At 63.4% G+C, this 55,477-nt stretch carries 60 protein-coding genes and 3 pseudogenes (2 of these 63 cut by a window edge); 26 read left to right on the forward strand and 37 right to left on the reverse strand.

The window, feature by feature from the left end:
- The 17 genes from BVU17_12905 to BVU17_12985 form a co-directional block, all read right to left on the reverse strand.
- Positions 1–121: the start of a flagellar assembly protein FlaJ gene (locus BVU17_12905; protein AUG48380.1), read on the reverse strand. It extends 1,628 nt beyond the left edge of the window; 121 of the gene's 1,749 nt are visible here — the first part of the coding sequence; the start codon lies at positions 119–121; its stop codon lies off the left edge, out of view.
- 2 nt (positions 122–123) lie between these two features.
- The gene (locus BVU17_12910; protein ID AUG48381.1) at positions 124–1,797 is read right to left on the reverse strand and encodes a hypothetical protein; all 1,674 of its coding nucleotides are present in this window, start codon (positions 1,795–1,797) and stop codon (positions 124–126) included.
- Between the two features lie 14 nt (positions 1,798–1,811).
- A complete protein-coding gene (locus tag BVU17_12915) occupies positions 1,812–2,573 on the reverse strand; it encodes an ATPase (GenBank protein AUG48382.1) in 762 nt (253 codons plus the stop codon).
- Positions 2,570–3,022: a flagellar protein G gene (locus tag BVU17_12920; protein AUG48383.1), complete on the reverse strand. Its 453-nt coding sequence runs from the start codon at positions 3,020–3,022 to the stop codon at positions 2,570–2,572. The genes BVU17_12915 and BVU17_12920 overlap by 4 nt, the downstream gene beginning before the upstream one ends.
- A 1-nt stretch (position 3,023) precedes the next feature.
- Positions 3,024–3,461, reverse strand: a complete 438-nt coding sequence (locus tag BVU17_12925) for a flagellin (GenBank protein AUG48384.1) — start codon at positions 3,459–3,461, stop codon at positions 3,024–3,026.
- Positions 3,445–5,067, reverse strand: coding sequence for a flagella E (locus tag BVU17_12930; GenBank protein AUG48385.1), 1,623 nt, complete (start codon positions 5,065–5,067; stop codon positions 3,445–3,447). The genes BVU17_12925 and BVU17_12930 overlap by 17 nt, the downstream gene beginning before the upstream one ends.
- Positions 5,068–5,308: 241 nt before the next feature.
- Positions 5,309–5,830 carry a chemotaxis protein CheD gene (locus BVU17_12935; protein ID AUG48386.1) on the reverse strand — a complete coding sequence of 174 codons (522 nt, stop codon included), beginning with the start codon at positions 5,828–5,830 and terminating at the stop codon, positions 5,309–5,311.
- Complete coding sequence (locus BVU17_12940; GenBank protein ID AUG48387.1) at positions 5,830–7,047, reverse strand: chemotaxis protein CheA; 1,218 nt, start codon at positions 7,045–7,047, stop codon at positions 5,830–5,832. The genes BVU17_12935 and BVU17_12940 overlap by 1 nt, the downstream gene beginning before the upstream one ends.
- Complete coding sequence (locus tag BVU17_12945; GenBank protein AUG48388.1) at positions 7,048–7,407, reverse strand: response regulator; 360 nt, start codon at positions 7,405–7,407, stop codon at positions 7,048–7,050.
- A gap of 86 nt (positions 7,408–7,493) precedes the next feature.
- Entirely contained in the window at positions 7,494–9,497 is a 2,004-nt protein-coding gene (locus BVU17_12950; protein ID AUG48389.1) for a hypothetical protein, read from the reverse strand.
- Positions 9,494–9,976 carry a hypothetical protein gene (locus tag BVU17_12955; GenBank protein ID AUG48390.1) on the reverse strand — a complete coding sequence of 161 codons (483 nt, stop codon included), beginning with the start codon at positions 9,974–9,976 and terminating at the stop codon, positions 9,494–9,496. The genes BVU17_12950 and BVU17_12955 overlap by 4 nt, the downstream gene beginning before the upstream one ends.
- Positions 9,977–10,105: 129 nt before the next feature.
- The gene (locus BVU17_12960) at positions 10,106–10,681 is read right to left on the reverse strand and encodes a hypothetical protein (protein ID AUG48391.1); all 576 of its coding nucleotides are present in this window, start codon (positions 10,679–10,681) and stop codon (positions 10,106–10,108) included.
- Between the two features lie 90 nt (positions 10,682–10,771).
- On the reverse strand, positions 10,772–11,377 hold the full coding sequence (locus tag BVU17_12965) for a flagellin (protein AUG48392.1): 606 nt from the start codon (positions 11,375–11,377) through the stop codon (positions 10,772–10,774).
- Between the two features lie 362 nt (positions 11,378–11,739).
- Positions 11,740–12,015, reverse strand: a complete 276-nt coding sequence (locus BVU17_12970) for a hypothetical protein (protein ID AUG48393.1) — start codon at positions 12,013–12,015, stop codon at positions 11,740–11,742.
- An 83-nt stretch (positions 12,016–12,098) separates the two neighbouring features.
- Positions 12,099–12,434, reverse strand: a complete 336-nt coding sequence (locus BVU17_12975) for an ArsR family transcriptional regulator (protein ID AUG48394.1) — start codon at positions 12,432–12,434, stop codon at positions 12,099–12,101.
- A gap of 156 nt (positions 12,435–12,590) precedes the next feature.
- Positions 12,591–13,316: a circadian regulator CirA gene (locus tag BVU17_12980; protein AUG48395.1), complete on the reverse strand. Its 726-nt coding sequence runs from the start codon at positions 13,314–13,316 to the stop codon at positions 12,591–12,593.
- Between the two features lie 88 nt (positions 13,317–13,404).
- Complete coding sequence (locus BVU17_12985) at positions 13,405–13,839, reverse strand: chemotaxis protein CheW (protein AUG48396.1); 435 nt, start codon at positions 13,837–13,839, stop codon at positions 13,405–13,407.
- 170 nt (positions 13,840–14,009) lie between these two features.
- Between BVU17_12985 and BVU17_12990 the strand changes: the two genes are divergently transcribed.
- From BVU17_12990 to BVU17_13035, 10 genes are all read left to right on the forward strand, one after another.
- Positions 14,010–15,119, forward strand: a complete 1,110-nt coding sequence (locus BVU17_12990; protein AUG48397.1) for a chemotaxis response regulator protein-glutamate methylesterase — start codon at positions 14,010–14,012, stop codon at positions 15,117–15,119.
- 2 nt (positions 15,120–15,121) lie between these two features.
- Entirely contained in the window at positions 15,122–17,104 is a 1,983-nt protein-coding gene (locus tag BVU17_12995; protein AUG48398.1) for a chemotaxis protein CheA, read from the forward strand.
- Complete coding sequence (locus BVU17_13000; protein ID AUG48399.1) at positions 17,101–17,910, forward strand: chemotaxis protein CheR; 810 nt, start codon at positions 17,101–17,103, stop codon at positions 17,908–17,910. The genes BVU17_12995 and BVU17_13000 overlap by 4 nt, the downstream gene beginning before the upstream one ends.
- A 6-nt stretch (positions 17,911–17,916) precedes the next feature.
- A complete protein-coding gene (locus BVU17_13005; protein AUG48400.1) occupies positions 17,917–19,149 on the forward strand; it encodes a phycocyanin alpha phycocyanobilin lyase in 1,233 nt (410 codons plus the stop codon).
- A 59-nt stretch (positions 19,150–19,208) separates the two neighbouring features.
- Positions 19,209–20,072 carry a chemotaxis protein CheF1 gene (locus tag BVU17_13010; GenBank protein AUG48401.1) on the forward strand — a complete coding sequence of 288 codons (864 nt, stop codon included), beginning with the start codon at positions 19,209–19,211 and terminating at the stop codon, positions 20,070–20,072.
- A gap of 66 nt (positions 20,073–20,138) precedes the next feature.
- A complete protein-coding gene (locus BVU17_13015) occupies positions 20,139–20,525 on the forward strand; it encodes a 30S ribosomal protein S6e (protein AUG48402.1) in 387 nt (128 codons plus the stop codon).
- A gap of 5 nt (positions 20,526–20,530) precedes the next feature.
- Positions 20,531–20,959, forward strand: a complete 429-nt coding sequence (locus tag BVU17_13020) for a hypothetical protein (GenBank protein ID AUG48403.1) — start codon at positions 20,531–20,533, stop codon at positions 20,957–20,959.
- A gap of 100 nt (positions 20,960–21,059) precedes the next feature.
- Positions 21,060–21,938: a hypothetical protein gene (locus BVU17_13025; protein AUG48404.1), complete on the forward strand. Its 879-nt coding sequence runs from the start codon at positions 21,060–21,062 to the stop codon at positions 21,936–21,938.
- A gap of 83 nt (positions 21,939–22,021) precedes the next feature.
- On the forward strand, positions 22,022–22,504 hold the full coding sequence (locus tag BVU17_13030) for a hypothetical protein (GenBank protein ID AUG48405.1): 483 nt from the start codon (positions 22,022–22,024) through the stop codon (positions 22,502–22,504).
- The gene (locus BVU17_13035) at positions 22,501–24,396 is read left to right on the forward strand and encodes a hypothetical protein (protein ID AUG48406.1); all 1,896 of its coding nucleotides are present in this window, start codon (positions 22,501–22,503) and stop codon (positions 24,394–24,396) included. The genes BVU17_13030 and BVU17_13035 overlap by 4 nt, the downstream gene beginning before the upstream one ends.
- Before the next feature lie 24 nt (positions 24,397–24,420).
- Here BVU17_13035 and BVU17_13040 read toward each other — a convergent pair whose 3' ends face one another.
- Positions 24,421–24,846, reverse strand: coding sequence for a dCTP deaminase (locus BVU17_13040; GenBank protein ID AUG48407.1), 426 nt, complete (start codon positions 24,844–24,846; stop codon positions 24,421–24,423).
- A gap of 104 nt (positions 24,847–24,950) precedes the next feature.
- Here BVU17_13040 and BVU17_13045 point away from each other — a divergent pair, with 104 nt between their 5' ends.
- Positions 24,951–25,382 (forward strand): hypothetical protein, encoded by a 432-nt coding sequence (locus BVU17_13045; protein ID AUG48408.1) that lies wholly within the window; start codon positions 24,951–24,953, stop codon positions 25,380–25,382.
- 7 nt (positions 25,383–25,389) lie between these two features.
- Here the strand turns inward: BVU17_13045 and BVU17_13050 are convergent, their stop codons facing one another.
- From BVU17_13050 to BVU17_13080, 7 genes and pseudogenes are all read right to left on the reverse strand, one after another.
- The gene (locus tag BVU17_13050; GenBank protein AUG48409.1) at positions 25,390–25,827 is read right to left on the reverse strand and encodes a hypothetical protein; all 438 of its coding nucleotides are present in this window, start codon (positions 25,825–25,827) and stop codon (positions 25,390–25,392) included.
- Positions 25,828–26,113: 286 nt separating this feature from the next.
- Positions 26,114–27,205, reverse strand: coding sequence for a recombinase RecJ (locus tag BVU17_13055; protein AUG48410.1), 1,092 nt, complete (start codon positions 27,203–27,205; stop codon positions 26,114–26,116).
- An 84-nt stretch (positions 27,206–27,289) separates the two neighbouring features.
- Positions 27,290–28,267 (reverse strand): PAS domain-containing sensor histidine kinase, encoded by a 978-nt coding sequence (locus BVU17_13060; GenBank protein AUG48913.1) that lies wholly within the window; start codon positions 28,265–28,267, stop codon positions 27,290–27,292.
- Between the two features lie 48 nt (positions 28,268–28,315).
- Positions 28,316–28,663: pseudogene (locus BVU17_13065) on the reverse strand (hypothetical protein).
- A 48-nt stretch (positions 28,664–28,711) separates the two neighbouring features.
- Positions 28,712–29,122, reverse strand: a pseudogene (locus BVU17_13070) (HTR-like protein).
- 150 nt (positions 29,123–29,272) lie between these two features.
- Positions 29,273–29,581: pseudogene (locus tag BVU17_13075) on the reverse strand (HTR-like protein).
- Between the two features lie 114 nt (positions 29,582–29,695).
- Positions 29,696–30,160 carry a universal stress protein UspA gene (locus tag BVU17_13080; protein ID AUG48411.1) on the reverse strand — a complete coding sequence of 155 codons (465 nt, stop codon included), beginning with the start codon at positions 30,158–30,160 and terminating at the stop codon, positions 29,696–29,698.
- Between the two features lie 124 nt (positions 30,161–30,284).
- On the opposite strand from BVU17_13080, the gene BVU17_13085 reads away from it, so the two are divergent.
- Positions 30,285–30,719 (forward strand): universal stress protein UspA, encoded by a 435-nt coding sequence (locus BVU17_13085; protein AUG48412.1) that lies wholly within the window; start codon positions 30,285–30,287, stop codon positions 30,717–30,719.
- Here the strand turns inward: BVU17_13085 and BVU17_13090 are convergent.
- Both BVU17_13090 and BVU17_13095 read right to left on the reverse strand, forming a co-directional pair.
- Positions 30,716–31,237 carry a GNAT family N-acetyltransferase gene (locus BVU17_13090; GenBank protein ID AUG48413.1) on the reverse strand — a complete coding sequence of 174 codons (522 nt, stop codon included), beginning with the start codon at positions 31,235–31,237 and terminating at the stop codon, positions 30,716–30,718. The two genes, BVU17_13085 and BVU17_13090, sit on opposite strands and share 4 nt — an antisense overlap.
- Positions 31,234–31,605, reverse strand: a complete 372-nt coding sequence (locus BVU17_13095; GenBank protein AUG48414.1) for a universal stress protein UspA — start codon at positions 31,603–31,605, stop codon at positions 31,234–31,236. The genes BVU17_13090 and BVU17_13095 overlap by 4 nt, the downstream gene beginning before the upstream one ends.
- Positions 31,606–31,728: 123 nt before the next feature.
- On the opposite strand from BVU17_13095, the gene BVU17_13100 reads away from it, so the two are divergent.
- Positions 31,729–32,460: a hypothetical protein gene (locus BVU17_13100; GenBank protein ID AUG48415.1), complete on the forward strand. Its 732-nt coding sequence runs from the start codon at positions 31,729–31,731 to the stop codon at positions 32,458–32,460.
- A gap of 11 nt (positions 32,461–32,471) precedes the next feature.
- Positions 32,472–32,912, forward strand: coding sequence for a hypothetical protein (locus tag BVU17_13105; GenBank protein ID AUG48416.1), 441 nt, complete (start codon positions 32,472–32,474; stop codon positions 32,910–32,912).
- Between the two features lie 17 nt (positions 32,913–32,929).
- Here the strand turns inward: BVU17_13105 and BVU17_13110 are convergent, their stop codons facing one another.
- Positions 32,930–33,448 (reverse strand): hypothetical protein, encoded by a 519-nt coding sequence (locus tag BVU17_13110; GenBank protein AUG48417.1) that lies wholly within the window; start codon positions 33,446–33,448, stop codon positions 32,930–32,932.
- 86 nt (positions 33,449–33,534) lie between these two features.
- Here BVU17_13110 and BVU17_13115 point away from each other — a divergent pair, with 86 nt between their 5' ends.
- The 5 genes from BVU17_13115 (at position 33,535) to BVU17_13135 (ending at position 40,435) form a co-directional block, all read left to right on the forward strand.
- Entirely contained in the window at positions 33,535–36,207 is a 2,673-nt protein-coding gene (locus BVU17_13115; protein ID AUG48418.1) for a peptide ABC transporter ATP-binding protein, read from the forward strand.
- Between the two features lie 97 nt (positions 36,208–36,304).
- Positions 36,305–38,041 (forward strand): ABC transporter substrate-binding protein, encoded by a 1,737-nt coding sequence (locus tag BVU17_13120; GenBank protein AUG48419.1) that lies wholly within the window; start codon positions 36,305–36,307, stop codon positions 38,039–38,041.
- Positions 38,042–38,100: 59 nt separating this feature from the next.
- Positions 38,101–39,144, forward strand: a complete 1,044-nt coding sequence (locus BVU17_13125; GenBank protein AUG48914.1) for a peptide ABC transporter permease — start codon at positions 38,101–38,103, stop codon at positions 39,142–39,144.
- Positions 39,141–40,070, forward strand: a complete 930-nt coding sequence (locus tag BVU17_13130) for a peptide ABC transporter permease (GenBank protein ID AUG48420.1) — start codon at positions 39,141–39,143, stop codon at positions 40,068–40,070. Before BVU17_13125 ends, BVU17_13130 begins: the two co-directional genes overlap by 4 nt.
- Positions 40,070–40,435, forward strand: a complete 366-nt coding sequence (locus BVU17_13135) for a hypothetical protein (protein ID AUG48421.1) — start codon at positions 40,070–40,072, stop codon at positions 40,433–40,435. The genes BVU17_13130 and BVU17_13135 overlap by 1 nt, the downstream gene beginning before the upstream one ends.
- On the opposite strand, the gene BVU17_13140 is transcribed toward BVU17_13135, so the two are convergent.
- Both BVU17_13140 and BVU17_13145 read right to left on the reverse strand, forming a co-directional pair.
- A complete protein-coding gene (locus tag BVU17_13140; GenBank protein AUG48422.1) occupies positions 40,427–41,758 on the reverse strand; it encodes a dihydroorotase in 1,332 nt (443 codons plus the stop codon). The genes BVU17_13135 and BVU17_13140 overlap by 9 nt on opposite strands.
- 24 nt (positions 41,759–41,782) lie before the next feature.
- Positions 41,783–42,466 carry a lipoate--protein ligase gene (locus BVU17_13145; GenBank protein ID AUG48423.1) on the reverse strand — a complete coding sequence of 228 codons (684 nt, stop codon included), beginning with the start codon at positions 42,464–42,466 and terminating at the stop codon, positions 41,783–41,785.
- Between the two features lie 227 nt (positions 42,467–42,693).
- Between BVU17_13145 and BVU17_13150 the strand changes: the two genes are divergently transcribed.
- Positions 42,694–43,548, forward strand: coding sequence for a hypothetical protein (locus tag BVU17_13150; GenBank protein ID AUG48424.1), 855 nt, complete (start codon positions 42,694–42,696; stop codon positions 43,546–43,548).
- Here the strand turns inward: BVU17_13150 and BVU17_13155 are convergent, their stop codons facing one another.
- Together BVU17_13155 and BVU17_13160 are read right to left on the reverse strand one after the other, a co-directional pair.
- Positions 43,549–44,031 (reverse strand): hypothetical protein, encoded by a 483-nt coding sequence (locus BVU17_13155; GenBank protein ID AUG48425.1) that lies wholly within the window; start codon positions 44,029–44,031, stop codon positions 43,549–43,551.
- A 3-nt stretch (positions 44,032–44,034) separates the two neighbouring features.
- The gene (locus BVU17_13160) at positions 44,035–44,607 is read right to left on the reverse strand and encodes a cysteine hydrolase (protein ID AUG48426.1); all 573 of its coding nucleotides are present in this window, start codon (positions 44,605–44,607) and stop codon (positions 44,035–44,037) included.
- A gap of 145 nt (positions 44,608–44,752) precedes the next feature.
- On the opposite strand from BVU17_13160, the gene BVU17_13165 reads away from it, so the two are divergent.
- The 5 genes from BVU17_13165 to BVU17_13185 all read left to right on the forward strand — a co-directional run bounded on the left by BVU17_13165 (position 44,753) and on the right by BVU17_13185 (position 49,464).
- Positions 44,753–46,210 carry a hypothetical protein gene (locus BVU17_13165; GenBank protein AUG48427.1) on the forward strand — a complete coding sequence of 486 codons (1,458 nt, stop codon included), beginning with the start codon at positions 44,753–44,755 and terminating at the stop codon, positions 46,208–46,210.
- Positions 46,203–47,564: a hypothetical protein gene (locus tag BVU17_13170; protein AUG48428.1), complete on the forward strand. Its 1,362-nt coding sequence runs from the start codon at positions 46,203–46,205 to the stop codon at positions 47,562–47,564. The genes BVU17_13165 and BVU17_13170 overlap by 8 nt, the downstream gene beginning before the upstream one ends.
- A 52-nt stretch (positions 47,565–47,616) precedes the next feature.
- Complete coding sequence (locus tag BVU17_13175; protein ID AUG48429.1) at positions 47,617–48,777, forward strand: nicotinate phosphoribosyltransferase; 1,161 nt, start codon at positions 47,617–47,619, stop codon at positions 48,775–48,777.
- A gap of 34 nt (positions 48,778–48,811) precedes the next feature.
- Positions 48,812–49,096, forward strand: coding sequence for a hypothetical protein (locus tag BVU17_13180; protein AUG48430.1), 285 nt, complete (start codon positions 48,812–48,814; stop codon positions 49,094–49,096).
- 68 nt (positions 49,097–49,164) lie between these two features.
- Positions 49,165–49,464: a hypothetical protein gene (locus BVU17_13185; GenBank protein ID AUG48431.1), complete on the forward strand. Its 300-nt coding sequence runs from the start codon at positions 49,165–49,167 to the stop codon at positions 49,462–49,464.
- A 6-nt stretch (positions 49,465–49,470) separates the two neighbouring features.
- On the opposite strand, the gene BVU17_13190 is transcribed toward BVU17_13185, so the two are convergent.
- Both BVU17_13190 and BVU17_13195 read right to left on the reverse strand, forming a co-directional pair.
- Entirely contained in the window at positions 49,471–50,325 is an 855-nt protein-coding gene (locus BVU17_13190; protein AUG48432.1) for a ZIP family metal transporter, read from the reverse strand.
- A 97-nt stretch (positions 50,326–50,422) separates the two neighbouring features.
- The gene (locus BVU17_13195; protein AUG48433.1) at positions 50,423–51,559 is read right to left on the reverse strand and encodes a peptidase M50; all 1,137 of its coding nucleotides are present in this window, start codon (positions 51,557–51,559) and stop codon (positions 50,423–50,425) included.
- A gap of 97 nt (positions 51,560–51,656) precedes the next feature.
- On the opposite strand from BVU17_13195, the gene BVU17_13200 reads away from it, so the two are divergent.
- Positions 51,657–52,403, forward strand: coding sequence for a hydrolase (locus BVU17_13200; protein ID AUG48434.1), 747 nt, complete (start codon positions 51,657–51,659; stop codon positions 52,401–52,403).
- 24 nt (positions 52,404–52,427) lie between these two features.
- Here the strand turns inward: BVU17_13200 and BVU17_13205 are convergent, their stop codons facing one another.
- The 3 genes from BVU17_13205 to BVU17_13215 all read right to left on the reverse strand — a co-directional run.
- Positions 52,428–53,723 (reverse strand): initiation factor 2B, encoded by a 1,296-nt coding sequence (locus BVU17_13205; protein AUG48435.1) that lies wholly within the window; start codon positions 53,721–53,723, stop codon positions 52,428–52,430.
- A gap of 73 nt (positions 53,724–53,796) precedes the next feature.
- Positions 53,797–54,900 (reverse strand): cysteine desulfurase, encoded by a 1,104-nt coding sequence (locus BVU17_13210; GenBank protein AUG48436.1) that lies wholly within the window; start codon positions 54,898–54,900, stop codon positions 53,797–53,799.
- Positions 54,901–55,118: 218 nt separating this feature from the next.
- A protein-coding gene (locus tag BVU17_13215) for a hypothetical protein (GenBank protein ID AUG48437.1) crosses the window boundary here: on the reverse strand, positions 55,119–55,477 show its 3' portion. Its footprint extends 259 nt past the window's final position; only the last 359 of its 618 coding nucleotides appear in the window; its start codon lies off the right edge, out of view — the gene reads right to left on this strand; the stop codon is at positions 55,119–55,121.

Below are 55,477 nucleotides of genomic sequence, written 5' to 3' on the forward strand. Positions count from 1 at the left end.
GGAGGATGAGAAAGAGATACCGCTCCAGCGGAATCGTCATCTGGCGGTAGGACTCAACGAGCGACTGGATCGTCTCGGATATCGTCAGATCGAGGTCGCTCTCGGCTTCACCCTGTGCCATCGTTAGTCGGGCCGTGCCATGTTGAACGGGATCCCTTCGACGCCGTCACGCTGGAAGTCCGAAATGAAGTCGTTGACCTCGTGATACCCCAGAATACCCTCCTGAATGGCGCGTTCGATGAGGTTCGCGCGGAACTCGAGGTCGTCGTAGATGTCACGCGTGTCCTCGTAGCCGAGCAGCGTCGCGATCTGCTCTTCGAGGACGAAGGAGTTGTTCATCCCCTGGAAGATGATCTCGTCCTCGACGGGGTCCCAGTTGAACACCTGCCGGGTGACGACGCCGTCCATCTCCTTCGAGTACCCCTCTATCTCCTGGACGCTGGTCACGCGGCGCAGGACCTGATCGCCCTGCTTGACGCGGTTCTGGAACAGCGCCACGTCGGCCACGTCCATGAACGTCTCGGGGACGTTGATGGGTTCGCCGGTAAACCGCTGAATCATCGACACGATGTCGCTCGCGTGGAACGTCAGCATCACCGGGTGGCCGGTCTGGGCGGCCTGGAACGCCATCCGTCCTTCCTCACCACGAACCTCCCCGACGATGATGTAGTCGGGGCGGGACCGCAGTGCAGCGGCGACGAGGTCGAACATATCGATACTGGTCCCCTCGTCTTCGCCCTCACGAGTCAACAGTTGCTGCCAGGTGTTGTGCGGGGGCAGCACCTCGGCGGTGTCCTCCGCGGTGTAGATTTTGGCGTCGTCGGGGATGAACGAGGTGATGGCGTTCAGCGTCGTCGTCTTCCCGGACGCCGTCTCCCCGACGACGAACACTGTCTGTTCGTTCTCCAGACAGAGCCAGAGGTACGCCGCCAGTTGCGGCGACAGCGTCATCCACTTGGTAATCTGGAAAATCGAGAGCGGAACGTCGTCGCCCTGACGAATCGTGAGTGAAGGCCCTTTGAGGCTCACGTCGTCAGAGTAGATGAGGTTCAGACGCGATCCGTCCGGGAGCGTCGAGTCGACGATAGGATCCGAGTCGGAGACCGGGTCGCCCATCCGCTCGCCCATGTTTCGGAGCCACTGGTCGAATGCCTCCTCGCTCTGCCACTCGACAGTCGTCTCCAACATGCCGTAGACCCCGTGGTCGACGTGGCACTCGCTACGGCCGATGACGTGGATGTCCTCGTTGGCCGGGTCGCGCATGACCGGTTCCAGCGGGCCGAGGCCGACGATGTCGCGGTTCAGCCGGTAGAGGATGTTCTCGTAGGTCTCCTGTGTGACCTCGACGCTGCTCACGTCGGTCAGGTTCGACAGGCGCGTGAGGACGCCGCTGTCGCTGTCCTCGTCCCTGATTTTGGTCGTCTCCTGCAGGAGTTCCTCGATGCGGTCGTCGAACTGGGCCTCGTTTTCCGGTGCGGGCTTGTTGACGCTACGCTGTAGCAGGCGGTTCCGGACCTTCCCGAAGACGGCCCGCTCGTCCTCGTCGAGTTCCGGCTCAATAGCGTAGTACTTCATGTCCTGACCCACGTCGCCGTAGATATGACAGAAGATGGGGCCACCGACCGGATAGAGCACGTTCGGCCGGTTCGTCTCGTACTCGTCGTCGGCCTCGTCGATGAGCATTGGGAATTCACCGGTGATCTGCTTGAACTTCTTCAGGTGGTCCCGCAGGTGGGGCCGCCGCGCTGCCATCTGTCGAAGTTCGTCCGACGGCTTCGCACGTCCGTGATCTGTCATATCTTAGCTCACCTCTAAGCGACGCTGCGCGATTCGATGACGATGCCAGTCCCCGAGCGGACCGAGAACCCGATGGTGTCACCGACCTGTTCACCCATGCCGGCAAAGCGGAGGACGTTAATCTGCCGGCGCACGTCGTTGCCGACCTCGATCATCTCCAGTTCGATGAACACGTCAGCGATGGCCCGGAACGGACCGATAGCCTCCTCGTCCAGCGTCGACGGGTCGACGGTGAGCATGATGCACTTGCCCTGGGAGATGACATCCCGGAAGTAGGAGATGACTTCCAGAGCGGCCTGGCGCTCCTCGTTTTGCCGGACGAGGGCCTCGAACTTGGGATCGTTGCGGAGGATAGCGTCGAAGGTGTCGATGACGACGACATCGGCGTCCCACATCACCTCGGCCTCCATCAGCCGCTTGAGGAGTTCCTTCCGGTCTGACTGTTCGTCACCGCCGGTGAGGGCGTTCGATTCGCCGATGTCGGCGTGCAGGAACAGCACGTTCTCGTCGAGGATGTGGTCGACCATATCGTAGGACAGCGAGTGCATCTGGTCGAGGAAGCTCCCGACGGTCAGCTCCGTCGAGAGGTAGGTCACCTCGTGGCCCTCCTCACAGAGGCCGTAGGTGAACCGCTGGCTCATGGCGGATTTCCCGGCCCCGTAGTCCCCCTCGACGAGGATGATGCTGCCGGGCGGGATACCGCCGCCCAGTTCCTTGTTCAGCCGGTCGTGATCGTCCAGTCCGAGCGAGAATAGGTCAGTACTTGCGATACTCATGTGTTGAACTCGAACGCCTCCTCGTCGCCGTTGACGATGAGCTTGAGGCGGTGGTCGCCGCTGCTCAGGTTGTCGTTGATATCGATGCGGACGACTTCACCGGGCCGCCAGATGTTGCCACCGTCTGGCTCCAGCGTCACCGTGTAGTCACTGGCGAAAGTCCCGTCAACGAACAGATCCAGCTGCCCGGGAACCGGCGCTAGCGTCTCTGATCCGGTGTTTTTGACGTGAATAGTGATCGTTTCGTCGCCGTTATCGTATATCGTGTCGCTGCCGCTGTCAGAGATGATTTCCACATCGGTCCGGACGTCACTGCTCACGTCCAGTCCCTGTTCCGAAACCGCGTTGCTCAGTTCGCCGATGCTGCTCGTAAAGACGCCAGCCACGCTCGCGGCGATGGCCATCGACGCGATGAACAGGATCAGGTGTGAGACTGAGACGCTCGCCATGTTAGCTCACCACCATCGTTTCGGCGATCCCGTTCTCGGTGACGACTTTCACCCGGTCGGGCTGATTACTGAGCGAGGAGACGGTAATCGTCAACCGCTCCTGTGACGCCCAGATGTCCGTCGACCCGTCACCGTCGACAGTCGTGCCGTATCCTGCGCGGTAATCGTTATCGACCAGCAGGTCGGTTGCGTCGACCGACAGCGTCTCCGAGCCGGTGTTGTCGACGGTCACGACGAGATTGTCGTTCCCGCTGCTGTTCCACGTCGCCGAGACAAGCGAGATGTCAGTGTTTTGCTGATCGAGCAGTCGGTCGCGCTGGTCCTCGCGGGCATCGTTGACGCGCTCGAAGCTGTTCGCGGCCGCGGAGTAGAACATCCCGAAGCCGATGAACGCGGCCACGAAGATGACGGCTGCCGAGCCGCTAACGCTGAATCCCATCGGAACCACCTCCACCCACCAGTTTCGAGAGCGCAACGGCGTCAGCGCCGCTGTCACTGTCAAGCTGCGAGATGTAGTGCAAGCTCTCGGTGTGGTGGTCGATAGACAACCCATCCCCGGTGTCGTTCACGTCGTCGAAGCCGCGGAGGTACGCCTTGAGCTGGTCCGCGACCGACTCGTCGATCCAGTCGATAGTTTCGTAGTAGTCGATTGCGCGAGCCGTCTCGCGGTAGCCCGAGTGCTGGACCAGGAACTCAAGCCATTCGACGATAATGAGGTCCGCCGCGAACCCCTCCGGCATCGTCGACAGGTACGGTTTCCCGTCGTCGTCCGCGCTTGCGTCCGAGTCGTCGTCTACCGCTGCTGCATCGTCGTGACCGGCGGCTGCCGTGTCCGTTTGCGTGGTCTGTTCCGGCTCGGGCACAGGTTCGGGCTCAGGCTCAGGTTCCGGCTCCGATTCTACGGCTGGCTCTGGCTCGGGTTCCGGTTCAGATTCCGTCGCCGCCTCACCGTCGTCGAGCCCGTCGTCCTCGATAACCTCGTCGAAGAGGTCGTCGTCTTCCAGCCCGCTTGCATCGTCATCCGAATCGTCCTCGCCGAGTAGATCGTCGTCCTCGTCGGCCAGCAGGTCAGCATCGTCGTCAGGTTCGTCCTCGGGTTCCTCACCATCGGCCCACTCGGCGTCGCCGGACTCGTACTCGTCTTTGAGCTCTGCGAACGATTTGCCGCCGTCGCCGTCGTCGCTGTCGTCGTCCATACTCTCCTCGTCGTCCATGCTCATCCCATCGTCCATGCTCATGTCGTCCTCCGTGTCGTCGAAGTCGCCGAACTCCTCGTCGAACGACCCGCCGTCGTCCTCGAAGCCGCCCATGTCGTCGCCGTCGTCGGGAAACATGTCGTCGACGCCGCCGTCGTCCATCGACATATCACCGCCAGTGTCTTCAGTCAGGTCCTCGTCGAAGAACCCTTCTGCGTCGGCGTTGGCGACATCGTCGTCGATATCCTCCTCGGTGTCGTCGCTCCCGTCGTCGTCAAAGAGACCGAAAGAACCGCCACCTTCGGCCATGCCACCCATGCCGCCATCGACATCATCGGCGAAGGGGTTGACGCCGCGGGTGACCATCTCGTAGATGTCGAGCAGTTTCCGGACGTTCTCCTCAGTTTCTTCGACGGACTCGGAGATGCTCTCGTTTTCCGTCCGCACAGTGTTGACCGTTGAGGAGAGACTTCCGACCTCGTTTTCCAGTTCGTCGAGTCGGTGTTCCAGTTCGTCGGTGTCTGGCCCGCTCGCGTCCTCCATGTCGCCGAACTCGTCGTCACCGAACCCACCCATGTCGTCGCCGCCATCGTCGAGGCCGCCGAGACCGCCGAGGTCGTCACCACCACCGCCGTCATCGGCCATCAGACCGCCGCCGTCAGCCATCTCACCGTCACCGTCGTCCTCACTCGTGCCCCCGCTCTCGTCGTCCGACAGAATCGAATCGAACATATTCTTGATGCTCATACCAACCAGCCCGCCGGTTAGCAAGACAAAGAGGGCTGGTGCCAGTCCAACCAGTTCCGGTGAGACGGCTGGAGCCAGCGGCACGAGAGCAGGACTACTCATCTCTTGTATATCAGGCCGTTTCTACTCTTGAATATTCCCCTTAGCGTATCATATTTGATAATAATATCCCATTTTCCCGGCTCAGATAGCGTAAATTAACAGACCAAGTACTAGCCTTTTACATTTCAGATTAATTCCGGTCAGACAATTGGAGAACAGATTGTCCCAGTGCGCCCCCGGCAGACGAGCGGCTGTCGTCCGTCTGACGCCGACCGTCAGGCACGGAGACTGCTCACAGACATCACAGTGTTATCGAGTCAGTGTTCGCGCTTTTGACGATGAAATTACCGGTGTCGGCTTCGAGTTTGACGGACCGGCCGTGGTCACCACCTAGGTCTTCACCGACAACGGGAACACCGTGTTCCTCGAGCGTCTCGCGCACCTTCTTCGCGTTTCGCGACCCGATAGAGGAGCCGCTCTCTGAGAAGTCGAGCATATCGCTCCCACCGGCGATTTTGGCTTCCATCGCCTCCGTCGACGCCCCGGCATCCGCCATGGCCTCGATGAGTGCTTCGATGCCTGTGTCCGCGAACTTCGCATGGTTCCCGCCGTCGATATCAGCCGCCGACGGAAGCATAACGTGAACGAGCCCGGCCACCGTCTTGCGGGTGTCGTATATCGCGATCCCGATACAGGAGCCGAGCCCACTCGTGGTCAGCACGGCCGGTTCCGTGGCCACCTTGTACTCGGCGATGCCGACCTTGATACGTTCGGGCGTACCTTGTTCGGGGCTCTCTGTTTGGCTACCATCGTATACTTTCATTATTTGAATATCTGTTCGACATCCGCGCCCGTCTCGGTCGCCCGCTCGACATCGAGGTCGTTGAGGGCGGCGCGCAACTCTTTCTCGTTGGGCAGGGCGTGAATTTCAGCCTGGAACTCGATGTCGTCGGTCTGCATCTGGGAGTCGATAATGAACGCGTGCTCCTGATACTGTCCGACCTGCGCTGCAAGCGGATCCATAATCGCCCGACCCATGTCGTGGACGACCCGTGGTGGCGTGTGTTCGACCGACGTCTGAAGGACGTTCGCCCAGCCGTCGACGAACCCGCTCGTCATGATGTTCCCCAGTTCCTCGATGGCGGCCTTGTGCTGGTCGGTTAGCTCGTCGCTGTCCACCTCAATTGGCATCATCGCCTCCGCAACATTGATTGCAGAGACTTCATCGAACAACACCATAAGGTAGCCACTGGGCGTCCCGGTGAACTCGACGACCGTCCCGACGAACGTTTCCGTCCCGATCTGCTTTGGCACGTCCTCGATGGGAGCGAAGCTGATCTGTGTCACCTCCGACTCAGTCGGAATACCGGTCATCATTTCGACGTTGTCAGCGGCTTTCTGAGTGCCCCGAGTCGTCATCTCGTTGAACGTCTGGAGCTTGTCAATGGGAATCGCGTCGCCGTCCGTGTCGACGTGCTCCACCATCATCTCCGTGAGCGACTCGTACTCAGGGAGCATGTAGATGTAGAAGTTCACCGACTCGTCGATCCATTCGATCTCCGATTTGAACACGAACACCTGCTGGTGGTCGGCGTCCACGGGCGTATCAGGGAGCACGCCACCGCCAGACTCCTCGATATACTCTGGCGGCGAATGGTCGATGGTCGCACCGACGTAGTCGGCCCATCCATCGATGAACCCGCTCATCATGATGTTGCCGATCTCCTTGATGCAACTCCTGGCCATTGCCTCATCGTCGCTGCTGCCGGGCATCATCTCCTCGGTGATCGTTCCGGCGCTGTCCACGTCGAAGGCAAGGACAGTATCGCCCTCCAGTACGCCATCGAAGGAGAACTCGACCCCGACAAAGTCCCGGCCGGCCAGTTCCTCGCCGACATCTGCTCTGTCGAGCAGCGTAATCTTGGTTACGTCGACGACGGCGTCGATGCCCGTCATCTGGCCCATCGACTGCGTGGCCTGTTCGGCCCCCTCGTGAGCGAGTTGGTTGAACGTGCCCAGCGACTGAATATCGACGTTCATCTATGAGGGAACGACGTCCTCGATAGCCTCCATCACGCTGGGTTTCTGGAACGGCTTGGTGATGTACCCGTCAGCCCCCGCTTTCACGGCCTCCTTCATCTTCTCTTCCTGACCGACGCTTGTACACATGATGACGTTCGCGTCGGGATTGGAGGATTTGATCTCGTCCGTGGCTTCGATGCCGTCCCGGATGGGCATCACGATGTCCATCATCACCAGGTCCGGCCCTTCTTCTTTGAACACTTCGACAGCTTCGACACCGTTCTCGACCTCCCCAACGATCTCGTGGTCTTCTTCGAGAATCTCGCGGAGGAGGTTACGCATAAACTCTGAATCGTCGGCGATCAGTACGTCTGGCATGCCTATCAAGCCTACATATCGTGATGAGTTAGATAAAGGTGTCCCGTAAATTATCGCGTGTGATATCGGTGGGTCCCGAAACCCAGTTACACCGCAGGGAGATGGCGTGTGAGAACGCGGATGAAATCGAGCGCGAAGGAGCCATACTGGAAGTACACGAGCCCCGATAGGAGGAGGTACGCTGTCGTTAGTCCTGCCGGGAGTGCCAAGCCCAGTGCGACCGCTCTGGACGGGACCCGTTCAGGAGCGAGTGTGCGACCCAGCACAGTCCCGCCACAGACTGCTGCCCCACCGAGATTGAGGAGAGCGTGAAACTGTACCGACTCTCCCAGCGCCAGATCGAGTCCAGCAACGACACCGAGTCCGAAAATAAGACCTCCGATTGTACTCGCAGCGTACCCGCCGGCAAGCCACTCCTTCGCGTCGCTGACGGTTTCGTGAACTGCGGGTATCCGAACGACGCCGTACATGACGAGCGGGACCGTCGGCAGCAGATATCGAACAGTGAGTTGTGTGTGCAGCGGCAGACGGCTCAGATAGATGAGCGTGAACACAGCGGCGAGAGCCGTAACGAGCAGATCAGTCTGTGTTCGGGGCGAGTACTGTGACGGACGGACACTCCATTGCCGCATGCGCTGATTAGCTGACCGGACCAGGACCGCAGGGAGTGCCGCGACTGCGCCGAAAAGCGGGACGGCCTCGAGCATCGTGAGTTCGATCGCCTCGTAGGAATTAGGGGCGTAGTTGATCCGTGGCGCGGAGCCGCTCCGCAGGAATATCTGGGACATTCGCTTTGGCGTAGTTAGCACGTCAAGGCCATGACTGACCGCATCCGAGACGAACACCATCGCGGGGGCCGCAGGTCCCATGATCCGGTCGAACAGGCCGAGAATCGGGGTGAGTATCGACGTTCCGGATTCACCGCCCGTCACAGTGGAACCACCACTACCAGTCCCGCCAGTCCCGCCAGCCCCGCCGTCCGCACCAGCACCCTCAGTCCCGCCAGCGGCGCTCTTGCCACCCGTTCCGGTATCACCGCCGGGTGTAAACTCGACGTTTGCACCCCCCACAGCGGAAAGCAACCGCGGCGGTTTGACCGGGTTACCGGAGATAAGGAGATTCGTCACGAGCATCGGGAGCGATCCGAGGAAGAGCGCGAGGCCAATACCAGCGAGGTGGACGAGCGAATTCCGCTTTGCGGTGACAAGGTCTATGATGGCCAGTGTCACCACGAGGAAGAATCCCTCGAAGGCATGGGTCCAGGTGACCAGTCCAGCGGTGGCGTACGCACCGGCGCGAAAGCCGAGCCCCCTCTGAAACATAGCGTCAGCATACGCAAGTCGGCTCCGGGCGAACAGGTACACCGACGTCAGTAGCAACAGTCCCACCATGACGTGCCGTTTCGGAAGCGAAGCCCAAAATCCGACAGACGTGGCGATACCGATTGCAGCACCAGCCCCCAGAGCAACCGAGCGGTCATGCCAGATTCCGACGAGGCGGTAGAGAACGACACTGGTCGTCGCCGCTGCAAGCATCGTTGAAATCTGGAACGCAGCTATCGGGAGCGCAGTGTCCGGAAGGGCTGTCGCTGTCAGCGCGCCGGTCAGAAACAGGACGGCGACGACACTGCTACCGACCCACAGAACAGTGCGTCTCGCGGTATTGGTGTGGCGCTGTCCGAGCACGCTGACGTGAGACACGAAAGCGAGTGCAGTGCCCGACCAGAGTCCAAGAAGCAATAGCCGGGGGGTTATGAACGCGGACAGTGCCTGAAGTATCCAGACCAGCGGGACAGCCAGCAGGATCTGGCCGTAGTTTCGGCCGTACAGCCTACCGCCGGACTCGTGCAGGCCCGGTTGTGCGCCGAGTGTCAGGGTGTACGGCGTTTCTGTGATGTGGAGCTGCCCGTTCGACACAGCGACGAGCGCGTTGGCAGTGGTGTACGTGTCGGTGATGAAAATGCCGACACGCCAGTAGAGCCCAAACGTAACGAGCAGACCGAGCCAGAGGACATAGCCGTAGCGGTCACCGAACACAACCGTTCCGAACTGTCGACAGCGACCGGTGAACCACTCGGTGTCTCGGGTCATCGCTCCACCTGCACTGTCACGTTTTCAGCAACGATTGTCTCAGCAGTTTCGAAGCTCTGGACCCGAAGCCGAACGGTGCCTCTGTACACGTCCCGCTCCAGCGACGACGGTCGTACCGCTCTGTCACCCGGTGCGAGTCGGTATGTTCCAGACTGGCCCTCCGAGAGGACCTGCTCGTCTTCGCGGGAGATATCGAGCGCAGGGACCGCGACCTGATACAGCAGCCTCGGGCGGCCCGTGACGGAATCGACGGTTACGCTGGCATCGGGCACCCGGAGATACGCAACGTCCGTGCCGAACCGGCCGTCCGTAATCCGTATCTCCGATGTGGGAAGTTGGACGGAACTGATGACCGCCGTCCCGTCACCGATAGTCGTCGGCTGCGTTCTGACAGCGTCGACGCCGACGAGCGGCCCCGTCACGACGAGTGTTACCAGAACAAACAGGGCAACGACCGTCGGCGGCTGACGCAGGACCATTATCTACCCTACACACTGCTGCGCCCGGATTTAAATCCCCCGTCGGCTGGACAGACTGCTGTCCCTGTTCGCCGCGACAGCTACTCGAGTGCAGGTCGTTGTTTGGCAATCACGTATAGGCGGCCCGTATCAGAGTTCGGCACCGTCGGCATCTTCGACGGCCTCTAAGAGATCAGCGATGGAATCGTCCGGCGTCAATTGTGTCGACCGGACGAGCTGCTTGATGACCGCTGGCGGGTAGCGAACCGGAACGTTCGATTCCGACAGCAGAATACCCAGCACTTCTTCGACCGGTGTCGACCCGTCCATCTGCCGACCGTACCAGAGCATGAAGCTCTCGAACACAGTGACGATGTCGTTGGAAGCAAGCTGTTGCTGGTCGACGTCGCCGTCGAACTTCGCAGTCACGTCGAAGCCGTATCTGGCGTTCGAGTCGGCCATCTGTTCGGCAAGCCACTCGTGGACGTTCGCGTCGGAGAATTCAGGCGTCGACGGCTCCGGGTCTGGTGCAGGAGACGGCGGTGATTCAGACGCCGAATCCGACGAAGCTTGGTTTCCGTAGGTGTCATCGGTGCGGACATCCGACGAAACAACGTAGCGGCCCTCGTCGATTTCAGTGACGTGCTCGTCGTCGGCGATATCGAGCTCTTCGGGCGAAAGTACCTTGCCCTCTTCCGGATTCGGTTCGTCTGACCGCCGAGCCATAGCTACTAGTGTGTGAGGCTATCGTATAACTCCGTCGCTGGTCAGGGTGGGTGAAAAGAGAACTGCGTCAAACCGAATAGATGACCGAATTTAGAGGCTGACTGCGGAGTTACCAGACAGGGTCTCCGGAACGACCAGTCGAACGGTCGTCGTACCACCAGACTGGGTGTTCAGTCGGACAGTTGCCGTTGAACCTTCCGCAAGATTGCTGCCGCGGATGGCGGACGTATCGAACTGGAGTCGGGCTCGGTCAGACGGGTCGTTCAGCACTTGGCTCTCAGATATGGAGCCGTCGTCGTCCTGTACCTGGGTGACGCCGAAGTTTTCTCCGTCTGCCGTCCTTTCAGCACCATCCTCAACAGTCAGGTCGTACGAGCCTGAGGAGTCGACCCACTGAGCAATCGTGCTTCCGATATCGATGTTGGCTGCACCGGGGGCACGCTTGACCGTTAGGTTCACCGTACCGACACCAGTATCAGTGATGTCTTCACCGACGGCGTTGACGAGCTGCAGTCGGTTCGTCACTTGGTCACTGCTCTGTTGTCCGGTTTCCTCGGCGCTGCTCTGGAGGAAGCCAGCCGTGTTAATCAGGACGCCCGCAGCGATTGCCGCCACCAGCACCATCGCGATGAACACGATCAGGGTGCCGATACCGACCTGCCCGCGGTCGTCGTCGTTCGTTAGTTCCGTTAGCATTGTTGATCCGGGTCTGTCTGACCCTATGCAACCGTTCTTTTCGCCAGTAATAATACCTCCCCCCAAATTATACAACCTGATAATGAGGTTTTGAGGGGCTGTGAGAGGGATTTGCCTAGAGAACGCCTATCATTTGACCTGAAGAAGATAGGCAAGCCACGTCGCTTGCAAGAATCAGATTTAATCGCTTCCGTAAGTTGGTATCAGCGATGGAAATGGTCGTCTGGTGTGTAGTCGAGAGGTGTGGTACATTTGGCCTGGTTGGGGCTCGGTAGATAGAAAATGTACATCGAGACCATCGTCGACAGAGAGAGGCCCCAGTCGCAGGCTGGTCGGTCAGTTGGTGTAGCCGAAACGCGTAGTCACTCGTACGTGACGAGACTGTACATCACGAACAGATAGCCGAAGGTCGTCAACCCACTGTTGACTAACAGCAACGAGCGGACACCCTCGAAGTCGTTGATGAACGCGCTAATCATCGTCGCAGCCGCGCCCGCGATGGCGAGCGAAAACCCCACCGAGAGGTGGAGCATCGCCTGCCGAGACGTCTGGATGTATGCCCGCATGGCCATCCCCACCATTGTCAGTCCGGCGACGACGAACACCAGCGTCGATATGGCATAGAGAAGTTCTATCATCAGCACTGTACAGTGCTACAGCGAACCCGTTATTAAATCCACGCTCGAAAATATCTTTCGTGATAACGTCGAGAGGAGACGTTCTACGGCTCGGATAGGGTCCGCCACGCCTCGTCGAGTTTGTTGGTCACTTCCGACCGTTCTTCGATATGGACAGTCAGTTCGTCGTCGAAGTCGACCCGGACCTCGTCGACGTTCCGCCGGTACACCTTGATACGCCGGCGGTCGTCAGAGAGGATGTTGTCGTGTAGTTCCAGGAGGTCGTGTTCGGTCAGTTCGTCGATGCGTCGGTAACACGTCGCGATGGGGATTCCGAGTTCGTCGCTGAGCTCCTGTGCGGAGACCGGTTCATCTGTCGCGTCAAGGATTTCGGCACTGTATTTATTGCCAAGCGTCTGAAGAATCTCCCCTGAATCCATCGTTATCAAATCATAAATTCAGTCGATAATAAAGCTATCGCCTGTGATATCGAGTGAAAGGGAGACAAACACGCGCTGCAGTGCGTTCGTACAGAAACGCCGTTCTATGTCGCTGTACCCGTCGTTCTACGGAGTAATAATGGCTCTATCCTATCGTTAAATTGGTGATTCTTCCTCGCTCATCATCGAGAAGGCGCTGGCGTTCTGGTGGACATCGATGCCGCCGCGGTCAATCTCCATCGGATAGATGTCAGTCTCAATGTTCTGCTTTCGCATCTTGGCGACCCAGACGTATCTGTTCACGCCGGTGTCGGTCGGGGTCTGGATGAGATAGATGTTGCCGTCAGTCAGATAATTCTCGAGCCCGATTTCGGTATCCGGGAAGACGGCCCCCTGTTCGTTGGTCATCAGCGTCGTGAGGCCGCTGTCACTGAGAATGTCGGTGAATTTCAGGAGGTAGGTCCGTTTTTCCTTTTCATTTTCGAAGAACAGTTCGAACATGGCAAGCGAATCAAGCACCAGTCGGTCGTAGTCGCCGTCCTCGAGTTCTTCAAGCAGAATATCCAGCGAAGAGGTGAAGTCGTTCTCGCGCAGGAGGACTTGCTTGTCGTACACCTTGATATCGCCGTTGTCGACGTGGTCCTGCCAGTTTTCGAAGCCGAGGGATTCGGCGGCCTCCCGGAGGTCCGACTCGTCTTCCTCGAAGGAGAGGTAGATACCCTTCTCGTCGTACTTTTCGACGCCGTTGTAGATGTACTGGAGACAGAGGATCGATTTCCCGGCGCCGGGGTTGCCGCTCACCAGTGTCGTCGAGTTCTTCACAATGCCGCCGTTCAGAATGTCGTCGAGGCCCTCGATCCCCGTTTTGGTTTGCTCAATCATAGTTTCGGAAGGAACTGGAAGTTGATTAGATACTTCTCTGTCGGGAATGTTAAAAAGTCTTGCTGGTGTGTCGCTAAACAGACCGGAATCAGTCACCAGCGTGGACGATGGCGGGGTCCACCCAGATAACAAAACTGTCATCTCGCTTGATGACGCCGCGAATCGAGCCCGCGTCGTTCGCAGGGGACCGGTCGACCTGCTCCGGAGTGACCTGCACTACCTGATACACCTCGTCGACGAGCCAGCCGGCCGCGCCCTGTTCTTCGACGATTTCCGGGTCAAAAACGATGATACGCTTCTCCGCACCCTCGTCCTCGATACCGAAGACGACCTTCGGGTCGACGATCGATGTCGTGCGCCCGCGAAGGTCCATGACACCACGGACGTGCGCCGGGGCGTTCGGGACGGACGTGAGCTCGCCGATGTCGACGATCTCAGTCACGTAGTCGATACTCACGCAGTACGTTTCCGAGCCGAGCTGGAACTCGAGTACCTGGCCGGTGGTGGCTGACTGTGCTGCCATTGCGGTTCTTATCCACACTGTCGCAGATAGGAGCGCATAAAGGTGCCTGCTGGGCTATCAACTTTGATTACGTGGGCGGAGTATTTATTTCGGGGCCGAACGGGATTTCGAAGTAGGTATGAGGATGTCTCGTTCGCCAATGTCTCCTATCCGACGGGAGCGTTGGTGATATGGCAGATGGTGTCCGCGCGGTGGTCGCAGACGACTCTCACTTCATGCGGAGTGTCATCTCTGATATCCTCAGTGATGGCGGTATTACTGTTGTTGCGCAGGCGCGTGACGGCGAGGAGGCAGTGTCAGCCGTTGTCGAACACCAACCCGATGTCGTGACGATGGACGTCGAGATGCCGGTAATGAACGGCATCGAAGCCACGGAGCGCATCATGTCTGAGTCTCCGACACCGGTGTTGATGCTGTCGGCACACACCGACGAAAACGCCGACGTGACGTTCGAAGCGCTCGATAAGGGTGCGGTCGACTTCTTCACCAAGCCGGGTGGTGAGGTGTCGATGGAGATGTCACGGCTAAAAGACCAGCTGGTCGAGATGGTCAGTTCCGTCGCGGCGGTCGACGTTGGCGCGACGCGCAGCCACGGCGGGACAAGTAGCGACAGTGGAGCGACAGCGACAACAGCCGGCGGTTCAGCTACTGACCGGACAGAAACCGGGGGTTCGTCAGGTCAGACAGCCTCCGTTGCGAACCCGACGCTCGTTATCGGCTCCTCGACCGGCGGCCCGAAGATGGTAGAGAAGGTAATGGAGAACCTCCCCATCGAGGCAGACCTCCGGGTGCTCATCATCCAGCATATGCCGGAGGGGTTCACCGGCCGGTTCGCCGAGCGGATCAACACGCGAAGCGAGTACGAGGTCCGGGAGGCCACCGATGGGGCGCGCATCGGCGGCGGTGAGGGCCTTGTCGCCGCCGGTGACCAACATATGGAGGTCAAGAACTACCGGAACGGGCGATTGCGGACAAAGCTCACACAGGACGACCCGGTCAACAGCGTCCGTCCGGCCGTCGACGTGACGATGCGAACGGCCGCAGAGACAATCGACGACCCGCTCGTCGGGCTCATCCTCACCGGAATGGGTGAGGACGGCGCGGACGGGATTCGGCGGATCAAGCAGGCCGGTGGCAAGACCATCGCACAGGACGAGGCCACGTCCGCGGTGTACGGCATGCCAAAACGCGCCGTCGAGACGGGCTGTGTGGACACTGTCTTGCCGATCGACGACATTGCGGACGGCATCATCGACACGATTACTACTGAGGTGACCTGACAATGGACGACCAGTATCTAGACGCATTCATCCGTGAAAGTGAAGAAGCGATTACCGAACTCAACAACTCACTGCTCGAACTCGAATCCGACCCCTCCAACACGGAGGCGATGGATTCGATCTTCCGGACAGCCCACACGCTGAAAGGCAACTTCGGAGCGATGGGCTTTGACAACGCGGCGAATCTCGCGCACGCGATGGAAGACCTGCTCGACGAGATGCGCCAGGGCGAGATGGAGGTCACACCGGACCTGATGGACCTCGTCTTCGCCGGCGTCGACCAGATAGAGGTCATCGTCGGTGAGATCGAAGAGCACGGCGAATCGGAGACGGAGACCGACGAGATGGTCGACGAGCTCCGCGCCGTCCTCGAAGAGGGGGCCGCCGCCGCGGGCGGCACGGAGGCGGGAGACGACGGCGACTCGTCGGACAGCGACGAGTCGCTCACCACGGATGCGAGCGTCAGCGATGTCGACATCGATGGCGATGCCGTCGACGAGCAGGTCCTGCAGGCCGAAATCAGCGTCGGGGAGTCGGACATGCTCGGCGTCGACTCGATGCTGGCCGTCGAATCCATCGAGGAGCGATTCGACGTTCTCGATTCGAGTCCGAGCCGCGCCGATATCGAGGACGGCGAGTTCGAGGACACGTTCGTTCTGTATCTCGACGGCCCCGATGCGGCAACCGTCGACGCCGAACTCGGGACGACCGGCAAGGTCGACAACTTCGACGTGACCGACGTGACCGACGACCTGGTGAGCGACGGAGACACCGACGACGGCGATAGCGGTTCGGGCGGGGACGCAAGCGCGGACCCCGACCCCGGAGCGGAAGAGGAACACAGCGTCGACGAAATCAAGTCCGTGCGGGTCGACGTCGACCAGCTCGACGACCTCCACGGCCTCGTCGAGCAACTGGTCACGAGCCGGATCAAGCTCCGGCGAGGCGTTGAGCAGAACAACCTCGACTCGACCAGCGAGACACTAAACGAACTGGACAAGATCACGGCGAACCTCCAGAACACGGTGATGGACATGCGGCTCATCCCGTTGAAGAAAGTCGTCGGGAAGTTCCCGCGACTCGTCCGGGACCTCGCACGCGAACTCGACAAAGACATCGAGTTCGAGATCGAGGGGGAGGACATCGAACTCGATCGAACGATCCTCACCGAGATCTCGGACCCGCTGATGCACATCCTCCGAAACGCCGTCGACCACGGCATCGAACCGCCAGAGGAGCGCGAGCAGGCGGGCAAACCGCGGACCGGCCACATCACGCTCCGGGCATCCCGTGAACGCGACCACGTTATCATCGAAGTCGAAGACGACGGGGCCGGGCTCGACGTGGATGGCATCAGAGAGAAAGCCATCGAGAAAGGCGTCCGCTCGCCAGAGGAACTGGACGCGATGGACGACTCCGCGGTGTATGACCTCGTGTTCCACCCCGGCTTCTCAACGGCCGACGAAGTGACCGATACCAGCGGACGCGGCGTCGGCATGGACGTCGTCCACGACACGGTCTCCCAGCTCGACGGATCGGTCAGCGTCGACTCCGAACCGGGCGAGGGGACGACCGTCTCACTGCGCCTGCCGGTGACGATGGCTATCGTCAAGGTGCTGTTCGTCAAAGTCGGCGACGAAGAGTACGGTGTCCCCATCAAGAACGTCGACGAGATTACGGGGACGGAGGAGGCGAAACAGGTCAACGGACAGGAGGTCATCAAGCACAACGACGAGATTTACCCGGTCATCCACCTCGACGACACCTTCGACATCGAGGGCGAGACGGCCAACGGCGACGGGATGCTCGTCCGCATCCGCGAGTCCGAGCGACAGGTCGCACTCCACTGTGACTCGGTCAACAGCCAGGAAGAGGTCGTTGTCAAGCCCCTCGAAGGGATCCTCTCAGGAACGCCCGGGCTCTCTGGGACGGCCGTTCTCGGCGACGGGAACATCGTCCACATCCTCGACGTGGTGACGCTATGAACAAAGGTAGCGAACGGACCTTCAACGATCTCGTGGAGTTCATCGGCGAAGAGATGGACTTCGAGTCGGGCTTTTACAACGACTCGTATCTCGACCGCCGCATCACCGCGCGGATGCGTCGGACCGACACCGAGGACTACCAGTCCTACCAGCAACTGCTGGAACGCGACGACGGCGAGCGCGAGGAGCTACTGGATTCACTGTCGATCAACGTCACCGGCTTCTTCCGGAATCCGGAGGCGTGGGAGCGGCTGCGGCCGGTCCTCCGAGAACTCACGGACGACAACCGTCGCGTCAGGCTCTGGTCGGCCCCGAGTGCCGACGGCCGCGAGCCGTATTCGGCGGCGATGCTGGCACTCGACGACCGCGATATCGACGCCCGCCGGGTCGAGATCACAGCAACGGACATCAACGCCGACATCCTCGAAGAGGCCCGCGACGGGACCTACGCGACCTCCCAGACGACTGACATCGCCGATGAACTGGAGCCGCTGGACGATTACACGAAGTATATCGAACAGGACGGCACCACGTTTCAGGTTCGGGACCGCGTCAAGGAGATGGTCACGTTCGAGCAACACGACCTTATCCGGGGCGACCCAAAGCGCGATTTCGATCTGGTGTTCTGCCGGAACCTCCTCATCTACATCGACTCGGAGTTCAAGGTCCCCATCTTCGAGACGATCCGCGGGTCGCTTCGCGAGGGCGGCTACCTCATGATCGGCATGACCGAGACGCTGCCCGCGGAGTGTCGGGACTCCTTCGAAGCGGTCGATAAGCGACACCGCATCTACCGGCGTGTGTAGCGACCAATGAGTCTCTACGAACTGGAACGTGACGGCAAGGCACAGGAACTCATCCGCCTCCTCAGAGAGAGCGACAACGAGCGAGTCAAGACCCGTGCCGCGGAGCTACTGGGAAACTTCGACGACCACGACGACCGGCGCGACGTTGTCAACGCACTCGTGGACGCGGCCCAGAGCGACAGCGACGCGATCACCGGCGCGGCTATCGACTCGCTTGACGAACTCGGTGGCGACGCAATCACACAGCTCATCGGGAGTATGGCCGGCGTCGACCTCGAAGACGACGCCGCCGACTGGGTGAAGGCGAAAGCGTACATGCAGGTCCTCGACGCCGACGTACCGGAACTCCGGATGGCAGCAGCGAACGGTCTCGGAAACCTGGACCAGGCCGACGCGGTCCCGAAGCTCGCCGAGCGTTTCGAGGACCCCGACCCGCGAGTACGGGCGCGGGCGGCCCGGTCGGCCGGAAAGATCGGCGACTCGCGGGCAACGACACCGCTGGAATCGGTCCTGTCGGACCCGAAGGCCGGCGTCAGGCGCGAAGCTGCCGACGCACTGGGCAACATCGGGAACCGCCAGGCGCTTCAGGCGCTGTTGCCGCTGTACGAGGATGACGACGAGCGGGTCCGGCGTATCGCCGTCGGCGCGTTCGGGAACTTCGGCAACGACCGGCCCGTCGACTACCTCATCGAAGCGCTTTCCGACGAGTCGGCCGCCGTCCGGCGGACGGCCGTCTACTCGCTCATCGAGCTACTGTCGAACGTGCCGACCGAACAGAGCCACGAGATACGGGATACCGTCGTCGAGAAGCTCTCGAACACGGACGACCGGAGCGTCGTCGTGCCGCTGGTCGAGATCCTCGAAGAGAGCACGCAGGCCGCCCAGCGTCGCAACACCGCCTGGATGCTTGGCCGAGTCACCAGTCAGGAGGAACGAGACCGCGTCATCGAATCGCTGGTCGATGCGCTCAGCGACGACGACCAGATGCTCCGGCAGTTCGCCGCCACGAGCCTCGCCGAACTCGGCGGCGACGACAACATGGTGGAGCGGCGGCTCCTCAAAATCGTGCAGGACGACGACGTCGACCCCGAGGTCCGCGGACAGGCCATCTTCACGCTCGGGAAGGTCGGGGGTGAGCGGTCCCGGAAGACGCTGGATAAACTCATCGACGAGACGGAACACGACGTAGTCCGGAAGAAGGCCTTCTCGGCTATCTCGAAGCTCGGTGGCCGCGGATGAATCAGCCGAGTGGGTTAAGACGCGGCGGGGCGTACACGAGAGCGATAGCTGGCTAACCGATGAGTGACGGAGAACACGCACTGGTCGATACGAAGGGGAAGTTCGTCCAGGTCGTCTCGGACGGGCGCAAACGCAACGACATCGAGTGGCTACCCGGTCGAATTTTGCTCTCGAACAAGCGGCTCGTCCTTGCAACCAACGACGGCAAGCGGACCATCCCGCTATCGAAGGTCAGCAGCGTCACGGCCAGCCAGATGAACCAGCCACTCGCACAGGTCGACAGCTACATCAAGGTGCAGGCTGGCCGGAACGTGACACTCATTTCGGCAAAGAAGGCCGAGGAGTTCCAGGAGAAACTGTACAGTACGCTGCTCGACCAGACCGTTGTCCTCGTCAACCACCCCGCAGTCAAGGGTGGCGTTGTTCAGGACGGCGGCTGGGAGAAGGGGCGGCTCAAGCTCGACGGCGACTGCATCAATCTGGCCATCGCCAGCGGTACGTTCGTCGAACTGGACATCGACGACGTTGGGACCGTCGAAGCCAAGGAGAAGACGATTCGGGGCGACGAGCGACCGTTGCTGGAGGTCGAACACACCATCGAGGGCACCAGCGTCGAGACCCACATCTCGGGGACGCCGCGTCACGTCTCGCTCATCGAGGGGCTCGTCCGGCAGGGCGAGCAGCGCAATATCGCCGACGACGTGGACCTCTCCGACAAAGAGACGCAGGTGCTGATGGCGCTGTACTCCGGCATCTCACCGTTCAAGATCCCGGACTTCGTCGACATGGAGATCGAGGAAGTCGAAGCCGTGTACGACAGGCTGATCGAGGCCGATATCCTCGAACCGGTCCGGACACGCCGGGAGGTACAGCTGGAGGCCCGTGGCCGCTCGATTGCGAGCGATGCGATGGCTGACCAGTAAACGAGACCGTGTGGCCGGGACGGACGGTTCGACGCGTTTTTGAAGCGCGGTTGATTGAGAACAGGTATGGCAGAATTCACGGTCGCCGTCTCCGACCCGGAGGACGGCCACACCTACCAGATCGACGTTGACGGACAGGACGCAAATCGCTTCATCGGCCGCGAGCTCGGCGACGAGGTCGACGGCGGGGCCGTCGGGCTCGACGGGTACACGCTCGAACTGACCGGCGGCTCGGACACCTCCGGCCGACCGATGCGACCTGACGTTCGCGGCGTCATGACGAAAGAGATCATGTCCGATGGCGGCGTCGGCTTCGAGCCGACCACCGACGGCGAGCGCAAGCGGATCACCGTCCGCGGCCGCGAGGTCAGCGATGACACGCGCCAGATCAACGCGAAGATCACGGCCCGCGGCAGCGACGACGTGGCCGACCTTCTCGGCGACGACGAGTAAGTCACGTGCCGGACCGCGTTCCCAGTGACCACGAAACCGTCGAGACGCATCGCGTTCCCGTCGAGTCGGTCGGCCGAACCGACCGACCGCGGGTTGTACTCCCGGACGAACTCGATTTCGACGACGGCGACACCGTCCGTCTTGCACTGGACGGCGACCGGTACCACGCTGTCGTCGAGACGAACCTCGACGGCGAGCCGGTCATCTCACACGTCGCCGACAACCGCCGCCTGGCTCGCGAACGGGACGGGACGAACCGCCTCGCGGAGTGGGTTGCTAACAGCGGTATCTCGCTCGGCGGCTCGGCGCACCTCGACGTGGTCACCGACGGAACCGAGTACGGCCTCCGGACGCCCGGCAAGCGCGTCGTCTATACAGCGACCGGCGGACCGGACGCCTCGCTGTCAGATATCGCTCGAAATCTCGATAATTGACGTCAGTGGTCCCTGTTTTCCCGAGTGAACCCGATTTTTGCTGCTGATACTCGCGCGAAACGCTCAATATCAGTGCTGATGTACATCAGGTAACGGACGAATGTCGGAATCAGTGATCGCGGATTTCGTCGGCAAATTCAATTCCGAAGTGGCCGGTCGGGGCGACCCAATCAAGGGTCGGATCGTCCTCTCCCAGAAGCGGCTGGTGCTGGCCGCGAGCGAAGACGACAAGCTGACGATCCCACTGGATTCGATTTTCGATATCGCCATCGGGCAGGTCCCGCCCGACCTGGGCGATTTCTTCGACTCGACGGTGACCATTGCCTTCGAGCGAAAAGGGAAGCGACTCGTCGCAGCCATCGAAGCTGGCGACGAAAAAATCGAGAAGTTTGGGACGGTGCTGTTCAAGGCGATCATCAACGGCACCGAAACGACGGTCAAAGAGCGCGCCCGCGTCGGTGGTCGCGTCACCGACGAGGCGTTCAAGACGGCGAAGCTGTTTCTCACGCCCGGTAACGTCGAGTTCCGGCGCAGCGACGGGTCGTTCGCTGTCGACCTCAAGACGGTGTCGGACTTCGACCGGAACACGCGGGAAATTAACGGCAAGAGCCGGCCGGTACTGACAGTCCGGCATATGAAAGACGGCACGGCCATGACGACGCTGGCTGCGATGGCGTCGAACCGAAAGATGTCCATCCTCGGGCGCTATCTCCGCCGCGAGTACGCCGAGCTCATGGAGGAGCTCAAAGACGTCGAGCTCACGAAGGACAAGAAGGAGGTGCTGGTCGCCATGTACTCGACCGGCGAGATGGACGGGATGCCGTTGGCGAGTATTCTCGGCAAAGATTCCTCACAGGTGTCGATGATTCTTCAGGACCTCTCCGCCGATGGACTCGTACAGGACGGCTCTGACGGCCCGACGCTTACGCCAACTGGCAAGATCGTCGCCAGCCGCCACCTCGAAGACGTGAACGCCTGACTGCTTGTCTCCGAGCCGCGTTATCCAAAGCGATAATCACTACCGTAGAGTCAAATACGACGGTAGTCAATGTCGGGTACGCTATGACTGAGTGGGTGGTGCCGGCCACGTTCGCGCTCTTCGTGTCTATTCTCGCCGTCGCGTCGGGACCACTCGTTGGCGCGGTGGACGTCACACAGGAGGGACCGCCGGTGGGTGACGGAAGCACCGCCGTGACCGTCGGTTCTGTGCCGACCGAACAGGTTACCCTCGAACGGGGACGGTTCGGGTCCGGCCGGTACCATCTGGACGCACCGCCAGCAGTGCTGACCGTAGATCGTGTCGCTGGGAACCCAGCCGTCAGGTACACCATCGACATTCCGTCGCTGTGGATCACCGCGACGAGCCGGTACGAGCTGGCCGGGACCGAAGGGACGCGGATGGGACTCCGGCCGAAGCCCATCGGCATCAGTCCACAACGGATCAACCGGGGTAGCTACGACGCGGTTCTGACAATATGGATCCGGGAAGGCGACAGGGAGCGCCAGATCACAGTGAAGCAAATAACAATCGAGGTCCAGCAATGAGCGTCCGCGAGCGGTTCACGCCTGACACCGGCGTCGATACCGACACCTTCGGGGTCGCAGTGCTCCGTGTGGCATTCGGGAACTACATCGGGGCAACACTCTGTCTCGCTGCGCTCGCGTGGTTCGGACTCTACTGGCGGCTCGGGTTCTTCTCGAACGACCAGTTCACGTTCGCGAATACGCTCGTCGGCGTCGCCGACGGCCACCTGTTCATCGATCGGGCAGTGTACGGCCCCGCGTCCGGGGCCTCACCGGGAACGTACCTCGTCGACGGCCGCGTGTACGGCCGGAACTACGGCATTGTGGTCGTCTCCGCCGCCTGGCTGCTTGCACTCGAAGCCGTCTCGTTGGTGGCGGATGTCCAGGTCGTAGTGGTTGGTCTCTGGTCGTTCGTCGTCATTGGAGCGGCGGCCGGTGCCGGCGTCTGGCTTGACCGACGACGGCTATGTATCCTAATCGGGACCGCCGTCGGAGCCGTCGCCTTCGTCGGTAACCTACTCGTTGCGACGCCGCTGTCGCCGTACTGGTACCCGCTACTGGCGCTGCAGTGTACGACGGCGCTGGCAGCGGCGTTCACTACCGTCGTCCTCTATCGGCTGGTCAGTCGTCTGTACACCGACCGGCTGGGCGTGGTTGCCGGGCTGACGGCCGCGTTCGCGACGCCGATAGGGTTCTGGGCGAGCCTGCCGAAGCGCCACAGCGTCACCGCGCTGTTTGTGGTCTGTGTGCTCTACACTCTCTACCGAAGCCGGGAGGCTGCGTCCGCGACCGTCGCCAGACGCTTCAGGGCGCTCACCTACGCTTGGGTTGGCCCCGTGACGTGGGTTCACGCACCCGAGGGGTTCTTCTTGCTGGTGGCCATCGCGGCCGTCGACCTGCCGACCGCCCGGTCCAACGACCCCCGGGAGCTGCTGGTGGTCGGACTCACCTTGTCTGTCTCGCTGGTCCCGTTTTTCCTGACGAACCTGGCCATCTCCGGCGAGCCGCTGCAACCACCCCGGCTACTGCCAGAATACAGCGGTGACGTGCTCAGCGGCGACGGCGGAGCGGGCGTGACGGCCGGGAGCGACGCCAACAGCGGGCAGTCCGGTTCCGGCAGCAGCGTGCTGTCGCGAATTCTCGGCCAGTTCGGCGCGTCCTACGCCGTCCTACTTGCCCCCGAACGGATGGGTCGAATATTCATTCGACACGGGTACACCGACAGTCTGTTGCCGCCACAGGACGCCGCGGTAAATCTCAGTGTCCTCGAATCGATGCCGCTGCTCGGTGCCGTCGTGGTCTATCCCCTGCTCGCCGCCCGTCGACTCGCTCGCGGGGCCAGTCTCCGGCGGCCACGTCTCGCCGGACAGACGGCCCCTGTTACTGTCGTCGATGCGTTCACCGTGGTTTACGTCCTGTTGTTACTCGGGCTGGCGCTCACGACACTCCCGCTACACCATATGTTCACGATGCGGTATCTCCACCCGCTCTACGCAGTCGGCGTCTACTGGATGATACGGATACCGGTAGTTCGGCGCGCCCTCGAAACCGCCGGGCGGTCGGCCGTGGTCGGCTTCGGTACTGCGGTCCTGGCCGGCGTCCCGCTCTATCTCAGCGCGATTGCGGTCGGTGATCTAGTCCTCGGCGAGGCCGTCCAGCTGTACGCGCTCACCGCGCTGACGGTCGCTGCCGTCGTCGGGTTCTGGGTACTCCTCGACACAGCCGTCGGCGGGTTCGAGTCAACCGGAGCTGCCGTTCTCGGTGCCGCGGCTGGGCTGACAGCGGTCTATCTCCTCATCTCCGGTGTCACGCTGTTCCCCGATACTGGTGACTTTCTCCTCCCGCTCTCGCGGGCCGTGAGCGAACGGCTTCACTTTATGCGGCTGTACGGAAGCACGCCGTCGTACTGGTAGAAGCAGCAGTCGGGACCGGATGGGTCACTGCTCGTCTGCCGCCACAATCGTGCTGACTCGGGCGTTTTCCTTGAGCTTCAGCCCTGCGCCGCCGACCGACAGCGGCACGCGCGAAAGCGTGTCAACGTGCAGCGTCGGATGGGTCGCCCCGCGTTCGAGCAGTTCCGTCCGCGGCTGGAGCGTCACCGTCGCCTCGCCGGTCAGCGATTCGTTGTACTCAACGAGGTACTGGCCACCCCGTAGCGTCCACCACTCGTAGTCGTCAGCCGGGTCTCGTTTCTCGCTCGAATGGGGTGTGACGCCAGCCGAGTCGAGTTCGCCGCCGCCGAAGTCGATGCGCCCCGGCTCGACGACTTCGTACACCTCGGCGACGGTGAGGTCCAACCCCGGGCTGTCGGTCTGGGTCGGTTCGTGGACGATGTCCGTGACGTACTCCGCGAAGTCGGTCATGTGTGACTGTATGCCGTGAGTGTGCCTAAAAGTGAGGCTACGACGGGGCGGTGGCCTGCGGGAGGAACGCGGCACTTTTGCCCGGCGAGTGACTCCCTGTCTGCATGACCAAACACACGGAGTTTCTGGCCGGCGAGCGGTCCGAAGACGTGCTGTTCTTTCTCCACGAGGACGCCGTCTCGAACCCGGGCGCGCTGGCCGAGTACGCCGACGAAGTCGATGACGGACACGTCCTCGTGTTGCCGGGCGACGACGGCCGGAGCGCGTTCCAGTCGGCGACCGGTATCGACCCGATGGGGCTGGCCCAAGAGGCGATGGGAACCGAGGGCGACATCGGCGACGACCTGACCGGCGCGGTCTGTCCGGTCGCCGAGGAGGAACCGGAGAGCGACCACACGACCCGGTTTATCTTTGCCTTCGCCGAGGAACAGAACGAGGACGTGGGCGGCCTCTACGCCGAGGGCGACGTGATTCACGCCTACGCGGTGTGTGCCTGCGGGGAACGGTACAGCGACAAGTGGGTCGTCGGGGAGTAGCCGGCAGTTACAGCAGGAACGGTTCGGCCAGCCGGACGAGCAGTGCCTTGGGCAGGCCGGTCACGGGGCCGCCGTCGTGTGAGTACGGCACCCCGACCTCGTCGCGGGTGACGCCGTGGCGGAGGTGCTGGATACCGTCGAGGAGGAACCAGCCGCCGAGCAGCGCCCCGGGGACGACGACCCACGTTGGGCCGGCGGCCGCGGCCGTGTACGCCACGAAACCGAAGACGAGCAGTCCGAACACCACGTGGTCGGCGTAGTCGCCGACAACGACCTGCGCGGAGTCGGCGGCGAGCCAGACACAGAAGGCCATCGCGGCCACGGCCGTTGCGTACCGTATCGAGCCATCGAGGACCAGCAGCGTCGCGCCGACGGCGACGGCGCTTCCGAGTCGCCGTCGCAGGGCCGTCTCGCGTACGATTCGCGTGTGGAGGGACTCGGGCATCACCCGGCAGTGACGGCGGAGAGATAAATCAACGTTGCGTCGGGCAAGACTCACCGGCACTTCGCTCGCGGGTCCGCCTGTCGGGTTCTACCGACTCAGCGCTCGGTGTCGACGCCTTCCGCTTCTTCCTCCGGTAGCCGTCGGAACGCGTCTACGATGGCCTGCTTCGCCACCGCGCCCTGTGTCGTCCGAGTCCACCTTTTTCCCGCTCGGGTGGCCTCCGGCCACCACTCGCGGCAAAAACGTGGGCGAAAAAGGCCGCGCTCTCTCGATGTTCGAGCGCGGTTCAGCGGTCGGTGTCTACGCCTTCTTCCCCTTCCTCGGGAAGCCGTCGGAACGCGTCTACGATGGCCTGCTTCGCCACCGCGCCCTGTGTCGTCCAGTGGTGAGCGTAGTCCATCATGTCGTCGTAGATGTCGGGCTTACAGCCCGCGGCCTTCGGGTGGCCGCCGCCGTTGACCTGCTGGGCGACCTCGTGGGCGCGCTCGAAGTTCTCCGTGCCGCGGATGGAGGCGGAGCCGGCGGGCTTGACGATGACGGCGGCGTCGGCCCCCTGCTCGCGCAGGGCCTCGGCGACCTCGTTCTGTGAACAGCGGCCGTAGGTGACGCCGACCGTCCACTCGCCGACCTCGCGGAGTTCCGCCCGCTCGACGGCCTTCTCGATGAGCGCCTCCTTCTCGACGCGCTTCTCGTCGAGGAAGTCGTGGTACTCCGGAGAGAGGTCGGGGCCGTGGTCGCGGACTGCCTCGATGTACTCCTCGGGTTCGCTCCAGTACGAGAGGTCCGCGAGGTCGTCGCTTCGGGGGTCGTCCCGTATCCAGAGGTCGTGGTCGCGGGTGACGGCGGCGAGGTCGGCCCACTGGTCGTCGAAGTCGTAGTCGAGCTCCGACAGCGCCACGTCGGCAGTACACACCTCGTCGGAGTCGCCGACGGTGCGTTCGACACCAGCCGCATCCACGTCGTCTGCGAGGTCATCGGGCCACTGGTGGTGGTCGAACCAGACGACCCGCTGGGCGGTGTCGACCAGCGAGCCGAGCGGGGCGATGTCGGACTCGCGGTCGGGACAGAGGTCACAGACGAAGACGGTCGCGCCGGGGTCGGCGTACTCGGCGGTCCATTCGAGCGCCTCCGTGAGTTCGTGCGGGCCGGCGGGCAGCAGTGCGCCCTCACCGTGTGCCTCACGAATCAGTGCAGTACAGGCCAGCCCGTCGGCGTCCGGGTCGGCGATAACGATGACGCCAGCGTCGTCCAGCGTCTCGGCGGCTTCGGCCTCGGCCTGCTCTTCCTCGTAGGAATCCGGAATAAAGAACCCCTCACCGGGGAGTACGGATTTGCGGCCGATAGAGAGGCGGTCGTCGTCGATGAGCCAATCGTCCATGCCCCAGCAAGCGGACGTGGCGTCAAGAAGCCGTCGGGTTCGACCGTGACAGGACGCTGCCACGGCGGTGTGTCGGCGCGTCGGTCACGCCGTCTCGACACCGTGGAATTCGAACCGTGCGCCGCCGGACTCGCTGTCGGTCACGGTGACCGTCCACCCGTGGGCGTCGGCGATCTGCTCGACGATTCGAAGCCCGAACCCGGTTCCGTTCACGGCAGTCGAGTGGCCTGCCTCGAAAACCTCGTCGCGCTCCTCTGGCGGTATTCCGGGGCCGGTGTCCTCGACGTAGAACCCGCCCGCAAGCGCACCGACGGTCACCGTCAGGTCGTTTGCGTGCCCGGCTACGTCGTCCGACGACATCGCCGACTGGGGGCGTGCGTGTTCGACGGCGTTCCGAACGAGGTTTTCGAGGAGCTGTTCGAGCCGGCCCCGGTCGGCCACGACCGTCTGTTCGGTCCGGACCGAAAGCGTCGCGTCGCCGGTCGGGACGTTCCGCCAGCACCCCTCGGCGAGTGCCCCGAGGTCGAGCGCCTCCGTCTCGGTGACCTCGTCGCCGCTGCTGGCGAGCGTCAGCAGGTCGTCGATGAGCCGGTGGCTCCGCTCGATTGCCGCGGCGACGTCGTCGAGGTGGTCGCTGTCAGACTCGGTCCGGGCCAGTTCGAGCCGCCCCTGGGCGACGTTCAGCGGGTTCCGGAGGTCGTGGCTGACAACGCCAGCGAACTCCCGGAGGCGTTCGTTCTGGCGTTCGAGCGCCTGCTGGCGCTCTCGCCGCTCGGTAATATCTTCCGAGACCGCCAGCCCGGAGATGACCTCGCCGTCGTCGTCCCGGACGGGCAGCGTCTGCACCTGATACTGCCTGTCCTGGTACTGCTGTTCGAACCGGTGGGAGCGGCCGTCCAGCGCCTCGCGGTAGTAGTGTTCGAGTTCGTCGGCAATCGCCTCGAGGAACAGGTCGTGTGCCGTCGCTCCCTCGAAGTCGGCAGATGTGAGGCCGACAGACGAAAGTTCACCGCCGCCGGCAACGGTGTACCGGCAGTCGCGGTCAAAGAGGAACACACCCATCTCGGGGAGGTTCTCGATAAGCGTCTCGTACTGCGCTTTGAGTCGCTGGAGGCGGCGCTCGCGTTTCGTCCGCTCGGTTACGTCCCGCACGAGTCCCTGTACGAACCGAACGGATCCGTCGTGCGTGACCGGGCTGGCGCTGACCTCAACATCAATCAAGTCTCCGTCGGCGTCGATAAGACGCAGTTCGAATTCGCGGACGGTTTCGCCGGCCGCGACCCGAGAGAACCCGTCGAACGCCGTTTCCATGCTCTCGTCCGGAACGTATGTCTGGAATGGAGTGTCGACGAGGTCCTCGGGGGCGTAGCCGAGCAGCGATTCGATGACCGGGGAGACGTAGGTGAATACGCCGTCGGTGTCCAGACGGAATATCGTGTCGGGGCTGACCTCCGCTATCTCGCGGAACCGGCGCTCGCTCTCGTGTCGGCGCTGCTCGGACCGCTGGCGCTGGATAGCGGTCCCCAGCAGGTTGGCGACGTTCTGGACGAACGTCACGTCGTCGTCGGTGAACGTGATCTGGTCGGTCGAGTGAGTGCCGAAGACGCCCCACGGGTCGTCGGTCTCGCCAATGACGACGCTGATACCGCTCACGACGCCGTGGTCCAGTAACAGCGGCGGGCCGCGGAAGCGATCTTCTGTGCGCAGGTCCTCGACGACGACCGGGCCGCCGACCTGAAGCGTATGCCCGGCCTGGGACTCCTCGTCGGCCCCGACGGCCGCGTTCCCGACCAGTCCGTCCTGCCAACCGACGCCGGCCTGCAACAGGAAGTCGTCGCTGTCGGAGCGGTATTCGAGCACTTTGGAGTACTCCGTGCCGAGGGCGTCCGACACGAGTGCCACTGTCTCCTCGAACAGCGTCTGTAGCCCACAGCCGGAGAGGGCAGACTCTCCCAACGCCGCCAGGACCGACTGCTGTTCGATACGTGACTCCAGCCCCGCCTCCGCGCGGTGTTGCGCGACGAGGTTCTGGATTCGGTTCGCGAGCAAGGTGTACCGCTCGGTGCCGCGTCCCTTCTGGAGGTAATCGCTGACACCCTTGGAGACAGCCTCGCTGGCGACCTCCTCGCTTCCCTTCCCGGTGAATAGAACGAACGGCAGGTCCGGATACTCCGCCCGGACGGCCTCCAGAAACTCGATACCGTTCGTCTCAGGCATATCGTAGTCCGAAACCACACAGTCGAAGGCAGCCTCGGCGAGACGCGCGAGCCCCTCGCTCACGTTCGCCGCCGTCTCGACACTGAAGCCGTCGCCCACGCGTTCCAGAAACGTGGCGGCTACCTCAGCGAACTCCGGGTCGTCGTCGACGTGGAGTACGCGGACTTGCCGATGCATCTCAGCATTTATACGCGGCAGATAACAATAACCTTACTGTCAAATATTCTGTCGATCGGACGGTGTGGCCTATGCCGTGGCGCTTCGAGCAGCGCGTCAGACCTCGGTTCGCTCGGGATTCGGCTCGCCTTCGAGCTGACGGACCGTCAGCACCGGCATCGGGGCCTCCCGCACGAGTTCTTCGGCGACGCTCCCCAGCAGGTACCCATGTTCACCGTGGCGGCCGCGGGTCCCGCTGACGATGACATCGGCGTCGTGTTCCACCGCGTACTTGGAGATTTCGTCGGCCGGGTCGCCCTCACGGACGGCAGTGACGAGCTCCTCGTCTGCCTCGGCGTCAGCGGCCTCCAGAATAAACGAGAGGGCGCGGCCGCCAGTGGTCGCCAGCGCGCGCTCCAGCGCCTCGCGAACCTCTTCGGGAGTCGTCTCAACCTCGCCGGTGTCGACGACGTACAGCCCGTGGACAGTTGCGTCGAAGCGCGCCGCCAGGTCCAGCGCCGCTTCGACGGCCCGCTCTGCGCTGCCGGAGCCGTCCGTGGCGATGACCACCGTATCGAACATACACCACGCATCGAAGCCGCGACTAAATACACTGTTGGTCACGGCGAGGGACGCTCCGGATGCCACTGCGGGGGTGGCGCGAACCCCGGTGGATTTTTGCCGGCCGGGGTCACAGTGGCGAGTGATGGACATCGACCTCGTACTCGCGCCGGTCGACGGCAGCGACCAGTCGGAACGAGCGGCCGAGTACGCGATCGCCGTCGCGGAGCGGTATGACGCCGATCTCCACCTGCTGTTCGTCATCGACGAACGGCTCCACCGGGATATCGACAGCGGCAACGTGAGCGCGACCGCGATCGCCGAGGAGCATCGAGCGTTCACTGAGAGCATCCGAGAGCGGTTCCGCGACGCCCACGACGGTGCGTTCGAAACGTCGTCCGCGACCGCGTTCTCGGAGACGCGACTGATGCAAACACCGGGCAGTGTCGTCCTCGACGTGGCAGAGGACGTCAACGCGGATTTCATCGTCGTCCCGCGCGAGGAGGGAAGCGAAGAGGCCGTCGGGCGCGCGGCGACCTACGTCATCGAGTACGCCAGCCAGCCGGTCCTTACAGTTTAAAGCCGGATCGCCATCTCTATCTCGAAGCTCTCGGCGCTACTGATCTCGAACCCGACCTTCTCGTACAGCGATATCGCCGGGTCGTTCCACCGCTCGACGGTGAGCCAGACGTGGTCGATACCTTCGGCCTGGCCGTACCCCAGCAGCGTCTCGACCAGTGCCGTTCCGATACCAGCGCCCTGGTAGCTCTGTAACACGAAGATAGCGAGTTCGTGCTCGTCCTCGTTGTCCGGGACCAGCGTCGCGTGGCCGGCAACAGTGTCATCGTGTTTGGCGACGACGTTGACACAGTCGCCGTCGAGAATCGTTTCGAGCCACTCGCGGATAGCTTCCTCTTTGACCGGCGGGATACCCTGCGCCCGGTCGGCGGGGTCGAAGTCGAGATACATCTCGACGAGACTCTGCGTGTCGGCGTCGTCGGCAGGGATGACGTCGATGGAACGGTCCTCACGGTCGGTGAGCGTCCGCGGCGGCTGTGGGAACGCTTCGGCGGATTCGTCTGGGTACGTGCGAGTCATCGGATGAGAGTCACCGGCGTCTGTGCGTTCAGGAGGACGAACTCGACGATGGGGCCGAGCTGTATCTTCCCGAGCGGCGAGCGACCGCCGCCACCGAGGACGATTCTATCGAACCCCTCGCTCTCGGCGATGTTCACCAGCTCACTTCCAGGAGAAGTGCCTTCGACGCGTCGAAGCGCCGGTTCGAGCCCGCTTTCGTCGATGTGCTCCTGTATCCGCTGCTGGACCGCCTCGATATCGGCGTCGTTGTCTTCGTTTTCGAAGACAGCGACAGTCAGCTCGTCACCTGTTTCGGCGACGCGTTCGAGTGTTTCGGTCAGTGCCTGGTAGGACAGGTCGCTGCCCCCGACACCGAGCAGTATTTTCATACTCGGGCCATGTATGGGAGCGGTAAAAAAGCCACCCGGCTGAACTGTTGGAAGAAGACAACGACAGCGGGACGGCGGCGATACGGCGATACCCTTTTTCGCCGCGGGCACGCATGCTCGGCTATGACTGAGGGCGCACCGCCGGACGAGACGGATGTCGAGGCGGCAGACGATGGCTCGGCCGGCCACCAGCCGGGCGAGGCGGCGGCCGCGGACGACGGGGCCGACGATGGCGACACCACGGGAAGCAGCCCCACCGAGTCGGCCACTGAAGAGTCAGACCCGTCCGATCAAGGCAGCGAGACGCCGGTGTCGGAAGCCGGTGACATCCCGTCGGACGTACAGAAGTACGACCGATTCAAGAAAATTGAGGGCGGGACCTACGACCGCGCAAACGACTTTCTCCGGGACCGGACGTACATCACCGCCCGTGAGTGGGCTATCGCCCGTCTCTGTGCCGATTTCCGGACCGAAACGGGCGTCGAGATGACGAAGATCGGAGAGAACCTCCCCGAACTCGTCCCGTTCATGACGGACACGTACACCCCACAGGCTGTCAATCAGGCCCGCGCGGCCTTCGAGGACAAGGTCCGGAAGGCCGGGGCGACGTTCCTCTACGGTGCGATGTGTGACTTCTTCACCGCTGAGGACCTCGACGACGTGATGTACGAGGCGACCGAGGTCGCGAAGTTCCTCCTCGAAGTTGAGGGCGTCGACCTCGCCGTCGAGGACGAGATGGAGGCTGAAGACCGGATTTCCTCGGTGATGCGGGAAGTCCGCGAGCAGTCGGCGGCGCTGCGACACGACGAGGTGTGTTGTCCGGAGTGTGGCAATGAGTTCCAGGTCGACGAGTAGGCAGGGCTGAGATGGACGACATCGACCCCGATGCACAGCCGTCGATGTCGGCCCACGAAGCGACACAGAAAGTGCTACGGACGGACCTGGCCATCGGCATCGGCGGCGCGGTGCTCGGCTATGCGGAGGCAGGGACAGCGCTGGTCGATGTACTGGCGGTGGTTGTCGGGTTCGGACTCCTGACGGGAATCGCGATGGCGGTCGTCGAACACGACGCGGTCCCGGGTGTCTACCCGGAGGTCGCTGCACTGGCGTCGTTCATCGTGCTTGCCGGGGCTGTCGCCGGCCTCGTAACGCTTTCCGGGTCGCCGATAACGCTCGTACTCTCGGCCGTCCTCTCGGGCTTCGGTGTCGGTGTCATCGGCAACCGACTGCTCTATGGCATCGTCTTCGACGTGCCGGCGTACCGGCTGACCCGAGTCCGAGAGAGGTCGCCGTCGCGCAGCCGGTGACCGCTCTCGGACGGGGTTCAGCCTGGGAAAAACGGCTCGGGGTCCTCGTGGCTGACGGTGACCACCTCGTCGTCGGTAAGCGGGCGGATATGTGAGTACAGTCCGTGGTCGTCGGCGACCTGCGAGAGGTCCGCGCGGTCGGTCTGGTCGTAGTACAGCGGCACGAGCACGGCGAGGTCGTCGCCACATTCCAGCGCGACGAGCAGGAACACCATCCCGTCGCCGGTCGCCCGGAACACCTCGGAGCGGTCGACGGTTCGGTCTTCGAGCGCGTCGGCGACCCGCCGGAATTCGTCGCCGGAAACCACGACATCGAAGCCGAGTCGCCGGGTCTCTGGCTCGTACTCGCCGGTTTGTTCGGCCATTGTCCGCGGCTCACCGGTCAGCACGGTCACGTCGCCAGGGTGGAGTTCGATAGCCTCGCGGCCGTCGTCGCGGTACTGTGTTGCCGTCGCCGCCATGTCGTCGATGACCTGCTCCCAGTGACCGACGACACGGCCGAAGGGGTTAGATTCGGGGTCGGCAGGGTCGTTCATACGTCGAGTGTGGCGGCGGCCGGGATAAATTGTTGGTGGGATAGTGGCACAACAGTTTTACTGGTATTTTGAGAAGTGGGGGACAGATGCGCGACCTCTTAACGTTATCTGACCTCCGAACCCAGTTCGAGACGGACCGCGGCACCGTCAAAGCCGTCGACGGCATCGACCTCACCGTCAGGGAGGGGGAAACCGTCGGTCTGGTCGGCGAGTCCGGATCGGGGAAATCCGTCACAGCGCTATCAGCGATGGATATCGTCGATGACCCCGGTCACATCGCCGGTGGGGAGATCCGGTTCGGCGCAGTTGAGACCGTCACGCGGCTGTCCCGGCAGTATCCCAAAGCCGTACGGACAGAGGACAGCGACAGCGGTTTCATCACTATCGACGCGGCGACGGTCGACCGGAGTCGTCTCCCCGAATCGGTTGAGACGACAGCCGACGACAGGACACTCGCCACACAGTTCATCCGGGAAGCCCCGAAGAAAGCTCTCTCGGAGAGCGGCGACGCGCCCGTCACGATTACCGACGGCTACGTCGATCTGACGGCAGCCCCGGAGCGGGTGATGCGGGACATCCGTGGCGGCGATATGGGAATGATATTCCAGGACCCGATGACATCGCTGAACCCCGCGATAACAGTCGGCGAACAGGTCGCGGAGAGCCTTCGCCTCCACCGTTACGGGAACAAGCGAAACGACTCGTGGTTCAACGCCGTCCGTGAAATCACGCCCTCGATCAGCCGGAGCGGCGAAATGGACGAGGAGATCCGTTCGGATGTCATCTCACTGCTGGAAGAGGTCGGTATCCCGGAACCGGCCGACCGCGTCGACGAGTACCCCCACGAGTTCTCCGGCGGGATGCGCCAGCGCGTGCTCATCGCTATCGCGCTGGCGTGCCGACCGAAGCTGCTAGTCGCCGATGAGCCGACGACGGCGCTCGACGTGACGATTCAGGCCCAGATTCTGGACCTCATCGACGACCTGCAGGCGGACCTCGGGATGTCGGTGTTGTTCATCACACACGACCTCGGCGTCGTCGCGGAGACCTGCGACCGTGTCGCTGTGATGTACGCCGGCGAGATCGTCGAAGAGGGACCGGTCGAGGAGATCTTCCAGAACCCGTCACACCCGTACACGTACACGTTACTCGAATCGATACCCGGCGAGGGGACAGACCGGCTAACTCCGATTGAGGGGAACGTCCCCAGCCTCATCGACATGCCCGAAGGGTGCCACTTCGCCGACCGGTGTCCGTGGGCTCAGCCGGAGTGTCGTGAGGGCGAAATTCCATATCTCCAGCACGGGCCGGACGACGTCACCCACCGCTCGAAATGTATCCTCGAATCGTTCGATACGGACGAATACGGCACCGGCGACGCCGGTGTTGCCGCGACGGAGACGACGCGAACGGACAGACAGCTCATGGAGGTCGACGGGCTGAAAAAACACTTCTCGCGGGCCGACGACCTGCTGGACAAGTACATCGGCAACGAACCGGAGTCAGTCAAAGCCGTTGACGGCGTTTCGATGGACATCTACGAGGGCGAGACGCTGGGACTCGTCGGCGAGTCCGGCTGTGGGAAATCGACGACCGGCCGGACCATCCTCCGGCTTCTCGAGCCGACAGACGGAACGGTTGTTTTCGCCGGACAAGACCTTTCGGAGCTCGACAAGGGCGGTCTTCGGGAAGTCCGTCGGGACCTGCAGATGATCTTCCAAGACCCGATGTCGAGCCTCGACCCGCGGATGACCGTCGGCCAGACGATTATGGAGCCGCTGAAAATCCACGACCTCCCGGCGGACACCGGGGACGGCTCCCGCCGCGAGCAGCGTGTCGAACGGGTGGCCGACCTCATGGAGGCAGTGGGGCTCGACCCAGACCAGTACGACCGCTATCCACACGAACTGTCGGGCGGGCAGCGCCAGCGAGTCGGCATCGCTCGCGCGCTCGCCGTCGACCCCGATTTCATCGTCTGTGACGAACCCGTTTCGGCGCTGGATGTGAGCGTGCAGGCCCAGATAATCAATCTCCTTGAAGACCTCCAGCATGAGTTCGGCCTGACGTACCTGTTCATCGCCCACGACCTCAGTGTGGTGCGCCACATCTGTGACCGCGTCGCCGTGATGTATCTCGGTGAGGTCGTCGAAATCGCCAACACGCCGGACCTGTTCGCGGACCCGAAACACCCCTACACGCGGGCGCTCATGTCGGCGATCCCGGAGCCGGACCCGACCGTCGAGGCCGACCGAATACTGCTGAAAGGCGATGTCCCGTCGCCGATTGACCCGCCGTCGGGCTGTCACTTCCGAACTCGCTGTCCCGAGGTCATCCCGCCAGATATCGATATCGAACAGGAGACCTACCGCGAGGTAATGGACTACCGGCAGCGGGTTGAGGACGAGGCCATCGCCATCGATGCGGTTCGGGAGCAGGCCGGCAAAGCCGACAGCGCCACAGCGGCGACGGACGGTGGCGCGGACCTCGCTGAAGCGCCAAACGGTACAGAACAGGTGCCGGTGGCAGCGTTCAAACAGACAATGGTCGACCGGTTCTTCGAAACGAGCCTGACCGGAGAGAATCGTCGCGTCGTCGAAACGTCGATCGAGCATCTCGCGGACGGAGACTGGGACGCCGCCGCGTCGGTGCTACGCGATAGATTCGAGAGCGTCTGTGAGACGAAACATCCCGAACTCCAGCCGGACGCCCACCCAGCAGCCTGTCACCTTTACGAACAGGAAGACGGCGACAGCGCCTGAGTAATATTACTTAGCTGCACATAACTCTCAGGAGATATATAACAGAATCATTGTTCTATCCGGTACAATTATAATAGATCTGTTTGAACAAAGTCCCATGTCATCCGGTGATTCTCTGGACAGACGGAGCTTCCTTACCGCGGCCGGCAGTGCCGCGGCGGCCGCAACGCTCGCAGGTTGTTCCGGCGACGGCGGCGATGGTGGCGGAACCGAAGGTGGAGACGGTGGCGACGGCACTGGAAGCGATGGTGGCGACGGCGGCGACGGGGGCAGCGACCAGACGCTCGTGTACGCCCGCGGCGACCACCCGGAGAACTACGACCCACAGCAGACGACTAGCGGTGAAGTCGCGAAAGTCACAAACCAGATATTCGATACGCTCATCCAGTTTGCGGCCGGAAGCGGCGGCCAGCTAGAAGATGGGCTCGCAACCGACTACTCTCTCGAGGGAACCACCGCGACGCTGACGCTCCGAGAGGGTGTGATGTTCCACAACGGCGAGGAGTTCACCGCGTCGGACTTCAAGGCGACCTGGCAGCGGTTCACCCAGAGCGACTACCAGTACTACCTCGGCGACGAGACGCGGTCGGGGTACGGCCCGTTCACGCTGGGCGACTGGATCGAGAGCGTCGACGCGAGCCAGGACTACGAACTGACGATCGAACTCACGCAACGGTACGCCCCGTTCCTGCGGAACCTGGCGATGTTCGCCGCGGCCGTCCTCTCGAAGGCCCAGATCGAAGCGATGGGCGACAGTCAGGCTGACCTCGGAGCCGAACCTGCGGGGACCGGCCCCTTCCAGTTCGACACGCTCGATAATCCGAACGAGCGCATCCGACTGACAGCCAACGGCGATTATTGGGGCGACGGTCCGAACGTCGGGACGGTCATTTTCAAGACAATCACCGAAAACAGCACGCGGGTACAGGACGTCATCAACGGGGCCTCACACATCACGGACAACCTCGACTCCTCCGGGTTCCAGCGCGCAGAGGAGAGCGGGACGGCGACGCTGTTGCGGAAGAACGGCATCAACCACGGCTACATGGCGATGAACATGGCCCGGTTCGAGCCGTTCCGGGACCGGCAGGTCCGCCAGGCCATCGCCCACGCCGTCAACACCGAGGCCATCGTCAACCAGATCTATCAGGGCTTTGCAACGCAGGCCTCCCAGCCACTCCCACCCGACGTGCTCGGGCACAACGACGACCTCGACCCGTATTCGACGGACAAAGACCAGGCCCGGTCACTGCTTGAAGAGGCGGGCTACGGTGACGGCTTCGAGTTCGAACTCGCGACGTTCTCGAATCCCCGGGGATACAACCCCAGCCCGGTCCAGACCGCAAACCAGGTGAAATCCGACCTGGAGGACATCGGCCTGACGGTCAACATCAACCAGTTCTCCAACTTCGGACCGTACCTGGACTACACCTCCGCCGGGAAACACGACGCCTGCTTCCTCGGCTGGTACACCGACAACGCCGACCCGGACAACTTCATGTACGTCCTGCTTGACCCGAAAGTCGAGATGGACGCCGTCCCCGACGGCCAGGACTGGGTCAGCTTCGACACCGAGGGGTACTCGACGCTCAACGTCTCCGGGTGGGCCAACACCGACTACATGGAGCTCGTCCGCGAGGCCCAGCGGACCTACGCCGAAGGCGACCGCGAGACGATGTACGAGGAGGCCGCACAGATCGCCTACGACGAGTCACCATGGGTGTTCATCGACTACGCAGAGACGCTCCGGGCGGTCAACGAGGCTGTCGTCGAAGATTCTTACACGGTCAGCTCCGTCGGTGGCCCGTATCTTAACACGGTCGAGCTGCAGTAGCGCTTCAAGAGAACTTTCGAATGAACTGGACACAGTTTCTTTTCAGGCTGATCGAGCCGGTGGTACCGCCACGGTTCGTCATCAAGCGGTTGCTGTTGCTCATCCCTGTGCTGTTCGGCGTGGCGTCGGTCGTCTTCGCGATTCTCCACCTGGCCCCGGGCGACCCGGCTATCGTCATCGCCGGCCAGCGAGCGTCGGCCGAACAGCTAGAACAGATACGTGTTGAGCTGGGACTTCGACGGCCGCTCTGGGAGCAGTACCTGAGCTTCCTGTGGGACGCGGCGCGGTTCGACTTCGGCCAGTCCTACAGCATCAGTCGCGGGAACAGCGTTCGTTCGGTCATCGCAGACCGGCTCCCAATCACGCTCGAGCTCGCGATATACGGCCAGGCGGCAGGCATCCTGCTCGGTCTGCCACTGGGCATTATCTCGGCAGTCAAGCAGGATTCGCTGACGGACCACGTCACCCGAATCGGTGCGCTGACCGGCATCTCCGTGCCGATATTCTGGTCCGGACCGCTGCTCATCCTACTGTTCTCGACCTATCTCGACGTGTTTCCGACCAGCGGCCGTATCAAATCGACGCTATTCCTCCCCGATACCTGGACGCTGCTGGGCCGTGAACTGCCCCTGACTGGGATGATAACCGTCGACACGATTCTGCTCGGGAACACCGAAGCGTTCCTCTCGGCGATCCATCACCTGTTCCTGCCGGCAGTGGTCATCGGCGTCTACTCGACGGCGCTCATCTCCCGGATGATGCGCTCCTCGATGCTCGAAGTCATCCGGCAGGACTACATCCGGACCGCGCGGGCGAAAGGGCAGGGTGCGAAGATCACGCTGATGAAACACGGCTTCCGGAACGCGTTGATTCCGGTCGTCACCGTCATCGGTATCCAGTTCGGCACGCTGCTGGGCGGGGCAGTCCTGACCGAAACCGTGTTCGGTATCAACGGGATGGGGCTGACCATCGTCACCGCCATCGGCGTCTCTGACTACCCGGTGGTTCAGGGCACAGTGCTCACCTTTGCCCTGCTGTTCACGCTCGTGAACCTCCTCGTCGACGTCACCTACAGTTACCTCGACCCACGGATTCAACAATGAGTACGGACACCGAGACACGGGGCACGCTGGGACGCCTGCGAGCGTCTCCGTTCCTCGCCGACCTGCTGACGAACCGCCTCGCCGTCGTCGGGCTGACGATTATCCTCAGCATGGCGGCCGTCGCCATCTACGCCCGCGTGACATACGACTTCGGCGCGCTCACGAGCTCGCAGTTGGGCACCGAGATTGCCGACCGCGCGCCGCCCGGCTGGCTCGGTCCAGCGCCCGCGAACCAGCAGCTGTTCGGCACGGACGCGGCGGCTCGTGACATCTACAAGCGGAGCCTGTACGGTGCGTGGCTGGCCCTGAAGTTCGGGACGATCACAGTCGGGACTTCGACAACCGTGGGCGTCGGTCTGGGGATTATCGCGGCGTACTACGGCGACGTGACCGATAACGTCATCATGCGGACGATGGACGTGCTGTTGGCGTTCCCGCCGCTGTTGCTCGCGCTTGCGCTGGTCGCCATCTTCCCGCGGGACCTCGGTCTCTGGCGGGCCGTGGTGGCGCTCGTGCTGGTGTACACGCCGCGGTTCGCCCGGGTCGTCCGTGGGGCCGCGCTCAAAGTGCTCGAAGACGAGTACGTCGACGCCACGGTCGCGCTTGGCGCGACCGATCCGCGGGTTCTCGTCCGGCACATCCTGCCGAACACGCTCGCGCCGATTACCGTCCAGTCCACGCTGAACTTCGGACTCGCCATCATCGACCTCGCGGCGCTGTCGTTCCTCGGGTTCGGTGCGCAGGCAGGGACGCCGTCGTGGGGCCTGATGCTATCCCGTGGTGTCGAGAACGGCCTCCTGACAGGGGAGTGGTGGCTCTCCTTCTTCCCGGGGCTGTTCCTCGCTATCACCGTGCTAGGGTTCAACTTGCTCGGTGACGGAATGCGCGACGCACTCGATCCACGGATGCGCGAAGCGGTCGACTGATGGCCCAGCGCGGTGACCCACCGCGGCTCCGGCAGTACGTCGCGGCCCGGGCGCGACTGGTTGGGAGTGGGCTGGGCGTCGGCTTCCTGCTTGGCAGCCTCGGCATGGCGGGCTGGACGCTGTACACCGGTGATGCACGGTCGAGTGAAGCGACGGTGTTCGCTCTCGGTGCACTGGTGTTCGGCTTTGGCCTGCTGGGCTGGTCAGGGTCGATACTCGCCGGCCGCGGCATCGAAGCTATGCAGGAACACATGGACACACGGAGCAACTGGACCGAGCGCAATTCGCGGCGGGCGATGGCACGACTCTGTGGCGGTGGCGGCGGGATAATGGTCGGGACGTCGGTCGTCGCGGCGTTATTCTAGTCGTTCGCTGTCCGCGCCCCGGACGTTCTCGCCCTGATGATCGTAGAACACATCTTCCTGGGCTGTTGTGTCGGCAGCGTCCAGCGCGTCGCCGCGCTCGTAGACAACTGTACCCCGGACCATCGTCCATTCAGGGAACACCGCATCGTAGCCCTCAAACGGCGTCCAGCCACATTTCGAGTGGAGCGTCTCACCGCTGATGTCGCTCGTTTCGGTCGTGTCAACGAGCACGAGGTCGGCGTCCTTTCCGGCTTCGATGGCCCCCTTCTGTTGGATGTCGAACACGTCGGCAGGATTGCGTGCGGTGAGGTCGCGAACGCGCTCGTAGGTGAGCCCGCTGTCCGGGTCACGGGCTTCGGCCAGTAGGAGCGGGAGGACCGTCTCGACGCCAGGGACGCCCGACGGCGCGTCCCAGATGCTGGCGTCTTTCTCCTCGCGAGTGTGTGGGGCGTGGTCCGTCGCAATCATATCGACGGTGCCGTCGACGACGCGCTCGTAGAGTTTCTGTCGGCGCTTCTCGCGGCGCAGGGGCGGATTCATCCGCCCGAAGGTCCCCAGCTCAGAGAGGTCACGCCGGGAAAGCAGCAAATGGTGTGGCGTTACCTCGGTCGTCATCCCGGCTTCGCTGGCGATGTCGACGCCCTCCGGCGTGGACGTGTGGGCGATGTGTATCGTCGCGTCGTGCTCTTTCGCGACTGCACAGGCCCGCTCGACGGCTTTCTCTTCGGCCTTTGCAGTCCGGAACGCGCTCCATGCGTCGGCGTCATCGCGGGCCTTGGCATCGTCGTTGAAGTAGTCGGCGTCCTCGGCGTGGACCGTGACCGGTACGTCGTTGTCGGTGGCAGCGTTCAGCGCATCGGCAAAGAGGTCGGCCTCGATACCCATGTCGCCGGTCGAATCCGCGAGAAACACCTCGCCGAGTGCGAACAGGCGACGGCGCAGGAGGACGTTCGGAATCCAGTCGGCCGTAACGCCGCCGTTGATACCCCAGTCGACGATAGAGTCAGCAGCGAACTCGGCTTTCTGGTCAAACGACTCGCCGTCGATAGTCGGCGGGTCGGTGTTTGGCTGGTCGACAACGGTTGTGACGCCGCCGGCTGCCGCGGCCCGCGACCCGCTCTCCCACGTCTCCTTGTGCGGGTAGCCGGGCTGGCGGAAGTGGACGTGGGCGTCGATCATTCCCGGAAACAGCCGCTTGCCGGTCGCTTCGATGACGTGCTCGTCGGACGCGGCGAGATCGCGGCCGACTTCGACGATTGACTCGCCACGCACCCGAACGTCGCGTTGGCGGCCGTCCGGCAGCGTCGCGTTACGAATGAGCATACGCCCTGTCGGCCGGGCGCACCCCTAAGTCTCTCGGATAGCGCTCACCGACACCTCGCGGCCGTCAGCCAGCGACTGCTCCAGCGCCGCGATGACTCGGTCAGGGTCGTCGGTGCCTCCAGCATCAGCGACACTCCCGACGCTCTGTGTGTCGAACCGGACATCGAGTGCCTCGTAGACTGGGGCCAGCACCCCTGCGATGGCCTCGTGGTCCCGAACGACGACGATGCCGCCGACAACGGCGACAGACTGGCGGACGCGCTGGGCGAGTCCAGTTATTTTGCCGTCAGCCTGAAGCGAGTGGCTCCCCGGACAGAACGCGGCGTCTGGTTCCCCGGTCCGAGCGGTGATACCGCAGTCATCGAGGGCACGTTTTACAGCGGCTTTGGTCCACTCGTAGCGGTCGTCGATCGTCCCTCGCGGGTCCTCGGTCGGGACGGCGAGAGAGAACGAAACGGTCGATCCGGTGTATGCGACGGCGCGGCCCCCCACAGCGCGCTCGATGACGGTGTACCCCTGGTCGCGGGCAGCCCGGCACGCTCGGTCGTAGCCGTCGCTGTTCGCGTCACGGCGGCCGAACGCGACCTGTCCGTGCGGTCGCCAGGCTCGCAGGGCTGGTTCGCGGTCTTCGGCGACCGTCTCAGCCATCTCACGGGTCCGCTCGAAGTCGGTTTCGGGGTCGGCAGTGCGGCCCCGTAGCAGACGCATAGGCAGACTGTACGGACCCTCGGGATTAAAACGTCCGCCAGTTCAGCAGACAAGTCTCTCTCGACGGCAGAGAGCGAACAGGCGACACGTGGCCGTCGCGGCGGGACGTGTCGCACACCCGCTGCCCCCGCCGCGGTGGTCGTCAGCGCACACGAACCAGTGGTCACGTCATCCGTCTTGAACGCTTGGACGACAGAGCCATACCGGTACACGCCTAATCGCCGCCGATGGTCGTCACGATATCGCGAGACGTGCTCTTCCAGTACTACCGGTTCTCCCTGTACAACTCGCCGTTCGACGCCCACGACGAGGGGTGTGCCATCGACCTCTACCCCGACGGCGAGCGCGCGCCGTCGCCGGTCGCCGGCGAGGTCGTCGATACGAAGACGGTTCAGGCCCCACCGAAGGCCTACGCCGCCGAGCACGACCACCTCATCGTGATTGATACTGGCGATACTGTAGCGCGGTTACTGCACGTCGACCCGGCCGTCGAACCCGGTGAGACGGTTACCGTCGGCGACGACCTCGGAGAACTGGTCCGGGCGGGCTTTTTCGCCCCGTGGGTCCCGAACCACATCCATCTCGGCTTCCGTGACCCCGGCACGAACCCCTACCGGGCGTCGGGGTCGCTGCCGGTCGACGTGGCAGTGGACGTGACGCCGCTGTCGTGGGACGGGACCGGGACCGTCGTCGCCGGCGGCGAAACGTGGGTCCGACTCGACGAGCCGGTCCATCCAGCACCCGGTGACTCCTTCGCTGGCATCGCTAACGATATCGACGGCGACAATTCAGGCGTCCTCGACGGCGGCTTGCCACACTACTCGGGCGGGGGATTGCTGTCCAGTGACGGGACAACGGCCGCCGCTATCGCCGGAGCGGGTGTCGGGACAGCCGACGGCCGCACGGTCGCGTGGGACGACCTGACCGTACTGGCAAACGGCGACCCAATAACAGGTATCGCGCTGTTCTGTGGCCGCGAGCGTTTCGGCGCGAAGCTCGTCGGCGAGGAGGTCGACCTCGCCGTCGGCGACGAGGTGCGGGTGAGTATCGAACGGGACACGACTGGCGACGACGCCGCGTAGCTACGACTCCCCGTAGCGCTCGGCGTGGGCCTGCCTCGCCTGTTCGTAAGCCGGGTCCTCGCGGACCGCATCGAGGTGCTCCTTGTACGCCAGCGCTATCTCGCGTTTCTCCGGGTCGTACCACTCCTGCGGTTCGCGTTGCTCGCCGTCCACGTATTTCTGCCCGCCCGGATATTTTGCGTAGCGCATCGCCCGCGTCCACCCCATCTGGAGGTACTTGCGAGCCATGTCCATCCCGACGAACTCTCCATTGTCGCGGTACTCACGGTAGCGGTCGTGGATAGATTCGGCGGCCGTCGTCGCCCCGTCGAGGTCGGCGACTGTCCAGTCGGGAAGCAGTTCGCTCTTGTACGGTTCGATTTTGAATGCGCCCTGCTCATCGGCCGTGTGTCGGTAGTGCTCTGGGTGGTTGCGGAAATTCAGGTCGTACTCGGGACCGTCATCGACCTCGCCGACGTCGCCGTGGACCGGGTCCTCGCCCATCGGTCAGGCGAACGTGAGGTCGTCACGGTCAGTCAGTTCACCGAACAGCCACTCGGCGTGGTCCAGTGCGTACTCGCGGTGCTCCTCCTCGATGTAGCCGACGGCGTCCTCGACGAGGACCGGGCGGTAGTCGCGCAGGCCGGCACTGGAAGCGGTGTGGAGCACACAGACGTTCGCGAGCGTGCCACAGATAGCCAGGTCCTTGACCCCGTGGGCGTCGAGCCAGCCTTCGAGTTCCGTCTGGTAGAAGGCGTCGTAGGTGTGCTTGACGACGACCAGATCCTCGTCCTGCGGGTCGAGGTCCTCGACGAGTTCAGTCTCCCAAGAACCTTCGACGACGTGTTCGCCCCACCGGTCGAACTCGTCGTAGTAGTGGGTGTCTTCGAACTGGTCGGGCGGATGCACGTCGCGGGTGAACACAATCTTCGCGCCAGCGTCACGGGCACGGTCGACGAGTTCGGTGCAGGACTCGATGGCCGCTTCGCTGTCCGGTGCGTAGAGGATTCCATCGGGGTGGCAGAAGCCGTTCTGCATATCGACGACGACCAGGGCGGTCTGTGCTGGGTCGAGTTCCATACGGGAGCTTTGGCGGGGCGAGACTACGAAAGTTACTCCGACGGTAGTTCAGACGCGCAAACAGACGCACAAATTCGTTCTGCCGGACGAATGTGTCCACAGTGAGCGTGTGACTTTTCACTGTGGTAACCTACCGTGGAAGTAGATGCGCCGCCCTTTCGCCCTCGTCGTTCTCTGTGCCGTTGTGCTGTTACTTGCGGGGTGTCAGGCACCCACTACGTCGCCAGAGGCGGAGTCGAGCACCGTCGATCTGACGCCGATCGAACCCGCGACCGACTACGGGAACAACGGCTCCGCTCCGGCAGCGCCTGCGACGGACCGGCTGGGCTACGAGAACGGCTACTGGTACAACGAATCGCTGTCGGTAACGACCGAGGACGGACTGAACAAGACGGAGCGGGACGCCGTCGTCGCCCGGACGATGGCCCGCGTCGAGCGGCTTCGCGGGCTAGAGTTCAAAGAGACAGTCCCGGTCTCCGTCGTCTCACGGGCTGAGTACCGCAACAACACGGGCGGCGGCGAGGTCGGCGATTCGCTGCGCCGGTTCGACAACGCGAAGTTCGAGGCGCTGTTTTTCATCGGCGAGGACCGCGATTCCATCGCCGTCCAGAACAGCAATCGCGGGGAGAGCGTGCTGGGCTACTACAGCAGCCAGCGCGGTGAAATCGTCATCGTCAGCGACTCCGAAACGCCGACGATTAGCCGGGGCACGCTGGCCCACGAACTCGTCCATGCGCTGCAGGACCAGCACTTTGGCCTCGGAAGTGACGCGCGGACGCGGGATCAGGTGCAGGGTCGGAACGGCGTGGTCGAAGGCGACGCCGTCGCCGTCACCCAGACCTACACCGACCGCTGTGGCGAGGCATGGCGCTGTATCGACAGGCCTGCCCAGAGCGGCGGTGGCGGCGGTGCTCGCCACTTCGGCATCAATTTCATGCAGTATTTCCCCTACAGCGACGGGCCCGGACTGGTCGGCGACCTTCGAGAACGCGGCGGTTGGAGCGCCGTCAACGACGCCTACGACGACTATCCCGACGGGGCCGCCGAAGTGACCTACCCCGGGCGCTACCCCGAGTGGGAACCCGAGTCAGTCTCGCTTGCGGACCAGTCCAGCGGCGACTGGGAGCGGGTCAGACCCTCGACTGACCGCAACCGTCCCGACTACGCCGTCGTCGGCCCGTCAGCTATCGCGGGGTCGATGGCGTACACCATCGCCGATGACTACAACGAGTCGAGCGTCGTCCGGACGCGAGATGTCATCAACTACGAGGACGGGTCGCTGGACAGTGACAACCCGTACAACTACGACCTGCCCGCCACCGACGGCTGGCAGGGCGGTCGGATGCACGTCTACGAGAGCGGCGACGAGACGGCGTACGTCTGGAAGACAACCTGGGCCAGCGAGGCCGACGCTCGCGAGTTCGCCGATGCCTGGACGGCGGTCATCGCTCACTGGGGCGGCACTCGAACCGCAGAGGGGCACTGGATAATAGCGGAAGACAGCCCCTACACCGACGCTGTTTCGGTCAGGGTCGACGGGCAGACCGTCACCGTCGCGAACGCACCGACAGCCGACGAACTGAGCGAGGTCCACGATGCGTAAGGAACTGCTCATTGCGCTGGCGGTCGTCCTGGCGGGCTGTACGGTCCCGTCCTTCGGCGGCAGCGACCACCCCGAGACGCCGACCGGTGAGGACGCAATCGGCTACGAGAACGGGTACTGGTACGACGACCCGGTGTCGGTGACGACCGGCGACGGGCTAAACGAGAGCGAGCGGGAGGCCGTCGTCGCCCGGACAATGGCCCGCGTCGAGCAGGTCCGCGACTTGGAGTTCAAAGACTCGGTCCCGGTTTCGGTTATCTCCCGAGCCGAGTACCAGAATCGCTCTGGAGGCAACGGTAGCGGCGGCAGCAGCCGTCCACAGGACCCCTGGAACGACCAAGTGTGGGAGGCGCTCTTGCTCATCGGCGAGGACTCGGGCAGCAGCGAGGAAATCGACAACACGCTGTCGACGACGGTCCAAGGCTACTACTCGCCGAGTCGGGACGAGATTGTCATCGTCAGCCCGACAGAGACGCCACAGATCGACCGGCGGACGCTCTCACACGAACTGGTCCACGCCCTGCAGGACCAGCACTTCGGGCTGAACGGCTCCGCAAAGACGCAGGACACGCAGCTGTCACGACAGGGTGTCACAGAGGGCGAGGCTAACTACGTCCGCATCCTCTACGAGCGCCGCTGTGGCGACGGCTGGGGCTGCATCGCGCTCCCCGACCGGACGAACAGCGGGGGCAGCAGCGACGACGGCGACGGCGGGAGCCAGGAGCCGAGCTACAACGAGGGGCTGTTCACCGTCCTGTATCAGCCCTACGTCACCGGGCCGCGGTTCGTCGATCAGATGCGTTCGGACGGCGGTTGGGGCGCTGTCGACGAGCTGCACGACGATTTCCCGGATAGCACCGAGCAGGTACTCCACCCGGACAAGTACCCCGACGAAAAGCCCGTGAACGTCAGTGTCACCGACCGTTCGTCCGACGAGTGGAGTCGCTTCGACCACGACCCGGTCGGCGACACGGTTGGAGAGACCTCGATTTACGCGATGATGTACCACAACGGGCAGGTGGAGGCCGACCGCTACAGCTATGAGAGCGATATCTCGGCCGGCTGGGGCGGTGACCTCGTCGTGCCCTACCGCAACGGCTCGGGCGGCTACGGCTACGTCTGGGAGACCCGCTGGGATACCGAGGAAGACGCGAGGGAGTTCGAACAGGCCTACCGGGCGGCGTTGACAGAGGAGCACGACGCCAGCCAGCCCCGCAGTAACGTCTACGTCGTCCCAGAAGACGACCAGTTCAACGACGCCTTCCGCGTGGTCCGGTCAGGCAAGACCGTCCGCATTGTCAACGGACCGACAGTGGGCGACCTCGACGATATCCACCAGCAAGCAGGGTCCTGAAGGGAAGTCGCCGACCGGACCGCTTTTTTCGCCACACTGAAAACACCGTGCCATGAGCGAGGAGTTCGATATCGTCTCGCCAGAGGCGATTCGCGAGGGACGGGCGACCGACGCCTACTTCGACCGGACGATGGAGGCGCTAGAGCACGCGGGTAAGAACCCGGACGTGGTCGCCGAGGTGACGGCGAACCAGTTCGCGACGGGGACCTGGAAACTGCTGGCCGGGCTGAAAGACGCCGCGCGGTTGCTCGACGGGCGCGCCGTCGACGCCGACGCGCTCCCCGAAGGACAGCTGTTCGACGGCGGTCCAGTGATGCGAATCGAGGGGTCCTACCGGGATTTCTGTCGGCTGGAGACCGCGCTCCTCGGTTTTCTCTCACATCCAACAGGCATCGCGACGCGGGCGTTAGAAGCGCGCCACGCCGCGCCGGAGTCGACGGTGCTATCCTTTGGCTCGCGCCACGTCCACCCCTCGATAGGGGCGATGGTCGAGCGGGCGGCGCTACTGGGTGGCCTCGACGGCATCTCGAACGTCGCCGCCGGCGAGGTCATCGGCCGCGAAGCCGGCGGGACGATGCCCCACGCGCTGATGATCTGCTTCGGCCGAGGCAACCAGGAGGCGGCGTGGCGAGCGTTCGACGAGGCAGTCCCCGAGGAGACGCCCCGCATCGCGCTGACCGACACCTACAGCGACGAGGCCGACGAGGCGCTGCGGGCGGCCGAGGCCATCGACGACCTCGCGGGCGTCCGCCTGGACACCACCGGGTCCCGCCGCGGCGACTTCCGGCACATCGTCCGCGAGGTCCGGTGGACGCTGGACGCCTACGGCCACGAGGACGTGGACTTGTTCCTCTCCGGGGGGCTGACGCCGACGACGCTCCGGGAACTCCGGGAGGTGGCCGACGGCTTCGGCGTCGGGAGCTACGTCGCCAACGCCGACCCGCTGGACTTCGCGCTGGACATCGTCGAGGTGGACGGCGAGCCGGCGGCAAAGCGGGGCAAGCTCACCGGCAAGAAGTCGGTGTACCGGACCGAATCGGGCGGCCACCACGTCGGGCTGGCCGACCGCGAGGGACCGGCCGAGGCCGAGTCGCTCATGAGGCCACTGGTTCGGGACGGCGAAGTCGTCCGGGAGTTCGATCTTGATTCTGCCATCGAGCGCGCGGCGTCGGACGCCGAGCGGGTCGGCTACGAGGGCGTCGGGGACGAGTAACGGGCGTTAAGTCGCCGGCCCGCCTACGCGGCGTATGGTCGACCGCATCATGAAGGTCAACGCGTACACGACCTTCGACTTGCTCGACGGTGAGGTAGAGGGCCACGGCTTCGAGGAGGAGGCCCTGGCCGTCCTGAACGTGACCGCGCCGCGGAAGAACCCGGACCACGTCGAACTCCAACTGGAGATGGACAACACCGACCTCGACGCGGTGAAGCCCCACGCTGACTCGGTGACGCTGTCGGCGGCTCAGGCCCGCGAACTGGCCACCGAACTGGAGGAGTACGCCGAAAAAGTCGAGGACGCACAGTCGGAGTAGTCCGTCACGGCAATAGTCATGCATCGCGGTTCGATAATTCTATGGTGTGAAGACACATACCACGAAATATGTCAACCGAGACGCCCGGTAATCCAGCCGCACGGGAGCTCGGCTACTGCCCGTGCTGTGGCTACCAGACGCTCCCGGAGGGCCGGCCCGGGTCCTACGAGATGTGTCCGGTGTGTCACTGGCTCGACGACCCCATCCAGTTCGGGGACGCGGAGTTCGTCAGCGATACGAACCACGTCTCGTTGACCGAGGCGCGGGAGAACTTCCGCGAACACGGGGCGTGTTCGCCCGACGAAGCCGGGGACTGCGAGACGCCGACGGACCTCGACCGCGACCCGAACTGGCCCTACGACGAGTGAGGTAGGTCAGGCCGCGAGCGCGATGTCCAGGTACAGCATGACGATGACGCCCGCCATCAGCCCGAGCGTGGCGACCCGCTCGTAGCCGCGCTGGTGCGTCTCGGGGATTATCTCGTCGGAAATCACGAACAACATTGCGCCCGCCGCAAAGCCCATCGCGTAGGGGAGCAGTGGCTCGACGGTCACGACGGCGACAGCGCCGAGTACGGCGAGCGGGATTTCCACGGCACCGGAGCGGATTCCTGAGAAGACGGCATAGAGCCGGCGGTCCAGACCCGCGTTGATTGCCGCGACAGAGACGGCCAGCCCCTCGGGTATGTTCTGGATGCCGATGGCAAGCATCAGCGAGAGCGCGCTCCCGATCCGGAGCGGGTCGCCGGCGGCCGCACCAAAGCCGACGCCGACGGCCAGGCCCTCGGGGATGTTGTGCAGCGTGATCGCGAGGATGAACAGAATGACGCCGGTCAGCTTCGAGTCGTCCACCGAGAGGTCCTGAGTGGGGTTGGCCGCGTCCGACCGGCGGCTTCCCGTCAGCAGGTAGTGGGCGTGCGGGACGAGCCCGTCCGCGCGATCCAGAAACAGCGCTCCGAGCGCGACGCCGACGAGCGTCGGAATCGGATTGCCGCCCGAGTACTGCTCGATGCCGGGGATGATGAGGCTCGTGAACGCAGCGGCCAGCATCACGCCGGCGGCGAACCCAAGCGCCGTGTCCAGCGCCCGCTCAGAGGGGTCACGCCAGACCAGCACGAGCGACGCGCCGAAGAGGTTCATCGTCGCGATGATGACCCCGCCGACGAGGCCGTTTATCAGCGGGTCGGTGCCGACGAGGTCGACAAACAGGTCGACAAACCCGGATTGCATTGTCCAGTAGTGCACGTCGCCCCCTCTTGTGTGTACCGACCGTTAGAGCGGGAGCGCTGACCCAATTCGAAAACGTCTCGATGCCTCAGCCACGCTGCTAGAACGGTTCCGGCGAGCCGACGAGCCGCCGCATCTCCATCGCGCTGGCGAAGTCGTCCCGGGAGACAACGCGGGTTCCCTCGGGGCCGTCGACGAATGCGGCAGTGGCTCTGGCGGTGTCGAGTTCGACGAGCGCATCGAAGGCTGCCGTCTCTGAGGCAAAGCGCGGCAGGTCAGTGTCCATCAGGTCGGCGACGGTGTCGGCTTCGCGTTCAGTCTTCGAGAGTGCCCTGAAGTCGCCAACTGTGACGACGCCGATTACGTCGCCGCCGCGCGTGACGGCGAACTCGGTCCGCCGACCAGCGAACATCCGGTCGACGAGATCCTCGACAGTTGCGTCGGCCTCAATAGTCGCGTCGAGTGGGCTAGCCACGTCATCGACGGTCAGCCCCTCAAGCAGCGCTGCCAGGGCGACGGTACGGGATTCGCTCGATGCGGCGCCGTAGACGAACAGCGCGAGCAGCAGCAACAGCGGGCTGAACGAGAGGACGCCGACGACGGCGAACAGCACGGCGAACCCGGTCCCGACCCGAGCGGCGATTCGGGTCGCCGTCGCGTACGGCCGCTTTCGTGCGAGCAGTGCCCGGAGCACGCGGCCGCCGTCCATCGGGAAGGCCGGCAGCATGTTGAACACGGCGAGGAAGATGTTCGTGACGGCTAGCCAGCCGATAACGAACAGCGTTACCTGCGCACTCGCCGGCAAGGCAAACAGTGCGGCGTAGCAGGCAAGCCCGGTCAGAATACTCACGGCCGGGCCGGCCAGCGCGATGACGAGTTCCCGATTCCACTCTTTGGGCATTGCTTCGAGGTTGGCGAGACCGCCAAGAATCCAGAGCGTGATGGACTCGACCCGGAGGTCGTAGCGCATCGCTGCCCATGCGTGGCCCAGTTCGTGGAGGGCGACGCTGGCGAACAGGCCCACGGCCGCGGCGGTGCCGATGAGCCACGGTGTCTGGCCCGCGGTCAGCACCGTAAGGTCGAGTGGCACGCCCGACAGGGCACTCACGATACCGGCATACACAGATATCTGTGCTCCGCTGCCGATAATCCAGGCCAGCACCGGCAGGAAAATCAGCAGTGAGATGTTGACCCGTATCGGAATGCCCCAGACCGTCGTGATGTGGAAGTTTCGCACGGGCGAGCAGACGGGCAGCGCTCGGGTATATCTTCTGCCGAGTGGCGACGCCCACGAGTAGCTGACTTATTCAGGGTGTAACGCGTATCGACAGTCAATGACAGTTCGACACGACGGGCTGACCGTCGACTGGCTGGGGTACGCGACGCTCCGGTTCGCCGGCGACGACACGGTGGTGTATGTCGACCCGGGCCGCTACGGCGTCCTCACCGGCGAGTGGGAACCCCACACGGACGGGATCGGTCATCCACCGAGCAGCGACTACCGTGCGGAAGACGGCGACGTTGTCTGTGTGACCCACGTCCACCACTACGACCCTGATGGTATCGAGCGCGTCGCGAGCGAGGACGCGACCGTTGTTGCCTACGAGGGTATCGATGAGCGCGTCGGTGACCGGGACCTCCCGCCGCTGTCCTCGCTGCCCTACGACGTTGTCGAAGTCGGAATGAAATCACAGACGACAGTCGGGGATGTGCCGATATGGTCAACGCCAGCGTACAACGAACCGGACGGCCCACACACGCGGCCAGATGGCAGCCCGTACCACCCGGAGGGCTTTGGCTGTGGGTTCATGATCGCTGTCGAGGAGACCAGAGCCTTCTATCCGGGGGATTCGGACGTGCTGCCCGGACACCGAACGCTCGACGTCTCGCTACTGTGTCCGCCCATCGGCCCGCGGGCGACGATGGACCGCCACGAGGCCGCTGCCCTTGCCGCAACCATCGACCCGGACCTCGTGATGCCAGTCCACTACAACACCTTCTCGAACCTCGAAGCCGATTCCCGTGAGTTCGCCGCCGACGTGGCCGAAGCTGGTGTGCCGGTCGTGCTAGACGAGCACTGAGCAAGCGACTTTCGGTCTCGGATGTCACCGGCGCTCGGTCCACTCGCTCCGTTCCCGGTGGGCGTCTGCGATTGCCTCAATATCGTTCGTCTCCAGAACGCCGCGTTCGGTGACGACCGTCACTGCCGACGCCGGCGTCACGTCGAAAGTCGGATTCAATACGGCGATGTCTGTGTCGCCGTCGTACACCTCCTGTGGCTCTCGCTCCTCGCTGTCCCACGTAGCGCGTGGTGCGATCTTGTCCGCCGCACACACCGCGTAGCAGTCCGCCTCCGCGGCGGCCGCCGACAGCGCCGCCGAGCGGGTGCCGGCCTTGTTGACCACGCGGCCGTCCGGAAGGACGCGGTCGGCCCCGACAACGAGCGTGTCGGCGCTCCACGCATCCAATTCGTGGCCGAAGGCCGCGTCGGTGGTCAGTGTCACGGCAGTGCTACCAGCGAGTGTCTCTGCGACGCCGACGCCTTCACTCCCGGGCCGTGACTCGGCGACGAGCACGGCCTCAGGCGCAGTGGCGTCGACCACTGCGCGGACTGTCCCAGACCGAGACAGCGTGGCAAGGCGGTCGCCGACGTGTTCGGCGGCGACGGCGGCGGCCACGCGGTCGGCGGTAACCGCGTGGTTCAGCGACTCCGTAACGGCCCGCTCGACGGCCGCCGGCGACTGGTCGGCGACAGCAGCCATCGCTCGGTTGACCCGGTTGGCGACGACGACCATTGAGGGACGGGCCTCGCGGATTTCGGCGGCGAGGGCGGCGAGCGCGCTCCAGTCGTCGCCGCCCCGCTCGGCCGTCTCCAGGTCGTCACTCCGTCCGGCGTCGGCCAGGGCAGCTTCGTCGCGTAGCACCTCCAGCGCCCGGATCGACAGCCACGCCGAACCGTGGGTTCGGTCCTCGCGAACGGTCGCCGCTCGCGGCCGAACGCGGTCCCAGGCGGTCCACAGCCGCGGGACCGTCTCACGGGTCAGGATTTCAGGCGGGTGGACCCACGCGGTCTCGGTCGTCTCCTCGTTCGTCGTGACTGTGCGGGCCTCGCAGTCGAACAGAAACGGGTGAACCTGCCAGCGAACCCCATGATCGTCGTCTGCGACCTGCAATGAGTCGCCGCGCCGGACGAGCGTCACCGCGTCGGCCAACCCGGTCTCCTCGTCGATTTCAGCCCGCGCAGCCGTCTCCGGGTCCCGGTCCCGCCCGGCGTCGTCGGCAACGTGTCCCGCCACACCACCCCACTGGCCCCGATACGAGCCGACCGCACCGCTCCGGCGCAACAGCAGCACCTCGCCTTCGCTACGCAGGAAGCACGTCACGACGGGGCGTGTCGCCATGCGAGGAAGAACGGCCGGTCGAGACAAGAAAGTCCGGGGCTGTAACGCCAGTCACAACAGGGTGCTGTGAAAGCTATAGCGCGTCGAGCAAGCGGTCGATGTCGTCGGCCGTATTGAACGCGTGGACGGACGCCCGGAGCGCCTCAGGATGAGGGAGTGACCTGATGATAATGCCCTCAGCCGCGAGTCGCTCGACGGTCGCCTCGGGGTCATCGGCGGTGAACGTCACGAGTCCCGACTCGTAGTCACGGGGACTCAGCAGTCGGTCACCAAGCCCGTCCTTGAGCCGGTCCGTCAGCCGTTCGACGCGGGGCTGGATCGTGTCGAACCCGACGGCCTCGACCGTTTCGATGGCATGTGCGAGCGCGACGTAGGGAGCTGGAGAGGTGGTGCCGACCTCGAATCGGCGCGCGCCCTCGTAGTAGTCATAACCGTCAGCGCCGGGGTCTTCGACGCTTCGATAGCCAATGCGGGTCTGATGGAGTCGGTCATACGCGTCCGGGTTGACGTAGAGGAACCCGCCGCCCCAGACGCCCAGCAGCCACTTGTGCCCCGCCGCGGCCACGAAGTCCGCACCCCATTCCGTCACGTCGACGGGATGTTGCCCGACAGACTGGACGGCGTCGACGAGTACCTGTGCGCCCGCGTCGTGGGCCGCGTCGACGACGGCCGAAACCGGGAGTCTGGTCCCGTGAGTCCAAGAGAGTGAACTCAGCGCCACCAGTCTGGCGTCAGCCACGGCGTCGGTCACGTCTGCCATGTCGAGTCGTCCGCCGTCTGTTTCCAGCACCCGGACCTCGATACCGTGGGTGTCGGCCAGTCGATCCCACGGAAGCGTGCCGGCAGGGTGTTCAAGGTCGGTCCGGACTACCACGTCGCCGGGTTGCCAGTCTATGGCCCCTGCGACCGTGTTGACTCCGTCGGCGGTACTGCGAGTGAACGCGACGTTGGCGGCGTCGGTCCCGATATGATCGGCGACGACTTCGCGGGCCGCCGCGATAGCGTCCCACGCAACCGTATAGGGCCCCTCAGCCGCGGGCGCGTCGAAAGCGTGACGTTCGAGAAACGACGTTGCGGCGTTGACCACGGGGCGGGGCGTCGGCCCGCTTGCTCCTGTGTTGAAATACGTACACCGTTCGAGTGCCGGAATCGACGCTCGGAGGTCGCCTGGGTCCATGACCGTTCCAATGGCCCCCGATGTCTTCAGCCCTGTGTGCCCCAGTAAGCAGCTACGACGGCGGATTCCCGGGACGGCAGTACGGTTCTATTTCTACGGCAGCTCGGTGTCCTCGAATCGTTTGTTCCGTTGGATATCACAATTGCTATCGGTTGTTCTACTGTCGACGCGTCGTTGCGGGTACCTCGGCGTAGTCAGAGAGAGTCCAAAGTGTCGACTCAGTCCTGGTGGCACTCACAGCCGCCCTGGTCGAAAAACTCCGCGACGGCGTACTGGCTGCCACAGGACTGGCACAGCACCTGTGCGTCCAGAAATACCTCGAAGTCCTCGATGTCGATGCGGCCCGTATCGCGCAGTTTCTCGATACGCTGGTCGGTGACCGACAGCGTTCGGGTCAAGAGTCGCTGAATACTTTCAAGGTCCTTTTCGATCTTCTCGTCGTCGGACAGCCCCTGATACTCCGCGCCGCGCCATTCCTTCAGATATGACCGGATGGCCTGATAGGTGATGAAATCGGTTTCGAGACGGTCGACATCGACGCCATTGCGCTCGAGTCGATTGACGGTGTCAGTCCGAA

The sequence above is a fragment of the Haloarcula taiwanensis genome (assembly GCA_002844335.1).
Taxonomy (GTDB): Archaea; Halobacteriota; Halobacteria; order Halobacteriales; family Haloarculaceae; genus Haloarcula; species Haloarcula taiwanensis.

What these genes read in the sequence shown, in the direction of transcription:
- BVU17_12910 (AUG48381.1), bottom strand. Translation starts at nt 1,797, where the DNA reads ATGACAGATCACGGACGTGCGAAGCCGTCGGACGAACTTCGACAGATG.
- BVU17_12915 (AUG48382.1), bottom strand. Translation starts at nt 2,573, where the DNA reads ATGAGTATCGCAAGTACTGACCTATTCTCGCTCGGACTGGACGATCAC.
- BVU17_12920 (AUG48383.1), bottom strand. Translation starts at nt 3,022, where the DNA reads ATGGCGAGCGTCTCAGTCTCACACCTGATCCTGTTCATCGCGTCGATG.
- BVU17_12925 (AUG48384.1), bottom strand. Translation starts at nt 3,461, where the DNA reads ATGGGATTCAGCGTTAGCGGCTCGGCAGCCGTCATCTTCGTGGCCGCG.
- BVU17_12930 (AUG48385.1), bottom strand. Translation starts at nt 5,067, where the DNA reads ATGAGTAGTCCTGCTCTCGTGCCGCTGGCTCCAGCCGTCTCACCGGAA.
- BVU17_12935 (AUG48386.1), bottom strand. Translation starts at nt 5,830, where the DNA reads ATGAAAGTATACGATGGTAGCCAAACAGAGAGCCCCGAACAAGGTACG.
- BVU17_12940 (AUG48387.1), bottom strand. Translation starts at nt 7,047, where the DNA reads ATGAACGTCGATATTCAGTCGCTGGGCACGTTCAACCAACTCGCTCAC.
- BVU17_12945 (AUG48388.1), bottom strand. Translation starts at nt 7,407, where the DNA reads ATGCCAGACGTACTGATCGCCGACGATTCAGAGTTTATGCGTAACCTC.
- BVU17_12950 (AUG48389.1), bottom strand. Translation starts at nt 9,497, where the DNA reads ATGACCCGAGACACCGAGTGGTTCACCGGTCGCTGTCGACAGTTCGGA.
- BVU17_12955 (AUG48390.1), bottom strand. Translation starts at nt 9,976, where the DNA reads ATGGTCCTGCGTCAGCCGCCGACGGTCGTTGCCCTGTTTGTTCTGGTA.
- BVU17_12960 (AUG48391.1), bottom strand. Translation starts at nt 10,681, where the DNA reads ATGGCTCGGCGGTCAGACGAACCGAATCCGGAAGAGGGCAAGGTACTT.
- BVU17_12965 (AUG48392.1), bottom strand. Translation starts at nt 11,377, where the DNA reads ATGCTAACGGAACTAACGAACGACGACGACCGCGGGCAGGTCGGTATC.
- BVU17_12970 (AUG48393.1), bottom strand. Translation starts at nt 12,015, where the DNA reads ATGATAGAACTTCTCTATGCCATATCGACGCTGGTGTTCGTCGTCGCC.
- BVU17_12975 (AUG48394.1), bottom strand. Translation starts at nt 12,434, where the DNA reads ATGGATTCAGGGGAGATTCTTCAGACGCTTGGCAATAAATACAGTGCC.
- BVU17_12980 (AUG48395.1), bottom strand. Translation starts at nt 13,316, where the DNA reads ATGATTGAGCAAACCAAAACGGGGATCGAGGGCCTCGACGACATTCTG.
- BVU17_12985 (AUG48396.1), bottom strand. Translation starts at nt 13,839, where the DNA reads ATGGCAGCACAGTCAGCCACCACCGGCCAGGTACTCGAGTTCCAGCTC.
- BVU17_12990 (AUG48397.1), top strand. Translation starts at nt 14,010, where the DNA reads ATGGCAGATGGTGTCCGCGCGGTGGTCGCAGACGACTCTCACTTCATG.
- BVU17_12995 (AUG48398.1), top strand. Translation starts at nt 15,122, where the DNA reads ATGGACGACCAGTATCTAGACGCATTCATCCGTGAAAGTGAAGAAGCG.
- BVU17_13000 (AUG48399.1), top strand. Translation starts at nt 17,101, where the DNA reads ATGAACAAAGGTAGCGAACGGACCTTCAACGATCTCGTGGAGTTCATC.
- BVU17_13005 (AUG48400.1), top strand. Translation starts at nt 17,917, where the DNA reads ATGAGTCTCTACGAACTGGAACGTGACGGCAAGGCACAGGAACTCATC.
- BVU17_13010 (AUG48401.1), top strand. Translation starts at nt 19,209, where the DNA reads ATGAGTGACGGAGAACACGCACTGGTCGATACGAAGGGGAAGTTCGTC.
- BVU17_13015 (AUG48402.1), top strand. Translation starts at nt 20,139, where the DNA reads ATGGCAGAATTCACGGTCGCCGTCTCCGACCCGGAGGACGGCCACACC.
- BVU17_13025 (AUG48404.1), top strand. Translation starts at nt 21,060, where the DNA reads ATGTCGGAATCAGTGATCGCGGATTTCGTCGGCAAATTCAATTCCGAA.
- BVU17_13030 (AUG48405.1), top strand. Translation starts at nt 22,022, where the DNA reads ATGACTGAGTGGGTGGTGCCGGCCACGTTCGCGCTCTTCGTGTCTATT.
- BVU17_13035 (AUG48406.1), top strand. Translation starts at nt 22,501, where the DNA reads ATGAGCGTCCGCGAGCGGTTCACGCCTGACACCGGCGTCGATACCGAC.
- BVU17_13040 (AUG48407.1), bottom strand. Translation starts at nt 24,846, where the DNA reads ATGACCGACTTCGCGGAGTACGTCACGGACATCGTCCACGAACCGACC.
- BVU17_13045 (AUG48408.1), top strand. Translation starts at nt 24,951, where the DNA reads ATGACCAAACACACGGAGTTTCTGGCCGGCGAGCGGTCCGAAGACGTG.
- BVU17_13050 (AUG48409.1), bottom strand. Translation starts at nt 25,827, where the DNA reads ATGCCCGAGTCCCTCCACACGCGAATCGTACGCGAGACGGCCCTGCGA.
- BVU17_13055 (AUG48410.1), bottom strand. Translation starts at nt 27,205, where the DNA reads ATGGACGATTGGCTCATCGACGACGACCGCCTCTCTATCGGCCGCAAA.
- BVU17_13060 (AUG48913.1), bottom strand. Translation starts at nt 28,267, where the DNA reads ATGGGTGTGTTCCTCTTTGACCGCGACTGCCGGTACACCGTTGCCGGC.
- BVU17_13080 (AUG48411.1), bottom strand. Translation starts at nt 30,160, where the DNA reads ATGTTCGATACGGTGGTCATCGCCACGGACGGCTCCGGCAGCGCAGAG.
- BVU17_13085 (AUG48412.1), top strand. Translation starts at nt 30,285, where the DNA reads ATGGACATCGACCTCGTACTCGCGCCGGTCGACGGCAGCGACCAGTCG.
- BVU17_13090 (AUG48413.1), bottom strand. Translation starts at nt 31,237, where the DNA reads ATGACTCGCACGTACCCAGACGAATCCGCCGAAGCGTTCCCACAGCCG.
- BVU17_13095 (AUG48414.1), bottom strand. Translation starts at nt 31,605, where the DNA reads ATGAAAATACTGCTCGGTGTCGGGGGCAGCGACCTGTCCTACCAGGCA.
- BVU17_13100 (AUG48415.1), top strand. Translation starts at nt 31,729, where the DNA reads ATGACTGAGGGCGCACCGCCGGACGAGACGGATGTCGAGGCGGCAGAC.
- BVU17_13105 (AUG48416.1), top strand. Translation starts at nt 32,472, where the DNA reads ATGGACGACATCGACCCCGATGCACAGCCGTCGATGTCGGCCCACGAA.
- BVU17_13110 (AUG48417.1), bottom strand. Translation starts at nt 33,448, where the DNA reads ATGAACGACCCTGCCGACCCCGAATCTAACCCCTTCGGCCGTGTCGTC.
- BVU17_13115 (AUG48418.1), top strand. Translation starts at nt 33,535, where the DNA reads ATGCGCGACCTCTTAACGTTATCTGACCTCCGAACCCAGTTCGAGACG.
- BVU17_13120 (AUG48419.1), top strand. Translation starts at nt 36,305, where the DNA reads ATGTCATCCGGTGATTCTCTGGACAGACGGAGCTTCCTTACCGCGGCC.
- BVU17_13130 (AUG48420.1), top strand. Translation starts at nt 39,141, where the DNA reads ATGAGTACGGACACCGAGACACGGGGCACGCTGGGACGCCTGCGAGCG.
- BVU17_13135 (AUG48421.1), top strand. Translation starts at nt 40,070, where the DNA reads ATGGCCCAGCGCGGTGACCCACCGCGGCTCCGGCAGTACGTCGCGGCC.
- BVU17_13140 (AUG48422.1), bottom strand. Translation starts at nt 41,758, where the DNA reads ATGCTCATTCGTAACGCGACGCTGCCGGACGGCCGCCAACGCGACGTT.
- BVU17_13145 (AUG48423.1), bottom strand. Translation starts at nt 42,466, where the DNA reads ATGCGTCTGCTACGGGGCCGCACTGCCGACCCCGAAACCGACTTCGAG.
- BVU17_13150 (AUG48424.1), top strand. Translation starts at nt 42,694, where the DNA reads ATGGTCGTCACGATATCGCGAGACGTGCTCTTCCAGTACTACCGGTTC.
- BVU17_13155 (AUG48425.1), bottom strand. Translation starts at nt 44,031, where the DNA reads ATGGGCGAGGACCCGGTCCACGGCGACGTCGGCGAGGTCGATGACGGT.
- BVU17_13160 (AUG48426.1), bottom strand. Translation starts at nt 44,607, where the DNA reads ATGGAACTCGACCCAGCACAGACCGCCCTGGTCGTCGTCGATATGCAG.
- BVU17_13165 (AUG48427.1), top strand. Translation starts at nt 44,753, where the DNA reads ATGCGCCGCCCTTTCGCCCTCGTCGTTCTCTGTGCCGTTGTGCTGTTA.
- BVU17_13170 (AUG48428.1), top strand. Translation starts at nt 46,203, where the DNA reads ATGCGTAAGGAACTGCTCATTGCGCTGGCGGTCGTCCTGGCGGGCTGT.
- BVU17_13175 (AUG48429.1), top strand. Translation starts at nt 47,617, where the DNA reads ATGAGCGAGGAGTTCGATATCGTCTCGCCAGAGGCGATTCGCGAGGGA.
- BVU17_13180 (AUG48430.1), top strand. Translation starts at nt 48,812, where the DNA reads ATGGTCGACCGCATCATGAAGGTCAACGCGTACACGACCTTCGACTTG.
- BVU17_13185 (AUG48431.1), top strand. Translation starts at nt 49,165, where the DNA reads ATGTCAACCGAGACGCCCGGTAATCCAGCCGCACGGGAGCTCGGCTAC.
- BVU17_13190 (AUG48432.1), bottom strand. Translation starts at nt 50,325, where the DNA reads ATGCAATCCGGGTTTGTCGACCTGTTTGTCGACCTCGTCGGCACCGAC.
- BVU17_13200 (AUG48434.1), top strand. Translation starts at nt 51,657, where the DNA reads ATGACAGTTCGACACGACGGGCTGACCGTCGACTGGCTGGGGTACGCG.
- BVU17_13205 (AUG48435.1), bottom strand. Translation starts at nt 53,723, where the DNA reads ATGGCGACACGCCCCGTCGTGACGTGCTTCCTGCGTAGCGAAGGCGAG.
- BVU17_13210 (AUG48436.1), bottom strand. Translation starts at nt 54,900, where the DNA reads ATGGACCCAGGCGACCTCCGAGCGTCGATTCCGGCACTCGAACGGTGT.